This is a genomic window from Acidobacteriota bacterium (assembly GCA_026393755.1).
Lineage (GTDB): Bacteria > Acidobacteriota > Vicinamibacteria > Vicinamibacterales > JAKQTR01 > JBAXOX01.
The window spans coordinates 115,344-170,524 of the sequence record JAPKZO010000017.1 but is presented as its reverse complement, the minus strand read 5'-3'; the positions used below and the strand labels follow the sequence as shown (position 1 = coordinate 170,524).

The 55,181-nt window shown below is 65.1% G+C and carries 40 protein-coding genes (1 of these 40 only partly in view); 28 read left to right on the top strand and 12 right to left on the bottom strand.

Features of this window, described 5'->3' with window-relative positions:
- Window positions 1–245: 245 nt before the first annotated feature.
- Both NTV05_06305 and NTV05_06300 read left to right on the top strand, forming a co-directional pair.
- The gene (locus NTV05_06305) at window positions 246–2,717 is read left to right on the top strand and encodes a thiamine pyrophosphate-dependent enzyme (GenBank protein ID MCX6544012.1); all 2,472 of its coding nucleotides are present in this window, start codon (window positions 246–248) and stop codon (window positions 2,715–2,717) included.
- Between the two features lie 22 nt (window positions 2,718–2,739).
- A complete protein-coding gene (locus tag NTV05_06300; protein MCX6544011.1) occupies window positions 2,740–4,554 on the top strand; it encodes a M28 family peptidase in 1,815 nt (604 codons plus the stop codon).
- On the opposite strand, the gene NTV05_06295 is transcribed toward NTV05_06300, so the two are convergent.
- Both NTV05_06295 and NTV05_06290 read right to left on the bottom strand, forming a co-directional pair.
- Entirely contained in the window at window positions 4,511–4,996 is a 486-nt protein-coding gene (locus NTV05_06295) for a PIN domain-containing protein (protein ID MCX6544010.1), read from the bottom strand. The two genes, NTV05_06300 and NTV05_06295, sit on opposite strands and share 44 nt — an antisense overlap.
- Window positions 4,993–5,259, bottom strand: coding sequence for an AbrB/MazE/SpoVT family DNA-binding domain-containing protein (locus NTV05_06290; GenBank protein ID MCX6544009.1), 267 nt, complete (start codon window positions 5,257–5,259; stop codon window positions 4,993–4,995). The genes NTV05_06295 and NTV05_06290 overlap by 4 nt, the downstream gene beginning before the upstream one ends.
- A 543-nt stretch (window positions 5,260–5,802) precedes the next feature.
- Between NTV05_06290 and NTV05_06285 the strand changes: the two genes are divergently transcribed.
- The 9 genes from NTV05_06285 (at window position 5,803) to NTV05_06245 (ending at window position 11,759) form a co-directional block, all read left to right on the top strand.
- The gene (locus NTV05_06285) at window positions 5,803–6,009 is read left to right on the top strand and encodes a type II toxin-antitoxin system VapB family antitoxin (protein MCX6544008.1); all 207 of its coding nucleotides are present in this window, start codon (window positions 5,803–5,805) and stop codon (window positions 6,007–6,009) included.
- Window positions 6,006–6,428 (top strand): PIN domain-containing protein, encoded by a 423-nt coding sequence (locus NTV05_06280; protein MCX6544007.1) that lies wholly within the window; start codon window positions 6,006–6,008, stop codon window positions 6,426–6,428. The genes NTV05_06285 and NTV05_06280 overlap by 4 nt, the downstream gene beginning before the upstream one ends.
- Before the next feature lie 88 nt (window positions 6,429–6,516).
- Window positions 6,517–7,470, top strand: a complete 954-nt coding sequence (locus tag NTV05_06275) for a hypothetical protein (protein MCX6544006.1) — start codon at window positions 6,517–6,519, stop codon at window positions 7,468–7,470.
- 172 nt (window positions 7,471–7,642) lie between these two features.
- Window positions 7,643–8,032, top strand: a complete 390-nt coding sequence (locus NTV05_06270; GenBank protein MCX6544005.1) for a hypothetical protein — start codon at window positions 7,643–7,645, stop codon at window positions 8,030–8,032.
- A 293-nt stretch (window positions 8,033–8,325) separates the two neighbouring features.
- Window positions 8,326–8,607 carry a hypothetical protein gene (locus NTV05_06265; GenBank protein ID MCX6544004.1) on the top strand — a complete coding sequence of 94 codons (282 nt, stop codon included), beginning with the start codon at window positions 8,326–8,328 and terminating at the stop codon, window positions 8,605–8,607.
- 132 nt (window positions 8,608–8,739) lie between these two features.
- Window positions 8,740–9,420, top strand: coding sequence for a hypothetical protein (locus NTV05_06260; protein MCX6544003.1), 681 nt, complete (start codon window positions 8,740–8,742; stop codon window positions 9,418–9,420).
- Window positions 9,421–9,845: 425 nt separating this feature from the next.
- Entirely contained in the window at window positions 9,846–10,370 is a 525-nt protein-coding gene (locus NTV05_06255) for a hypothetical protein (protein ID MCX6544002.1), read from the top strand.
- Between the two features lie 100 nt (window positions 10,371–10,470).
- Window positions 10,471–11,154 carry a hypothetical protein gene (locus tag NTV05_06250; GenBank protein ID MCX6544001.1) on the top strand — a complete coding sequence of 228 codons (684 nt, stop codon included), beginning with the start codon at window positions 10,471–10,473 and terminating at the stop codon, window positions 11,152–11,154.
- 83 nt (window positions 11,155–11,237) lie between these two features.
- Complete coding sequence (locus tag NTV05_06245; GenBank protein ID MCX6544000.1) at window positions 11,238–11,759, top strand: hypothetical protein; 522 nt, start codon at window positions 11,238–11,240, stop codon at window positions 11,757–11,759.
- Window positions 11,760–11,861: 102 nt separating this feature from the next.
- Here NTV05_06245 and speA read toward each other — a convergent pair whose 3' ends face one another.
- Window positions 11,862–13,802: a biosynthetic arginine decarboxylase gene (gene speA / locus NTV05_06240; protein MCX6543999.1), complete on the bottom strand. Its 1,941-nt coding sequence runs from the start codon at window positions 13,800–13,802 to the stop codon at window positions 11,862–11,864.
- Window positions 13,803–13,887: 85 nt separating this feature from the next.
- Between speA and NTV05_06235 the strand changes: the two genes are divergently transcribed.
- From NTV05_06235 to NTV05_06170, 14 genes are all read left to right on the top strand, one after another.
- Window positions 13,888–15,435: an IMP dehydrogenase gene (locus NTV05_06235; protein ID MCX6543998.1), complete on the top strand. Its 1,548-nt coding sequence runs from the start codon at window positions 13,888–13,890 to the stop codon at window positions 15,433–15,435.
- 190 nt (window positions 15,436–15,625) lie between these two features.
- A complete protein-coding gene (locus NTV05_06230; protein MCX6543997.1) occupies window positions 15,626–17,608 on the top strand; it encodes a cyclic nucleotide-binding domain-containing protein in 1,983 nt (660 codons plus the stop codon).
- Between the two features lie 3 nt (window positions 17,609–17,611).
- Window positions 17,612–19,444, top strand: coding sequence for a cache domain-containing protein (locus tag NTV05_06225; protein ID MCX6543996.1), 1,833 nt, complete (start codon window positions 17,612–17,614; stop codon window positions 19,442–19,444).
- Window positions 19,445–19,495: 51 nt separating this feature from the next.
- Window positions 19,496–21,664, top strand: coding sequence for a cache domain-containing protein (locus tag NTV05_06220; protein ID MCX6543995.1), 2,169 nt, complete (start codon window positions 19,496–19,498; stop codon window positions 21,662–21,664).
- A 170-nt stretch (window positions 21,665–21,834) separates the two neighbouring features.
- A complete protein-coding gene (locus NTV05_06215; GenBank protein ID MCX6543994.1) occupies window positions 21,835–23,079 on the top strand; it encodes a condensation domain-containing protein in 1,245 nt (414 codons plus the stop codon).
- Window positions 23,073–23,339 (top strand): acyl carrier protein, encoded by a 267-nt coding sequence (locus tag NTV05_06210; protein MCX6543993.1) that lies wholly within the window; start codon window positions 23,073–23,075, stop codon window positions 23,337–23,339. The genes NTV05_06215 and NTV05_06210 overlap by 7 nt, the downstream gene beginning before the upstream one ends.
- Window positions 23,299–24,867 (top strand): AMP-binding protein, encoded by a 1,569-nt coding sequence (locus tag NTV05_06205; protein ID MCX6543992.1) that lies wholly within the window; start codon window positions 23,299–23,301, stop codon window positions 24,865–24,867. The genes NTV05_06210 and NTV05_06205 overlap by 41 nt, the downstream gene beginning before the upstream one ends.
- A 56-nt stretch (window positions 24,868–24,923) precedes the next feature.
- Entirely contained in the window at window positions 24,924–25,757 is an 834-nt protein-coding gene (locus NTV05_06200) for an SDR family oxidoreductase (protein MCX6543991.1), read from the top strand.
- 103 nt (window positions 25,758–25,860) lie between these two features.
- Window positions 25,861–26,277, top strand: a complete 417-nt coding sequence (locus tag NTV05_06195; protein ID MCX6543990.1) for a hypothetical protein — start codon at window positions 25,861–25,863, stop codon at window positions 26,275–26,277.
- 226 nt (window positions 26,278–26,503) lie between these two features.
- Window positions 26,504–28,873: a TonB-dependent receptor gene (locus NTV05_06190; GenBank protein ID MCX6543989.1), complete on the top strand. Its 2,370-nt coding sequence runs from the start codon at window positions 26,504–26,506 to the stop codon at window positions 28,871–28,873.
- 105 nt (window positions 28,874–28,978) lie between these two features.
- Window positions 28,979–30,064: a hypothetical protein gene (locus NTV05_06185; GenBank protein ID MCX6543988.1), complete on the top strand. Its 1,086-nt coding sequence runs from the start codon at window positions 28,979–28,981 to the stop codon at window positions 30,062–30,064.
- A 2-nt stretch (window positions 30,065–30,066) separates the two neighbouring features.
- Window positions 30,067–31,476: an aldehyde dehydrogenase family protein gene (locus NTV05_06180; GenBank protein ID MCX6543987.1), complete on the top strand. Its 1,410-nt coding sequence runs from the start codon at window positions 30,067–30,069 to the stop codon at window positions 31,474–31,476.
- Between the two features lie 131 nt (window positions 31,477–31,607).
- Window positions 31,608–32,948 carry a hypothetical protein gene (locus NTV05_06175; GenBank protein ID MCX6543986.1) on the top strand — a complete coding sequence of 447 codons (1,341 nt, stop codon included), beginning with the start codon at window positions 31,608–31,610 and terminating at the stop codon, window positions 32,946–32,948.
- Window positions 32,949–32,966: 18 nt separating this feature from the next.
- Window positions 32,967–33,920, top strand: a complete 954-nt coding sequence (locus NTV05_06170) for a hypothetical protein (GenBank protein MCX6543985.1) — start codon at window positions 32,967–32,969, stop codon at window positions 33,918–33,920.
- 41 nt (window positions 33,921–33,961) lie between these two features.
- Here NTV05_06170 and NTV05_06165 read toward each other — a convergent pair whose 3' ends face one another.
- The 8 genes from NTV05_06165 to NTV05_06130 all read right to left on the bottom strand — a co-directional run bounded on the left by NTV05_06165 (window position 33,962) and on the right by NTV05_06130 (window position 44,103).
- On the bottom strand, window positions 33,962–34,138 hold the full coding sequence (locus tag NTV05_06165) for a DUF1059 domain-containing protein (protein ID MCX6543984.1): 177 nt from the start codon (window positions 34,136–34,138) through the stop codon (window positions 33,962–33,964).
- A gap of 114 nt (window positions 34,139–34,252) precedes the next feature.
- Window positions 34,253–35,263: a hypothetical protein gene (locus tag NTV05_06160; GenBank protein MCX6543983.1), complete on the bottom strand. Its 1,011-nt coding sequence runs from the start codon at window positions 35,261–35,263 to the stop codon at window positions 34,253–34,255.
- 17 nt (window positions 35,264–35,280) lie between these two features.
- Window positions 35,281–36,603, bottom strand: a complete 1,323-nt coding sequence (locus tag NTV05_06155; protein ID MCX6543982.1) for an outer membrane protein transport protein — start codon at window positions 36,601–36,603, stop codon at window positions 35,281–35,283.
- A gap of 18 nt (window positions 36,604–36,621) precedes the next feature.
- Complete coding sequence (locus NTV05_06150; GenBank protein MCX6543981.1) at window positions 36,622–37,911, bottom strand: outer membrane protein transport protein; 1,290 nt, start codon at window positions 37,909–37,911, stop codon at window positions 36,622–36,624.
- A 154-nt stretch (window positions 37,912–38,065) separates the two neighbouring features.
- Entirely contained in the window at window positions 38,066–39,307 is a 1,242-nt protein-coding gene (locus NTV05_06145; GenBank protein ID MCX6543980.1) for a hypothetical protein, read from the bottom strand.
- A gap of 86 nt (window positions 39,308–39,393) precedes the next feature.
- Entirely contained in the window at window positions 39,394–40,992 is a 1,599-nt protein-coding gene (locus NTV05_06140; protein MCX6543979.1) for an AarF/UbiB family protein, read from the bottom strand.
- 43 nt (window positions 40,993–41,035) lie between these two features.
- Window positions 41,036–42,391 carry a hypothetical protein gene (locus NTV05_06135; protein MCX6543978.1) on the bottom strand — a complete coding sequence of 452 codons (1,356 nt, stop codon included), beginning with the start codon at window positions 42,389–42,391 and terminating at the stop codon, window positions 41,036–41,038.
- Window positions 42,392–42,429: 38 nt separating this feature from the next.
- A complete protein-coding gene (locus NTV05_06130) occupies window positions 42,430–44,103 on the bottom strand; it encodes an AarF/UbiB family protein (GenBank protein ID MCX6543977.1) in 1,674 nt (557 codons plus the stop codon).
- 362 nt (window positions 44,104–44,465) lie between these two features.
- On the opposite strand from NTV05_06130, the gene NTV05_06125 reads away from it, so the two are divergent.
- Window positions 44,466–45,284, top strand: a complete 819-nt coding sequence (locus tag NTV05_06125; GenBank protein MCX6543976.1) for an AAA family ATPase — start codon at window positions 44,466–44,468, stop codon at window positions 45,282–45,284.
- Between the two features lie 329 nt (window positions 45,285–45,613).
- Here the strand turns inward: NTV05_06125 and NTV05_06120 are convergent, their stop codons facing one another.
- Window positions 45,614–50,944, bottom strand: coding sequence for an autotransporter-associated beta strand repeat-containing protein (locus NTV05_06120; protein ID MCX6543975.1), 5,331 nt, complete (start codon window positions 50,942–50,944; stop codon window positions 45,614–45,616).
- 280 nt (window positions 50,945–51,224) lie between these two features.
- Here NTV05_06120 and NTV05_06115 point away from each other — a divergent pair, with 280 nt between their 5' ends.
- Window positions 51,225–54,293, top strand: a complete 3,069-nt coding sequence (locus NTV05_06115) for a hypothetical protein (GenBank protein ID MCX6543974.1) — start codon at window positions 51,225–51,227, stop codon at window positions 54,291–54,293.
- Window positions 54,294–54,380: 87 nt separating this feature from the next.
- Window positions 54,381–55,181 carry the 5' portion of a beta-eliminating lyase-related protein gene (locus tag NTV05_06110; GenBank protein ID MCX6543973.1) on the top strand. It continues 258 nt past the right edge of the window, so the window shows 801 of its 1,059 coding nt (coding positions 1–801); the start codon lies at window positions 54,381–54,383; its stop codon lies off the right edge, out of view.

The window sequence follows — 55,181 nt, the reverse complement described above, 5'->3', positions numbered from 1 at the left end:
CCGAGCCGTCCCTCGACGACGCTCGGGACGGTCCTGAGCCCAGCGAAGGGAGCGAGTCGAAGGACCGACAGCGTCAGTTCGCAAAATGCGCCGTAAGGGTCAAGACAGGCTGCGCGAATAGCGCAAACGTCAGGCCGGTCACGGGTCCCGGTAGGCGCTATTTGCCGGCGAGTGTGAGCGGGGACGCGGAGCGAAACGCCGAGGCACCGCAGCGGCAGGGGTGAGACTCTGGCATACTGACATCCATGTCCCCAGACAGGCTCGCCAGCCTATCAACCCGATTCGACGCGTTTGTGCTCGAACGGCATCCATTTGCGGCCCCGACCGCGCGGAAGGCGTTCGGCGCCGCGCTCACCGCCGGACCCGTTGGCGGCCCCGCGGATCTCGAACTGCTGCGGGCGCGTCTCCGCCAGGCCCTGGCCGATCACCTCGCTGGTCTCGCCAGTGATCCAGCCGCGGAATTGACTCCCGGTGTCTCGGCCGCGACTCGCGTCGCCGAGGCGCTTGCCGACCTGCAGGACGCGTGTGATGGCTTCCTGCGGCGCGAGGCGATCGCCTTGTCGCTCACGCCGGACGAGCGCCGCGACATCCTGCGCGGCATGATCCTGACGCGTGCGATCGACAACCGGCTCAAGACGTTCTTCGCGCGCGGCGAGATCAAGTACGGGACGGCGTCGTTCCAGGGCAAGGGATTCCGATCGCTTGGCCAGGAGGCCATTTACGCGTCCGCCATCAGGCTGCGGCGTGGCTCGGCATGGCGATCGGCAGAGGGCGAGTGGCAAGGCGACGTGATCTCGCCGATGATTCGCGATCTCGGCGCCGTGGTCGCCATGCGCCCAGGGCCTGAGACGGTAAGGATGGTGCTGTCGGCGCAGATGGGCAAGGCGGGCCCGCCAATGGACGGGCGCGATTTGCACATCGGCGACTTTACGTGGGGCATCTATCCGCCGGCTGCCCCGCTGCTCGTGCCGACGCTATCGATGGCCGGCATGGGCCTGGCATTCGCACAGACCCGAAGCGGGCGCGTCGCCGTGTCGTACCTCGGCGATGGCGCCACCTCGCTCGGCGAATGGCACGAAGCCATCAACCTGTGCGCGGTGCGCCGGCTCCCCGTGATCTTCTGCGTCCAGAACAATCAGACGGCGCTCTCAACGCCAGTGTCCGATCAGACGGCGGCCCGGGTGTTTGCCGACAAGGCCATCGGATACGGCATTCCCGGCATCACCATTGACGGCACCGATCCCGACGAGATCGCCGTCGCGTTCGCGTGGGCGGCCGAACGCGCTCGTGATGGTTGCGGGCCCGCGCTGATCGAACTGGTCTGCATGCGGATGTGCGGGCACGCGCATCACGACGACATGCTGTATCACGGACGCGACGTACCGCCCTCGTGGGAGTACCCCGCGTTGACCGGCGGCGGCTACGCGGATGCCGGCCAGTACGCGTTCTGGTCCGGCCGAGACCCGATCGCACGCTATGCGGGGCGGTTGCTCGACGAGGGAATCATCGACGCCGATGCCGTCGCCCACTTCAAACACGACGCTGAAGCGATCGTCGAGACGGAAGCGCAGGCTGTCATTGCCGCACCCTGGCCGGATCCCGCCGGTGCTCGCGCGGGCGTCGTGGACGGCCAGGACGCGCGGCCGCGCATGGAGGTGCTGACGGCCGAGGCGCGCCAAGCGGTCCGGTCCGGGTGCAGATTGCCGCCAACCGAACCCGGGCCTCCGTTTGATCCGAAAGGCCAGACGCTGCTCGAAGGCGTGATGCGCGGCATCGAGGACGCGTTGTGCGCGGACCCGCGCGTATTCGTCTTCGGCGAGGATGTCGGCGGCAAGTACGGCAACGCGTTCCTGATGCTCCGGCCGCTGCTCAAGACGTATGGCGACCGGATCATCAACGCCCCGATCGCCGAAAGCGCCATCATCGGCGCGGCAGTCGGCGCGGCGCTGGCCGGCCTGCGGCCGATTGCCGAGATGCAGTTCAACGACTTCGTGGCGACCGGCTTCAATCAACTGGTCAACAACGCCGCCAAGAACCGGTACCGCTTCGGCCAATCCGTGCCGATGGTGCTGCGGATGCCGTGGGGCGGCCTCCGTCACGCGGGACCGTACCATAGCCAGAACACCGAAGCGTGGTTCTACCGGACGCCGGGTCTGAAGATCGTCGTGCCGTCCACTCCGCACGATGCGCGCGCGTTGCTGGCGTCGGCGGTCGCCGATCCGGATCCGGTCCTCTACTACGAACACATCGCGCTCTATCGCGATCCGTCCATCAAGCAGGTGTTGGGAGAGACCGCGCCGGCCCCGATCCCGCTGGGCAAAGCCGCCATCAGGCGCGCCGGGAGCGACCTGGCCATCATCTCCTACGGCGCCTACGTGCACGTGGCGATGCGAGTGGCGAACACGCTGGCCGGGGAGGGCATCGAGGCGACGGTCGTCGATCTGCGCAGCCTCGCGCCGCTCGATCGTGAGACGCTCATTTCCGTGGCGTGCCACTGCGGCCGCGTGCTGATCGTCCACGAAGACACCCGGACAGGCGGCATCGGTGAAAGCCTGGCAGCCATCGTTCAGGAAGAGGCATTCGAGGCGCTGGATGCGCCGATTCGGGTGATCGGGGCTCTCGACACGCCCGTACCGTATTCGCCCACGCTCGAGGAAGCGTTCCTGCCGGGCGAGGCCGAAATCGCACGCGCGGCACGGCTGCTGGTGAAGTACTGACATTCTGACGAAGGGGCCCTCCATGACGCGAGCGACGAAACGTGTGGCGACCGGATTGTGTTGTCTGTGGGTGGCGTCGGGCCAACCGGTACGGACGCAGTCGCTTCCGGCACCAGCGGCGCAGCCGGCATCCCTGGGCGATCGTGTGCCCGCGTCGGCGGTCAAGTCGCTCGGCGTGCTTGCGCAGGGTTTTGACGAGCGGGCGGCGATGGACCTTGTCGTGTTCATGGACCAGTACTGGCGCAATGCCGGCAACGCGGGCTTCAACGCGACGGTCGACCGCCTTCAAACGCGGCTGCGGCAATCGGGGTTTTCGGACCGCAAGACGGGCGCAGGCGCGGCGGGCGGGTCGAGGACGTGGGTCGAGGAGTACGGGCGCGCGGGAGGGTGGGACTACACCGTCGGTACGCTCACGCTGCTGGGCGGAGCGTCGGGGAAAGACGAGGTCGTGTTGTCGCGTGAACAGCAGCGCGTGGCGCTCTGCATCAACTCGTTTTCAACGCCCGCCGGTGGCGTTGAAGCCGCGATCACAGATGTCGGCCAGGGGGCCGAAGCCGACTTCGCCAACGTGGACGTGAAGGGTGCGGTCGTGCTCGGAGACGGCAGCATCGGGCGCCTGTGGCAGGCGGCTGTCGTGAGGCGCGGCGCCATTGGCGTGATCTCGCCGAGCATTGCGGAGTACGTGCGGCCGGGTTCAACGGCGGCGGATGCCGCGAAGCCGCGAAGCGAATGGGACGTGCTGCAGTGGGGCAGTATCCCGTACGACGAGGCACGAAAGGCTTTCGGGTTCAAGGCCACGCCAAAGGCGGCGGTCCGGATCCGCGAGCGGCTGAAGTCCGGACCGGTTCGCGTGAAAGTGGAGGTCGCTTCCAGCTTTACGCCTGGGCCGTATCGGATCGTGGCTGCCGAGATTCCAGGGGCCGTGACTCCTGAGGAGCGCGTCATCCTGGTCGCCCACATCCAGGAACCCGGCGCCAACGACAATTCGAGCGGGTGCGCCACGCTGGTCGAATTGGCGCGCGCCATCAATGAGGCCGTCCGCTCCGGCACACTGCCGAAGCCCGATCGCACGCTGACGTTCCTGTGGGGCGAAGAGATGGGTGTGAGCCGGCAATGGACGACCGACCATCCCGCGGAGGCGAAACTGGTCCGCTACATGTTCTCGCTCGACATGACCGGAGAGGATCCGACGAAGACCGGAGGGCCGTTCCTCATTGAGAAGATGCCGGATCCCTCTGCCGTCTGGAGCCGGCCGTCCGACCCGCATACCGAGTGGGGAGGCGGCCAGTACAAGGCCAACGCGCTCAAGGGCACGCTGCTGAACGATGTGTTTCTGGCCATCTGCCAGCGGCATGCTCGGGGCACCGGGTGGGTTGTGCAGACCAATCCGTACGAAGGCGGCAGCGATCACTCGATCTTCCTGCGGCAGGGCACTCCTGCCGTGCTCGCCTGGCACTTTCCGGATTGGTTCTATCACACCAGTCTTGATCGACCCGACAAGACCAGCCCGGCCGAGATGAAACACAGCGGCGTCAGCGTCGCGGCCACGGCACTGTTCCTGGCGAGTGCGACCGACGCGGACGCTCGCGCCGTCGTCGCGCTCGTCGAGTCGGCTGCGGCAGCTCGCCTCGCGCTCGAGGCGAAGCAGGGGGTGAAGTTGGTGGCGGCGGCGAGCGACCGCCCGGCGGCCGAGGCGCGCGAAGTACAAGTCAAGGCTGCGTGGATCAAATGGTACGGCGAGGCGCTCAAGGAAACGCTGTCGTTGCCGGCCGGAGGCCCATCGCCGGCGCTGTCTAGACTGGTGGAAGCCGCCATCGGTCGACTGCAGGGGATGTAGACGACGGCTCGACGACGGTTACGCCTGCGGGTGACGGGTCAAAGTGCCTGCGGTTGAAGGTCAGTAGCGTCTGCGCCGCAGCCTCGCGCGCGCATTCGCCGATCACCGCGTCGTAGGCGCGTCCACCGGCAACGGATTGCGCGGCGAGACCGCGTAGCAGGCGCGGGTAGGTCTTCGCCGAGGGCGCCCAAATCTGCACCGAGTGCGCCGGCTTGACGAAGTTGGACTCGAGCAGCGTCCAGGCATCGCCTGGCGCGAGACGATGGGGTGCAGGCAGCCGGGTGAGGACGGCGTACGCCTCGACAAGCGCCGGGGCAGGTACGACGAGCCGTTCGCCAGCGTCGAGGCGCCGCCCGATTTCTGCGGCGGCCTGCCGGTGGCGGTCATGCCACGTGCACACGGCTGCAATCAGACAGTTGGTATCCAGCGCGAAGGCGGTCACCGCGAGCGTCCTCCTCGACGAACCGCCAGTTGCACCCGCATCCGTTCGACGATGTCGGTTGTCAACGCAGGCGTCTTCGCCTCTGGCCGGGCGACCAGCAGGCGTTTCTCGCGCACGAACGTCACGGAGAGCGGCTGCGGTTCGATCTCGATGACCCCGTCGCGCCATCGGATGTCCAACGGCGTGCCTGGTTCGAGCGCCGCCTCACGGCGGATGTCACTCGGGATGACCAGTCGTCCGGCTCGATCCATGGTTGTAACCATGGCATAGATCATACCATGGTATAACCCATGCCATGCTTTCTTATTCCGAGCGCCTGTTCTGCCTGGTACATTGCCAGTCGAATACTCCCTTCGGCAAGCGGTCCCGTCCATCGGATCACGTGCATATCGCTTGCCATCCCCACGCTGCGCAGCCAAGTGCCGGTTTCGAAAAGCGTTGCCGTGCCTCCCCGCCGCCCGCGCCCTGGCCCCCGGTTCCGCAGTCCAAGAGACCGACAACTCCAGCTGCCCCTTGACCGTGCCAATGCCGCCCTCCGGCTAACCACGGGCAGAGCCGTACGATGTCGCCGGCCGCCCTTGACGGGTCGGCCTGCATCGGTGCCTCGCAACTTGATGTCGCACAAGAGTTGGTTCTCTCCAGCCCGCCGAGGTTAATCTGCTCGACCGGCACCGAAGGAGCCGGTTGAAACTGGCGGTTTTGACGTGCGAACCGGGAAAGCCCGCCGTCTACCTATTGGATGCGACTCATTCGGGAATGCAATGGCAATCAGAGATTGACTCACACAATGGAGATGTGTAGCATTTCTGTGTACGCCAACCAATCTCGCCATTGACGATCGCCTTCTCGATCAAGCCCGCAACGTCGGCGGGTACCGGACCAAGCGCGAAACGGTGAACGAGGCGTTGCGTGAGTGCATCCAACGCCGCCAGCGGCTGGAACTGGCCAAACTCGCGGGCAGGGTCGACTACGATCCGAAGTACGACTACAAGCGAGAGCGGCGGGCCCGATGATCCTCCTTGACACGTCCGTCCTTTCGCGCGTCTTTCGGCGGAAGCACCCGGGGGTGGAGGAGCGGCGGCTGAAGGTCGTGTTCGAAGAACTGATGACGAGTGACGTTCCCCTCGGCCTGCCCGGCATCGTGCTGCAAGAGGTGCTGAGCGGCGTTCGGTCGCACCGGCAGTCCAGCGATCTCTCCGTGAAATTGCTCGCGGCGTTCGCCGTCCTTCCCGAGGGGATCACAGAACACGTCGAGGCTGCCCGAATCAAGAACGCTTGTTTGGCCAAAGGACTCAACGTGTCTGGGGGCGACTGTTTGATCGCCGCATGTGCGATCACCGGTAACCACGAACTCGTCGCCGTCGACGGAGACTTCGAGGCGATTGCGAAGCACGCGCCCCTGACATTGCTTAGAGGGCATCACGTCGCATGACATGGCCTGGACCCGACGGCAGACGGTCAGACGTTGCACGCCGCGGGTCAGGCCGGATCGTTAGCCGGGCTGATTCGTGAGGATGGCAATGCTGCGGGAATTGCTGATGCTCTCAGTGGGACTGGCAGTGGCTGCCGTCCGTACCGGCGCAGTCCCCGAGGAATCTGCGCATCGGGACCACGTCCCGACTGCGGTGTCCGTGGCGGGGCAGACCCGCGACACGGCGTCCGTCCTCCGCGAGATGCGCGTCGCGCTCGGCGGCGAGGCGGCGCTCGATGCGATCAGGAGCTTTACGGTTGATGGCAGCGTCAGACAGACCGCCAGCGGGTTCACCAAGGACCTGTCGATGGAGCTGTTCGTGCTGCTTCCCGACCACTTTCTCGACATTCGACGAGACTCGCAGTCAGTCGGCCCGAGAACGGTGGACATCACGTACTACGAGGGGTTTCGCGGTGACACGCTCATCCGGCGCACCGATTCCACTATTCCGTTCCCGCCGGATCCGTGGCCGCAGGTGCCCGCCGTCATCGCGCAGCGGGAGCGAGAGATGATGGCGGCGAACAAACAAGACTTCGCACGGCTGGCGCTGCTTCTCTTTGGCCGGTCATTCGACGGCTACGTGCTGCAGTTTCAGCATCTCGGCGCGGTGCAGCGCGAGGGACACGCGATCGACGTCCTGGAAGCCACAGCGGCGGATGGCTTTCGCATGCGACTGTCCGTGGACGCAACGACGCATCTCCCGGCCGCGCTGGATTACCTTGCCCCGCAGGGCATGATGGTGTCGATGACGTCGACCGTGATCGTGAGGGGGCGCGAGGTCGTGTCGGAGATCCCTACGGCTTCGCCGGCACCCGTGGACACCGCCGGCCGACCGATGGTCGAGCATCGCCTTGCGCCGTCGAACTTCAGGGTGCAGGACGGCGTGAACTGGCCGCATCGGATGACAGAGACGGTCGGCACGCAGGTGGTATCCCAGACGAACCTGGGCAAGTTCCGGCTGAACCCGAAGCTCGAACTCAGGCGGTTCGACATCGTCCGGTAGATGAGCAGAGCGACGTTCGCGATCGCGACGGGTCTGGGTGTCCACGTATGTCCGTACCCCGGCAACGCCCAGGCCGGCCTAACCTCGCGGTGCACCCGACCGTCGCCAGTGGTATCGTGCGCGCCGGCGGGTGACCGCGGATCGTTCGGCAACATTGAAAGGACCCGAGACAATGCCATGGCTAGCCGTCGTCCGCGACGTGGTCATTATCTACGCTCTGACGTTTCTGGGTGGGTTCGTCGTGGGCGTGGCCGGCGGACAAGGACCACGCGGGGCGGTGGCCATAGGACTCTCGAACGTGTTGTTCGGGATCGTGGGCTTCACAATTAGCGGGTGTCTTGCTCGAGTGAAGAGATGGCGCCACTTGACTGCCGTGGCGACGGTAGTGTGGTTGGCGAGTGGCGCCAACATCTTCTTCGGTGCGGGCACTGTGCTCACGTGGATTCTCGGGATCATGCCGACGGGCGTCGTGATGGCCATTGGGGGTGGACTCTCGCACCTGTTCGTTCGTCGTTTCGCACGTCCCGAGACCCTCGCGGACGCTGCTCGAAGCGAGCCATGACTGCTGCAGATGACGCCGCGGTTCATTGGGGAACGGACGAGCGGTCGGGGCTGGCGTGGGCCACAGCGATGGTGTCCTTGTGGACGTCCAGACCGACGAAAAGGGTGGCAGGCTCTGCCACGGCTGACCTCCGTGAATGTACGTTGACCGTGAACTCAACGGGCGGCTCTGGCCCGATGAAGGCTAACCCGCGAATCCGACGGAGGTCAGCCTCTTTGTTCGCACGGTACGGAAGTCATACTGTCCAGCCGGAAGGAAAAGGACTGGACGAGAAAGGACAGTGCGAAGAACCCATGCCGATGATCTACAGAGTGCTCTTTACCGCATGCGCGAGCTTTGGACCAATGCTCATGGTCATTGGACTTCAGGGACGGACCACTTTCGGATTCGTGTGTGCTGGCACTGGCGCCCTGATGACTTCGACCGCGCTGTTCATGCTCTTCGATCGGATTGTCGACGGGACGCGAACGGTCACGCCGCCGGAACGCCGCGACCAGCTCCTATACTGGTGTGTTGTGGTCGTCATCGGTGTCCTGATTTGGCTCCTGACCGAGTGGGTAGTGCCCTTGCGGTAGTAACGCGCCCCGTCGGCCGGCTAACATCGAATGGAGCCGACGCGACGGCCGTCTCGTGCCATCACGTCGCAGTGGCGCGCGGCTCAGGCGGAGCGTTAGCCTGACGAATCAGGTCCTGGATCGGAGGAGACGATGAAGAGACGTGAGTTTGTGGCGTCGACGCTCACCGGCTTGTTCGGTCTCACCCACATATCCCGACTGGCGGGACAGGGGAAAGCGCTCGCACCCGATCTCCTGGCGCTTGCAGAGGCGAAGACTCTGAAGCTCTTCAATCGTGCGGCCAATCCTCTCGTCGACGGAGCGAGAAGAGGTGTCCGGTTGAGCGAGGCAGCCGGTGAAGGCGGCGCGTTCCTTCCGGGAACCGAGTTCTCCAATGGGACCATCGAATTCGACGTCCGCGGCAAAGACGTCGCGCAGCACAGTTTCGTTGGCGTCGCGTTCCACGGTGTCGATGCTGGCGCCTACGATGCGGTCTACTTTCGTCCGTTCAACTTCAGAGCCACCGACCCCGGAAGCCGCAGCCACGCTGTCCAATATCACTCGCTCCCAACCTACACGTGGCAAAAGCTCCGCACCGACCATCCGGGCAAGTACGAGCAGGCCGTGAGTCCGGTACCGGACCCAAACGCGTGGTTCCATGCTCGTGTTCTCGTTGCGAACGCGAAAGTGAGTGTCTTCGTCGCCGACGCGAAGGAACCGTGCCTGGTCGTTGACGCATTCAACAACCGCAAGGCAGGACTCGTCGGCTTGTGGGTAGGAAACAACTCCGGCGGCGACTTTGCCAACTTCACTATCACCCATGCCGCAGGCTAACCTTCGAATGGAGCCGACGCGCGTTGGTGTACTGTCGCGCGCGGCTCATTCGAATCGTTCGGAGAATTGAAGACCCGGAAGATCCGGGAATCACGAAAGACAAGACGGAGTGGTGCGGGGGCCGAGGCCGTTTGGATTGGACGGGCCGTGGCGAACCCTGAGGCCCGCTGAAGGGCCTCGCAGCGGCGGCGACAGCGATCACGAAGAACGGAAAACCAGGAACGAGGACGCGTCTCGCGCCGCCGCCGGTCCCGCCGAACTGGCGAACTCTGGAGTCGGCGGCTGTGGCGACGCGGCGGTGTCCACGACGATCCCGGAATTGAACTCCGAACAAGGCGCTCTACCCGACCGGCGCGGGTGCGATGATGAGGGCCGGCGGGTGAGACCTGACGTTAGGCGGACAGCCAGAACCCGCGGAGGCGATCATGAGACCGATCTTCCTCGGACTCGTCGTACTGGGGCAAGCACTCTCGAATCAGTCGTCACCGCCGACGGGGGAGTGGGTGGATTCTCGGGCGACATTCAAGGTCGACTTACGGGGAGGGTTTGGGACGCAGGGGCCTACTGCTATTCTCACGATCGAGAACACAAGCAGCGGGCGGCTCGACTTTCCGACGCCGTTCATAATGCCATTGGCGGGACCGGGGCAAAAGAACAACGTACGGATCTACCGGCGCGGCGGGCAGGAGTTGGAGATGTGGGGTCCACACGTGGACTGGGTAATGACAGGGAAACCAGTGCCCGGTGTATCCGCCGCCGATGGAAGGCCACTGACGAGTATTGAGCCTGGAGCGAAGCGGTCTTGGACGTTCGCGTTGCTCGACAACTTTCCTCAGTTGCGCAGCCCGGGCGACTACGATCTTGAGTTCTTGTACTTCAACGAGACAAAGGAGCCAGGCGTCTGGCAGGGTCGCGTTGAGATGACGCGCATACCGTTTCAGATTCGCTAACGTGGCTGTCTCACAACGGCTTGCCCCCGACGTCGCTCGGTGCGATCGTGAAGCGCCGCGGCTGAAGCGCCGTCGTTGACCGATGAACAGGTCAGGATCCATGGCGAATAGAAACACGATAGCGGTGGCAGCGTCTATCCCGTGGGTCGCGGTTGTTGGCATGTGTGCGCTCCAGGGTGAAGCGTTCACTTCGCTCCACGGACAGAGGGCGAAACCACCCGTCCCGTACGAAGACATCGGCGCCTGCCCGTTCGAGGGTTGCGTCTATCGTGCGTGGACGGCTAACGCCCCGGTCTCGGTTCGCAGCGACCGCAAGGCCTCGGCTCCGGTCGTCTATGCCATCAGCAGAGGCGAGCAAGTGACGGCGTTGACCGGTGTGGTCGTCATCGTCAAGCCCGGGCGTGTCCAGTTCCCCAAGGCCGTCACTCTGCGCACGGCGTCTGGCTCGTTGAGCGTCGCGCCTGGCCAGACCCTGTTCCTGCTCACGTACCGTGGCGAAGGGTTCTTCAAGGCATGGTTCGAGGGCCGGATGTACGACGAGCTGGACGGCACCATCTTCTACAACGGGGTGTGCGACTTCGAGCCGGCGCGATGCACGGGCAAGATTGTTGAGCGCACGGAATCGATTTGGTGGGTTCAGGTGCGGAACCGCCGCGGGCAAACGGGTTGGACCCGCGATGTGGGCAAGTTCGATGGAAAAGACGCGCTGGATGGGAAGGCGCCGCGGTCTTACAGTGCGCTGCACCCGGCCGGCGCGGATCGTACTGTGAGCGCCGGCAAGTGAGGCCAGACGTGGAGTCCTGTTATGAACGACGAGTTCGAGGCGCCAGGGGTTATTGTAGTAGCCGTCAACGGAGGTACTCGTACATGCGCCGATTCCTAGCGCTTGTGGCCGCCGTCGTCGCGTTGTCGTCGCCCACCTTCGCTCAGCAGCCCGCGACCCATGCGACGCTCTTCGACCACTTGGCCGGCAGGTGGGTGCTGCGCGGCACGATCGACAACAAACAAACCACCCACGACGTGGATGCCCAGTTCGTGCTGAACGGCGGCTACATCCGCCTGCACGAGGTGTCGCGTGAGAAAGACGCGAAAGGCAAGCCGGCCTACGAGGCCATCGTGTTCATCAGCCTTGATAAGAAGTCCGGCGAGTACAAGGTGTTGTGGCTCGATACCACCGGCAACGGCGGCCTGTCGGCCGATGCCATCGGCCGCGCTACGCCCAGCGGCAACTCCCTGCCGTTCCTCTTCAAGACCGGCAGCGGTGACGTGTTTCACACAACGTTCATCTACACACCGACCACAGACTCGTGGCAGTGGGCGATGGACGGTGAATCCGGCGGCAGGCTCCAGCCGTTTGCGCGGGTTACACTGAACAAGAGTCGACAATAGTCACAAGGTTCTGCTCCGGACGTTTACGGAGTCCGGCGTTCAACAAGAAAGCGGCCACAAGAGCCGCCCTTACGGGTCTGTGCCGAATCCCGAATCGCCGCTCTAACTCTTGGGGTCTTCGAGGTACGTGTAGCCCTGCAGGCCTTCTTCGTAGAACTTCAGCAGCCGGCCCGACTCTTCGTAGGAAAGTCTGCCCTCGCGCACGGCGGTCTCGGTATCGGACCGCAGCTTGCTCACCAGGCTGTCGGGGTTGTAGTTCACGTACTGCAGCACCTCGCGGACGGTGTCGCCCTTGATGAGCGAATCGAGCACCACGCCGCCCTGTTCATCCTGCGTGACGTGGACGGTGTGCGTGTCCCCGAAGAGGTTGTGCATGTCGCCCAGGATTTCCTGGTAGGCGCCAATCAGAAAGACGGCCAGGAAGTACGGCTCGCCATTGACGACGTGCAGCGGCAGCGTGCGCTTGACGTCGCGCCGATCGATGAACTGATCGATCTTGCCATCCGAGTCACACGTGATGTCCCCAATCACCGCGTGGCTGGCCGGCGGCTTCTGCAGCATGTGAATCGGCATCACCGGGAACAACTGCTTGATGGCCCAACTGTCCGGCATCGACTGGAAGAGCGAGAAGTTGCAGAAGTAGGTGTCCGCCAGCTGCTCGTCCAGGCCCTGCAGATCCTCCGGCACCTCGTCCATCTGCTGGATGAGCCGCTGGATCTTCGAACAGATGGCCCAGTACAGCGCTTCGGCATGGCAGCGCTGTTCGAGCGGCAGGTAGCCGCCGGTAAACAGATTCAGCGCCATCTCGAGGGCCTGCTGGGCGTCGTTGTAACTCTCGAGCACGTTCCGGCCGGAGACGTTCTGCAGCGTTTCGCGCAGGTCGATGATCGGCTGTTCGAGCTCCTCGTTGGGCCCCACCTGCGGGATCTCCTGTTCGCGGAATCCCGTGACGCCTAGCACGTTGAACACCAGCACGCTGTGATATGCCGCGATCGCCCGCCCGCTCTCCGAAATGATCGTCGGGTGCTTCACGCCGGCGTCATCACACACCGTCTGGACGTGGTACACGACGTCGGCCGCGTACTCTTCAAGCGTATAGTTGACGCTCGACTCGAAGTTCGTGCGCGATCCGTCGTAGTCGACGCCCAGGCCGCCGCCGATGTCCAGGTACTCGAGCCCCGCGCCGTCCTTCGCCAGTTCAACGTAGATGCGCGCCGCCTCGTTGAGGGCCGCTTTGACGATGCGGATGTTGGGAATCTGACTGCCAAGATGGAAGTGGAGCAGCTTCAGGCAGTCCTGCATGCCCAGGCCGCGCAGCTCCTCGAGGCCCTTGAGGATCTCGCCAACAGTCAACCCGAATTTCGATCGGTAGCCGCCAGACGACTGCCACTTGCCGCTGCCGCGGGACGCGAGCTTGACCCGCATGCCGATATTGGGCCGCACGCCGACCTTCGCGGCGTATTCGAGCACCATCCCGAGTTCGCTGTACTTCTCGACGACCGGGATGATTGTGCGCCCGATCTTCTGGGCGAGCATGGCCATCTCGATGAACTCGGCGTCCTTGAAGCCGTTGCAGATGATCGGAATGTCGTTGGAGGCCAGCGCCGCGACCGCCAGCAGTTCGGGTTTCGATCCGGCCTCCAGGCCGAATCCAAACGGCCGCCCGTACTTCACCACTTCTTCCACGACGCGCCGCTGCTGGTTGACCTTCACCGGGTAGACGCACGCGTACCGGCCCTGGTAGCCATGCTGCGCAATGGCTGCCTGGAAGGCGTCGTGGATGTCCTGCAGCCGGTGCTTGAGGATGTCGCTAAACCGGATCAAGATGGGCAGGTCGATGCCGCGCAGGACCAGGTCGTCGGTGAGGCTCTTTAAATCGATCGAGTTCTGTGGATCCTTCGCGGGATGTACATGCACGTGGCCATCGTCGCCTATCGAAAAGTATCCCTGGCCCCAGCGGCCAATCTCGTACAATTCAGTGGCGTCGGCGATGCTCCAGGGGTCCCCGAAGCGCCAGGATCGGTTCAGGCGGCTGGCTGGAATGCTCACGTTTGCATGATACCGATTTTTTCGCGCGTGTCATCGACGATCTGACGACGATCCGACAGGTTCCATGTGGAGGCGGATGATGGCCAGGCAACAGCGGCGGACGACGGGCGGTCGACCGGCGGGCGGATGGCGGAAGCTCAGGACCCTGGTCGCCGGGTGCACCTTCGACGACTTTCTGCTGACGCCGCAGTACAGCGTGCTCGAGCGCCGGGACCCCGCCGGCATCGATCTGTCGTGCCGGTTCTCACGTCACATCACGCTGCGGCGGCCGATCGTGTCGGCCAACATGGACACGGTGACGCGGGCGCCGATGGCGATGGTGCTCGCGGAAGAGGGCGGATTGGGCGTCATCGATCGCGGTTTCCGGTCCGGGGACATCGAGCCGCAGGTTCGCGAGGTCCAACTGGTGAAGCGGACGCAGCATCTCGTGATTGCGGATCCGTGGACGATCGGACCCGACGAGTCGCTCACCGCGGCGCTTGCCATGATGGAGAGGCGCGGCGTGGGCACGCTGGTGGTCGTCGATGGCGTCAGGCACTTGTTGGGTCTGCTGACGCAGCGCGACGTCCGGTTCGTCGATAGCCGCGCGGACGCCCCGCAGCTGACCGTCGCGGATCGCATGACGCTCCGCGACCGCCTGGTGGTGAACGTGGGCCGCCTCTCGATGGTTGCCGCCGAACGCCTGATGATCGAGCGCAAAGTGAAGAAGCTGCCGCTGGTCGACCGCGCGGGCGTGCTCGTCGGCCTCATCACGGCCAGAGACCTGCTGCATCAGAAGCGCCTGCCGTGCGCGTCCCGGGACGTCAGCGGACGGCTGCTTGTCGGGGCCGCCATCGGGGCCAAGGGCGACTACCTGGAGCGCGCGGCGGAGCTCATCAAGGCCGGCGTGGACGTGATTGTGATCGACATCGCCCACGGTGATTCGGTCGTGATGCGGAAGGCGATGAAGGCGTTCCGAAAGCGGTTCGGCGGTGTCGAGGTCGTGGCGGGCAACGTGGCGACTGCCGACGGCGCGCGGGCGCTCGCCGATCTCGGCGTTGACGGAGTCAAGGTCGGCATCGGTCCTGGAGGCGGGTGCAGCACGCGACTGACCACCTCGTTCGGTGTGCCGCAGCTGCAGGCGCTTGTCGAATGCCGCGCCGCCGTCGGTGACAGGATTCCCATCATCGCCGATGGCGGCATTCGCCGGGATGGCGCGATTGTCGAGGCGCTGCTGTTTGGCGGCGACACCGTGATGCTGGGCAGTGCGTTTGCCGGCACGATCGAAACGCCCGGCGACGTCGTGCAGAAGTCGGTGCTGTTGCCCGAATCGCAGAAGGTCGTGAAGGTTCCATTCAAGGTGTTGCGCGGAATGGCGTCGATCCAGGCCATCAAGGACCGGCTCGACGTCGAAGACGACGACGAGGTGGACTTCGAGGCGCTGGGCGCAGAAGGGATCGAAGTGAGCGTCCCAGCGTGCGGATCGGTCCGCCCGGTCATCACCGACATGATGAAGCACCTGGCGTCGGCCATCAGCTACGGCGGCGCCGCGAGCCTGGCCGAGTTCAAGACCCGCTTCCGCCGCGATCCCCTGCGTTACGTGATCCGACTGACCGAGGCCAGCCGCCGCGAATCCTACGACCGTTGAAGCGGTCGGGACGAATTATCGACAGGGTTTCTTTCCGCTGACAAGATTGTCAGCGTCTCGGACGAACGACAGTGTTGTCGTGTGAGGGAGACCCTGTCGATTATTCGTCCCGGCCCCTTTCGGCGGATGGGAGATAATATGGCGCCGGCGTCCTTCGGGCGTTCTCTGGCGGCGGATCGGAATGGACTGTATGGTCGACCTGGACTTCCTCGCCACGATTCAGATCTTCAACTTCTTCACCCACGCCGAACTCGAGGTGGTCGGGAAGCTGGCGCAGGAAGTGTCGTTCGCCAAAGATGACGTCGTCATCCGCATTGGCGAGCCGGGCGACGTCTTCTACGTCGTGCTTGACGGCGAGTTGGAGGTCTGGGATGCGGGCCAGCCGCCGCGTCAGACCGGGACGCTCAGACGGGGCGACTACTTCGGGGAAATGGCGCTGCTGCAGGGCGGCAAGCGAACCGCTACGGTGACCGCCGCGCGCCGAGCGCGCCTGCTTGCGATCGACAAACCGGCCTTCGATCAGCTGTTCCTGAAGAACCCAAAGGCGATCGAGTTCTTCGCGCGGGTTCTGTCGAAGCGGCTGGCTGGTGTCACCCGCGCCGAGAGGCTCCGGCGTGCGACCACGACCATCACCGTGGGCAGCCGCCCGGGGTTGAAGGGCGGGACCCTGATCGCCTTTTCGCTCGCCGTCCTCCTCAAACAGATCACCACGACCGAGGTGATCTATGTCGAGGTTCTGGCGGGACGCGAGACGCAGGATCCCACCACGCTCGATCTGCTGTCCGACAGTCTCGATGCGGCGCCGCGGAAATTCGTTCCGCCGCCGGCCCGTCTCGGCGGAGGCCCCGTGGTCCTCCGGGTTGCGCTCCCCCCTGGTCTCGGCTCGGCGGCGTACGGCGATCTGCTCTCGAATCTGGTTTCGAAGTTGAGTGACGTCTTCAGCTTCATCGTCATCGACTTCGGGGCCGAGACAGCGGGGCTCATCGGATCGGCCAGCGCGTACTCTGATGTCTACGTCGCTCTGGTTGACAAACCCAACGAGGAGCCTGGCGTCGGCGATCCTCGGAAGATGAAGATGTTCCGCGTCATCAACCTGGTCAACCCGAATTCCAGGCCTTTGTCGATCAGCAGCAGCGAACCGTTCGTCGTGCCGCGCAGTGCGGCATTGGCCGGCTCCATTGCTGACGTCAGCGAGTTCATTCGCACGCATCCACGGGCGGCGGCCGCGCTGCCAATCCACCGGCTGGCGCACAAATTGCTCGGCACCTCGATTGGTCTGGCGCTCGGCGGCGGCGCGGCGTTCGGTCTCGCCCATCTTGGCGTGCTCAAGGTGCTCGAAGAGGCCGGCGTGCCCATCGATCTGGTGGCGGGCTGCAGCCAGGGCTCGATTATCGCGGTCGGCTATGCATCCGGGCTGCCGGTGTCCGAGATGATCGATATTGCCCGCGAGCTGGGCGTGAAGCGCAATTTCCTCCTGGCTTCCGATCCGACGTTCTTTACCAAGCCTGGCATCATGGCGGGCCAGCGCTTCGTGGCGCTGATGCGGCCGTTTCTGAAGGGCAAGGAGACGTTCGAGCAGTTGGTGCTGCCCTGTCGCACGGTCGCGACCGACGTCGAGACGGGCGAACGCATCGCTATCGGCTCCGGACGGCTCGAAACGGCGTACCGCGCCAGTTCGTCGGTCCCGATGGTGATGGCGCCAGTCAAGATGGGCGAGCACGTGCTGGTGGACGGCGGCGTCTCGGATCCGGTTCCGGCGGAGGTCGTCCTCGACATGGGCGCCGATCTGACGATTGCCGTCAATGTCGTGCCGCGCATGAAGCGCGGAGTCGAAACCGTGGTCGCCTCCTGGTACCGCAAGATCAACGCGTTCAACCCGCTGAACTACCTGGTGGACTCGGAGGACATGCCGAACCTGTTTGACATCGTCATGAACTCGATGCAGATCCTCGAGTACGAATTGGGGAACTTCAAGGCGATCGCTGCCGACGTGCTGATCAATCCCGATCTGTCCGACTTCACGTGGATCGAGTACTACCGCGCTGACGAATTGATTGCGCGGGGGGCGGATGCGGCGAGGCGTGCACTGCCAGCCATCGAGAAGACGATCGAGGCCAGAATTGCGCCGATCCGGCTGGTGGCCCCCGGCGCGAACAGGCCGGAAGGGACGTAGGACATGACGTCGCTCGCGATCTCCGTGACGGCGACGGCCTTCGGGTGGCTGGTGCTCGCTGGCGTGTTCATCCTCGTGCTCCGGGCGCGCTGGCTCGCGAAGCTCCGGGCCGGTTTCTTCGTCTCCATGTTGCTGGCCATGATGGGCGTGGCACTGATGTCGGCGTCGGTAGTCGGCGTGTGGGGATATGAGGCGGCCAGGCGCATCCTCGACCGCCAGATCAGCGTCGAACTGCAGGACGTGGGCGAGATCGTCGAGAGCCGGGTGGCACAGATCATCGGCGACATCTCGACGAGGCTCGGGAGCTTCGGAGCCTCGATCGCGCCACTGGTCAACGCCCGGGCCTCGGCGGGCCAGCTGCAGGACCAGTTGCGGACAATCCGGAATTTCTACCCCGGTTTTCTCCAGATGGAGATCTTCGACAGTGACGGCCGGCCCGTCGCCGTCAGTTCCGCGGCGGTTCAGCAGGAGGAGACGAACAGGGTTGCCGTCGCGTTCGGCCTGGACGGCAGGCCGTTCGTGTCCGAGGCCCGGTATTCGGCCATCTACAAGCGGCAGGTGATCGCGATCAGTGTGCCGCTCGGTGTCGGCTCCGGACCTGTGGTCGGCGTCGTTGTGGTTTGGTACGATTTGAGGATCGGGCTCGACGCGCTCGTGAAGGTCGCGAAGTTCAACCAGAGCGGGTACGCCGTGATGGCGGACGGCGACGGCCGGATCCTCGCCCATCCCGACGTCTCGCGCGTCAACGAAGACATCTCGTCGTACCCTGCGATCCAGCTCGCGCGGCAATCGGGCAAGAGCGGGACGGTGACCGCCCTGAACGCGCGACGGGAGTCCAGGCTGTTTGGCTACCGGCCGATCCCGAATCCCGGCACGCTGGCCAGGCAGCCGTGGATCCTGCTCACCGAAATTGACGAGAGCGAGCAGTTGGCGCTGCTGCTCACCCTGCGCCGCGAGCTCGTGGTTGGCGTCGTGCTGGTGCTGCTGGCCGGCCTGCTTGTCGCGCAGCAGGTCTCACGATCGATCCAGCAGCCGATGCACGAGCTCAGTGATTTTGCACATCGGATCGGCAGTGGCGACATGACCGGACGCGTGGCGCTCGGCGGTCATGACGTGGCCGGCCGGCTGGCCGCGTCGCTGAACGAGATGGCCGCCGGCCTCCAGGAGCGCGATCACGTCAAAGAGGTGTTCGGCCGCTACGTCGCGACGCAAGTCTCGGCCCAGATTCTCGACGGCCAGGTGAACCTGGGCGGCGACTCGCGGCGTGTCACGATCCTCTTCTCCGACATCCGAAGCTTCACGGCGATGGCGGAGCAGATGACGCCCTCGCAGGTCGTGTCGTTCCTCAACGACTACTTCTCGGAGATGGTGGACGCCGTCTTCGAGCAGAACGGCATGCTGGACAAGTTCCTGGGCGACGGACTGATGGCGGTCTTCGGCGCCTTCGGCGACACGCCCGACCACCCGCGCCGCGCCGTGCTGGCGGCGCTCCGCATGAAGGCGCTGCTGGCCAAGATCAACGGCGAGCGGGCGATGGCGGGGAAGCCCCCGATTGCGATCGGCATCGGCATCCACTCCGACGACGTGATCGTCGGCAATATCGGATCGCGCAAGCGCCTCGAGTTCACCGTGGTTGGCGACGGCGTCAACGTGTCGTCGCGGCTGCAGACGCTCAACAAGGAATTCGGGACCACGATTCTGGTCAGCGAAACGACGTTCGAGGCCCTCAAAGACGAGTTCGAATGCCGCCAGATGCCGGACACGCCGCTTCGAGGCAAGCACAAGGAACTCAGGTTCTACGAAGTCGTCAGCGTCAAGGCCGGAGCCAGCGTCTGACGGTGCCGGCGTCGATCCGCATGCCCGGCAAGGCCGTGTGAGCCCAAGCCCATGACGACTGCATCTCCCGCGATCGCGCCGCCACCCGGGGTACCGGGCGTGTATCGGCGCACGTCGTTCTGGATACTGCTGCTGCTGGCCGCGATCGGGCTGGCCTGGAGCGCATCCTCGATTGCCAGCTATCTGACGTACACGCGGAGCGTGACCGAGTCGGCCAGGTCGAATCTGACCTCGTTGACCGGCAAGGCCGCGCTGTCGATTGACGCGATTCTCCGGGAAGCCACGGACGGCGTGGACGCCGTCGCGGCCGGCTTGAGCACGGGTTCGCTGACCAAGGACACGGCCCTTGCGCGCCTGCGCGAGGGGCTTGAGCAGCACACGCGTTACGTCGGGACCACGGTGAGTTACAGACCGTTCGGGTTCGATCCACAGCGGCGGCTGTATTCGGCGTACTACACGAAGAAGGACGGGCTGGTGAAGTTTGTCCAGCTCGACACCGTCTACGACTACACGAAGCCCGAGTACGACTGGTTTGGTCCGGCGTTGACGGGAGGACCGCTGTGGACGGCGCCGTATTACGACGAAGCCGCCCGGACCTTCATGGTGACGTACTCGGCGCCCTTCTACGCCGTAGACCCGTCGACCAGGTCGCGCGCAGCGCTTGGCGTGGTCACCGTCGATATCTCAATGGACGAGATTCGACGGATCATCGAATCGCTGGATCTTGGTCCGACGGGATTTGGCGCACTGGTGTCGCAGAAGGGACTGTACCTCTCGCATCCCAACACAGACCTGGTGCGTGGGAAGAAGACGCTCGCTCAGGTCGCCGCCGAAGAGCACGACCCCGACAGGTTGCTGCTGGCCGGGAAGATCGAGAAGGGCGAAGCCGGGATCATCGACCACCTCAGCGCCACGACAGGGCTGAGTGCGTGGCTGAGTTATGCGCCCGTCCCCTCCACCGGATGGTCGCTGCAGAATACGTTCATCAAGGACGATCTCCCCTGGGATGTCGCGCGCATTCGGAGGCAGCTGATCGACAGTACGATCGCCCTGCTGATCTTCGGGGTGTCTGCCGCCGCACTCCTGCTGCGCGTGCATACGGGGAGCCTGCCGAGGCTCTGGGCCACGTCCATCGTCACCGCGATCCTGCTGGCCGCGGGGATCGGCCTCGTGTGGAAGATCTCGCTCTCGTATGATTCGCAAGGCCCGACCCGAGGCGTCCAGATCAGCGACAGGGCGACGCTGCAACGGGTGATGAATGCCTATGAACGCGTATCCGCCGAGCGCCGAACCGAGCCGCCCGTCTATGTCCCCACCGGCGTGTTCATCGAATCCGCGTCGCTCAGCGCCGTCGACGATCTGTCGGTGACGGGCTACCTGTGGCAGAAGTACACCATCGGCGCCCAGGACAACCTGGCCCGCGGGTTCGTGATCGGCAACGCAACCAGCCTGACCGTGTCCGACCCGTACCGCCAGCGTGAACACGATGTCGAGGTCGTGAGATGGCATTTCAACTGCACGATTCGGCAGCGGTTTGATCATTCCAGGTTTCCCCTCGAGCAGGAGAAGATCGGCTTCCGGATCCTGCATCAGGATCTCAACCACAATGTCGTGCTCGTGCCGGATCTCGCCGCCTATCCGATCACGAATCCAACGTCGCTGCCCGGGCTGGAAAAAGGGATGTTCCTGCCCGGCTGGGAGTTGACCAGGAGCTTCTTCGAGCTGCGCGACAGGCGCTACGAGACCAACTTCGGACTCGAACGATCCCTGGCCAAGGAGGATTTTCCGGCCCTGCATTTCAACGTTGTCATCCGCCGCGTCCTTGTCGACGCTTTCATCTCCAACCTGACGTCGGTCATCATCGTGACCATCCTGCTGTTCACGCTGCTGATGATCGCGAGCAGGGACGAGCGGCTCGTGGGTTTCATGCAGGCGGGCAGCGGCCGGGTGCTGAACATCTGCGTGGCAATGTTCTTCGTGATCGCGTTCAGCCACATCGACATTCGGCGGAAGATGGCCGCCGAGGAGATCTTCTACCTGGAGTACTTCTATTTCGTCATCTACGCGGCGATGCTGTGGATCTCGATCAACTCGGTGCTCTTCGCGATGGGCACGCGCATCCGGTTGATCCACTACCGGAACAACCTGATCTCGAAGCTGACGTTCTGGCCGTGCCTCCTGGGCCTGCTGTTGGTTGTGACGGTGTTCGCGTTTCGCTGAGCGCGTCGCGGATGACCTGCGCCGTTGCGCTTGACAATGCCGCTGGTGTGACCGCACTATGAGCCGGACTGAATAGAGAGTCAGATCGCAACGCTATGTCCTTGCCACCCGACACTACTGACGCCCCAGCGCCGGCCGCCAGCCGCACGCTTCGTGGATTCGAGCATGCCATGCGCATCACCGACGAAGTGGCGCCCTTCAGCGTCGTCTCGGTGCTGCGGCTGGAGGGCAGCCTGGCTGTCCCCGCGCTGCGTGCCGCGCTCGACGCGCTGCAGCGACGCCATCCGCTGTTGCGAGCCCGCATTCTGCCTGAAGGGAAGGGCTACGCGTACCACTTCGACGTCGCGGGGCCGATTCCCCTCGAGGTCGGCGAGCGGTCCGGTCACGACCACTGGATCGCGGCCGTCGAGGACGAACTCGCTCGGCGCATCGACCTGGAGGCCGGGCCGCTGATCCGCTGCCGGTACCTGTTTGACCAGAGCGGCGGCGACCTGATCGTCGCCATCCCGCACAACATCCTCGATGCGGCCTGCGCGGCGCCTCTCTTCTCCGAACTGATCTCCCTGTGCGCGGGCCTGGCGCCAGCGAGCGCCGGCGACACTGCCCAGGAGGGCCGTTTCTCCGCGTCGGCGCTCTACCCGAAGGAGTACACCGGGTTGGGTCTCGCCCGCGCAACAGCCGCGCATATGGGGCGCCAGATGGCCGACGAGATGCGGTTCCGCTGGCACTCGCGCGGCGTGCGGAAGGCCCCCATTTTCGAGACGGGCCGGTGCCGCATCCTGCCGATCCGGCTTTCTCCCGCACTGACGGCCGGGCTTGTCCAGGTCAGCCGCCGGCGCCGCATCACGCTCAATGCGATTCTCAGCGCCGCCATGGTGTCGGCGGTGCAACGCCACCTGTACCCGTCTCCGCGCGTCCCCCTGCGACACATTATCTTCACCGACCTTCGACCGCGACTGCGCACGGCGGTGCCGGGGACTGTGCTCGGGTGCTTCCTCACGTTGTTCCGCCTCACGGTAATGGTGGAGCGCGCGCGCGGCTTCTGGCCCCTTGCGCAGCAGATCCAGGACCTGACGCTGCGGGCCGCGCGATCCGGCGAACGGTTTCTGGCCAACTCCACGAGCCCGGGCACGATGAAGATGATCTTCGGCTTGAAGGCCTTCCGAATGAGCGCCACCGCCTTCAGCTATGCCGGGCCGATCGACCTGCGGACGACGGGCGGATCCTTCGAGGTGACCGGCGTGCATTCGTTCGCCGCCAACATGACGCTCGGGCCGGAATACAGTGCCCTGGTCCGGCTCTTTCGCGGCGAACTGTGGTGGGACATCCTGTACCTCGATTCCGACATGGACGCGGCCCTGGCTCAGCGGATCGCGGACGATATGCGGGCGATTCTTGAAGAGGCGACATGCTGATCGAACTTGATGACGTCTGCCGCGCGGTCGGTCTGGTGCTGGGACGCCGCGACCCGAAGGCGGATGACCGCATTCAGGCGGACCTGGGGGGCGAGTCGATCGACGTGCTCAACATCGTCGTGACGCTTGAACAGAAGTACGGCATCGTGATCGACGAAGCCGCCATGGCGAATGTGTCGACGGTGCGGGATCTGTACGACCTGGCCTTGAAGAGCTCCCATGCCGCCATTCCAGCCGCAAACCCTGCTCGACCTGCTTGACGAGCGCGCCGCGCGCGCTCCAGCGCAGGCCGCGTTCTACTGGGACGATCAACCTGTCTCGTACGCCGAACTCCGGGACCGCGTCAACCGCTTCGCCGTTCTGCTGGTCGAGCGCGGTGTGGTGCGGGGCGACAGGGTCTTGATTCGGCTGGGCAACGGGCCGGATTTCTTCCAGGCGTTCTATGGCGCGATCCGCGCCGGCGCGATAGCCGTTCCGGTGTTTCCCGCCTCCGGTTCGACTCGCATCGCGGCCCTGGCCAGTCTCTGCGGCGCGCGCATCCTGGTGGTTCCGAGCGGCGACCCCGACGACGTCCCGGGAGTGCAGAGCGTCACGGTGGCCGAGAGCGACCGATGTTCGCCTCGCGGCACGTTTCCGGCCGTCGTTCCCCACGACGTCGCCTTCCTGCAGTACACGTCTGGCAGCACGGGGCTGCCCAAGGGAGTGATGCTTTCGCACGAGGGTCTGCTGACCAACATGGCGCAGATGATCGCCGGGATGGCCATCACGGCCGACGACTGCTTTGTGAGCTGGCTGCCGGTGTACCACGACATGGGCTTGATTCTGATGACGATGGTGCCGCTCTTCCTCGGCGCCAAACTCGTGCTGCTGCCCACGTCGCTGGCAAACGCGCGGCCGTGGCTGTTGGCCATCGAACGCCATCAGGGCACGCTGACGGCGGCGCCGGATTTCGCCTACCGGCTCGCGGTGCGCTATGTGCGCGATCCGTCCGCCTACGACCTCTCAAGCCTGCGTCTGGCGCTCAACGCCGCAGAGCCTGTCCGCCCCCGCACGATCGAGGAGTTCGAGCGCGCGTTCCGTCTGCATGACGTCGTGATTGCCGGCTACGGACTGGCCGAAGCCACCGTCGGCGTCAGCACGTGGACGCCTGGCAAACCGCCGCTGGTGGACGCGCGCGGCGTGGTGAGCGTGGGCCGCCCGTTCCGCGACATCGATATCCAGATCATTGAAGACGATCAGCCCGTCGCGGAAGGGCAGCCCGGCGAGATCGCCGTGCGCAGTCCGGCCAACACCCGCGGGTATTACAGCGATGAGGCAGAAACCGCACGCCTGTTCTGGCGAGACGCGTACACCAAGACCGGCGACCTCGGTTATCTGGACGCTGCCGGACATCTCTTTGTGACCGGACGCCTGAAGAACATCATCAAGCATGGTGGCGAGACGATCTTCCCGCAAGAAGCCGAACAGATCGCCGATCACCTGCCGTTCGTCCGCCGCAGCGCGGCCGTTGGGATTGACTCTGGCGGACCCGAGGGCGAGCAGCTCTACGTGTTTGCGGAAGTGTCGAAGGTCGCCGGCCTCGACGAGCCCGCGCTCCACAACTCCGTCGTGGACGTGGTCGACGCGATTCACGCGCAACTCGGACTCCGTCCCGGGCGCGTGTACCTGCTTCGGCCACACGGCATTCCTCTCACGCACAACGGCAAGATTCAGCACGCTGCTCTCCGCCAGCGGTATCTGTCCGGTGAGCTGCGGACGGACAATGCCATCCTGTTTCCGGGCTACTGACACGCCCGCAGACGTGCGGTGCAAGGCAGGACTGGACCGTGTATCATGCACAGACAATGAACGACAGAGTGTGTGTCGTGACGGGAGCCACCGGGGGGATCGGGTACGAAACTGCCCGCGGCATCGCCCGGCAGGGCGCGACCGTTGTGATCGTCGGACGGAGCGCGGAGAAGAGCCGGGCCGCGGTCGAGCAGATTGCGCGGGAGACCGGCAATCCGAGAGTCGAGTGCCTGATCGCCGACCTGTCGATTCAGGCAGACATCCGGCGACTTGCCGGGGAAATCGGGGAGCGGTACCCGCGCCTCAACGTGCTCGTGAATAATGCCGGCGGGGTGTACATGAACGGCCAGATGAGCGCGGACGGGATCGAGATGACGCTGGCGCTCAATCACCTCGGGTACTATCTGCTCGCGCGCCTGCTGAGCCCGTTCCTCAAGATCAACGCCCCGGCTCGCATCGTCAACGTGTCATCGTTTGCGCACATCGGCGCCAGGATCGACTTTCCGGCTCTCGAGTTCAGCGGCTGGAGTGGGTACAAGCGCTCCAAGCTCGCCAATCTGCTGTTCACCTACGAACTGGCACGTCGAATGGACGGCACCGGCGTCACCGTCAACGCCCTGTCCCCGGGTTTCGTGGCCAGCAACTTCGGCTTGAACAACCGGGGGCTGCTCGCCACCATGAAACCGATGATGAACTGGTTTGCGGTCAGCAACGAGACGGGCGCCAGGACCAGTGTCTACCTGGCCACGTCGCCTGACGTGGACGGTGTGACGGGGAAGTATTTTTCCAGATCGAAGCCACGGCGGTCGTCCCGAATCTCCACCGATCGGGGCGCGGCAGCCACATTGTGGGAGATCAGCGCCAGGATGACCGGCTTGACGGCCGATTGACTAACACAGGGCGACGGCCGGCCACAGGGGTGCCGGCGTCGGCCGACCTGCTCGAGGAGAAGCGCCCATGTTGTTGGCCCCAGTCTTCGTATGCATTGGCTTCATGATTGCGATTCTGTACGTCGATCTGCAGTTCGACATGCTCGGACTGCCGCATCGGCGCACCGGCGGACCGATTCCGGCCGGCGTGCTGGGGCAGATCGCCACCTACTACGGGGTCATCACGAAGAATCCTTACCTGCTGATGTTCGTCATGCTGACGACACTCACGTGCATCATCGCGGAGATCGTGTACGCCATCGTGCCGCCGTGGGCCGGGTACTCGTCGCTCGTTTTGATTCTGCTGGCCATGGGGGGCGGCATCGTCAAGGTCATTCCCACGGCGCAGCGCCTGGCGACAGACAAGGACACGATCGACGAGCGGACCCGCATGGTCCACGGCATGTTCCCGTCTCACATCTTCCTCCTGGTGGCCATTCTGCTGCTGGCGCTGGTTCAGTTCATCGGCACCCGTACGTAGGTATTGACGCCCACATCTCTGCCGGCTGAGACCCTGGCCAAGCCCGATTCCCTGTCCGCCGGCTGCGACAGCACCATCAGATCCGACCCGGGTTGCCTTGTCTGTGCGGAACCGTTCACGCTACACTCGATTCAGGAGACGAGACTACCCGCCCCCGATGAACCCCCCACTTGCCCCCAATGAAACCATGGCCAGTTCGAAACGAAATCAGGGCACGGAGGGAGCGATGCAGACGCTCGGCAGAACTTTCGCACTAATCTTCTTGACGGCACTTCTGTTTGTACCGGTACCAGCTTCGGCTCAGGAGGCAAAGACCGGACGTCTGACTGGCGTCGTCAAGGACGCCCTGGGAGCGGTCATCCCGGGTGCCGGAGTTGTGGCGACCGACGACCAGACGAAGGCGAGCTTCAGAACGATGGCCGATGGCGTCGGCGCGTGGGCCATTGCCCGCATTCCGGCGAGCAGTTACACCGTGACGATCACGGCTCCCTCCACGGTGTCGGCTGTGCTGAAGAACATCAAGGTCGAACCGGGTGGCGCGGTCACCGCGGATGCGACGCTGCAGGTCGGCATCAGCGAGACCGTCATCGTGACGGCGTCGAGAACCGAGGAACTGCTGGTCAACGCGCCGGCGGCGGTGACCATCGTCAATGACCGGACGATCGAGGCGTCACCGACGCAGAACTACGCCGATCTGATGCGCACGGTTCCCGGGGTGAACGTCGTGCAGATGTCAGCGCGCGACTTCAGCGTCACACCTCGCCAGGCGACCGTCATTCCGGCCGGAAGCCAGCTTGTGATGATCGACGGCCGGTCGACCAACCAGGACTACTTCGGCTACGTGGCGTGGGACTTCCTCCCGACCAATCTCGGTGAGATCAAGCAGATCGAAGTGCTGCGCGGCCCTGCGTCTGCCGTGTGGGGTCCGAGCGCGATGAACGGCGTGGTCAACATCATCACGAAGTCGCCGCGCGAAATGGCCGGAACGACGCTCACGATGGGCGTCGGAACCTTTGACCGCAAGGGCGGATTGGTCGATCCCGCCGTCGGGGCGACTGACGACGCCGGCAGCCTCTATTACGTCAGCCTTTCTCACGCCATGATCATCAACGACCGATGGGCAATGAAGGCGTCGGCGGGGTACTACCAGTCTGACCCCATGGCACGCCCTGCCGGGACGCTTCCCGACCAGCCCACGGTCCCGTACCCTCCGTTCAGGAACTACGGGACGAAGCAGCCCAAAGTCGATCTCCGGCTCGACTACGATTCTCCAAATGGCCTGGACCACCTGTCGTTCTCGGGCGGGTACGCCCGGACCGGCGGCACATTCCACACGGGACTCGGGCCATTCCATCTGGAGGACGGCGCCTACGGCGGCTACGGCAAGGCCGAGTACCGCCGCGCCGGCCTGACCGTCAGGTCCTTCGTGAATCTCTGGGGCGGCACGGCCCCAAGCATCCTGGCCGTCGGTCCGCTGGGGGCGCCGATTCTCAACTACTTCAGCGACAGGACGTGGGACATCTCCGGGGAGAACGTCCAGATGGTGGGAGGGCGGCACCTGCTCACCTACGGCGCCAACTTCCGCCACAACTGGACCAACATGACGATGGCGCCGCTGGCCGACAAACGTGACACGATTGGCGGCTATCTTCAGGATGAGGTGATCCTCTCCGAGCAGTTCCGCTGGAACGTCGGCGTCAGAGCCGACAAGTTCGACAGCCTGGATCATGCCGTGGTCTCGCCGCGCACGGCGTTGCTCTTCAGCCCGATGCCAGGATCGACCTTCCGCGTGTCATATAGCCGGGCCTATCGCGCCCCGTCCCTGTTCCAGAACTACATGGACACGGTGGTCGCGAACAGAATCCCCTTGGACGGGTTCGGGCTGGCAGGCCAGTTCGCTTACTTCCCGGTGAAAGGTCTCGGGAGCCTCGACCTCAAGGAGCAGACCCTCGACGGGTACGAAGCCGGCTACTCGGCGTCACTCGCCAAGGGCCGGGTGCATTTCGGCGTGACCTATTACCTGAACGACAGCCGGCACGACATGATCCTGAGCCCGACAGCGCCATATACCTCACAGAATCCGCCTCCTCCTCCAGGATTTCCCTCATGGCTCGCTGCTTACCTTGTCCCGACGGGGCCCATTGCCTTGCCGTCAGCTCTTCAGTACCAGAACATCGGTCAGGTTCGGAACCAGGGCGTTGAGACAAGCGTCGACGCTCAGGCGACTCGCTACGTCAGCGTGTTCGCCAACTACTCATGGCAGGCGAAGCCGGTGCCGAAGGACTTCGACATATCGCTGATCAACCTCCCGCCGAAGCATCGGTTCAACGCGGGGCTGATGTTCGACTACAAGAGGATCCAGGGAGATGTTTCGGTCGGGTATACGAGTGAGGCGTACTTCCGGGACATCCTGACGTACGCCGGATGGATCAAGGGATTCACCGTGATCAACGCCGGGCTGGGTGTGCGCCTCGCTGGCGACAATGCTGTGCTGGTCGTCAAGATCAGAAACCTGGGCAATGAGCCCGTGCAGAATCACCTGTTCAGCGACTTGCTGAAACGCCAGATCGTCGCCGAATTGAGACTGCGCAGATAGGTGTCCGACAGATGGTGCCTGGTGAACTGGCGGTCGGTCCACGGAACGAACCCATCAGAGCACCAGGCATCGCATCGACGCGCGATCGTCATTAGAGGAGTGTTCATGGATCGGACGCCGTTCCCCCGCCCTCAGGTGTTTCAGCCCGGCAATCTCGACGCGTGGGTCCGGCACGTCGTCGACATCCACTTTCACCCTGAGCACGGCACGCCGTTCTGGATCGAGCGGGCGAGAGAACTGGGCATCGACGCGCGTCGCGATATTCGGTGTTATGACGACCTCGCGCTGCTCGGGTTCCTCCCGATCGACGCGCTCCGCACCAGAAACGTGCTCGACTTCGTGCCCGCCGCGATTGCCAGGGACCCGGGCAAGATTCACGTTCACGAGACCGGAGGCACCACCGGGTCGCCCTCGCGGATTCCGGTGCGTGACTACTTCAAGATGATCAACGGCTTCATGAACTGGTACCTGGATGAAGTCGTCGGGTTTCCCCGCAGCGGAAACTGGCTGTTCGTCGGTCCGACCGGGCCGCACGGCATCGCGGAATCCACCATCAATATGGCGGAGGCGCGAGGCGGGATCTGCTTCCTGATCGATCTCGATCCGCGCTTCATCAAACTGCTCTACCAGCAGGGAGACATGCGGACCGTCGGGCTGTACATGGAGCACGTCCGCCGCCAGGTGTACTCGATTCTCGACACGCAGCAGATCGATATCCTCGGAAGCACGCCTGCCTTGTTGCAGTCGCTGGCGCCCGAACTGAAGGAGCGCGGGTACCGCTTCTCCGGCATGATGTACGGCGGGACCCAACTCACCAAGGATCTCTACCATCTGCTGCGGACTGAGTTCTTCCCAGACGCCGTCCACACGGCCGTGTACGGAAACACGCTGATGGGCGGGGCGGTTCTGGGACCGCCGCAGCCGGGCGAAGACGAGATCGCGTACTACCCGATGGAACCGGTGGTCAAGCTCGACGTCGTAGACCCGGAACACCCCGAACGGATGGTCGGCATGGGGCAGACGGGGCGGGTCTGCCTCACGGTCTTGTCCGAGGAGAGACTCCTGCCTCGGATGCTGGAGCGCGACCAGGCCGAGCGCTGGCACGCACTCCCGGTGCTCGGATGCGAGGGAGTGGCCAACGTTCGGTCGATGGCGTTGCAGCAGAACGCGATGGCCGAAGGAGTCTACTGACCATGTTCATCCCGGCCATGATCGGCAGGGGGCGGGAGGGCTACAGGAGCCTGGAACGCCGGACCGTGTTCGGGTTCGACGGATCGGTGGTGACCGAGGCGACCATCACGCCGGCCGTGCTGGTCAACCAGCTCGCCCGCAAGCCGTCTCCGGGGCTGCGATCGCTTCCCATCCACCGCCTGCTCGACATGCTGGCCCGCGCAGCGGATTTGTTCGAGACGGGTCAGCCCGACGGTCTGGCTCCCGAAGCGTACGTGCGGAACGCGTCGCTGGCCTCCGGCCTGCCACTCTCGATCACGCGCACCCAGACGCTCGGCATCTTCCCGCCCGCTCTGCGAATGATGGGCCGGTTTCTCGATGTACAGAGCCCTGGCGGGCTCGACGTGTTCGACACCGGCGTCTATGAGGCGGGAGGCATCCGGATTGGACTGGTGCCGCGTGGTCGCAACGTCGGCTTCGTGATGCCGGGCAACCATCCGTCCACGCACTTCCTGTGGTTGCTGGCGCTCGCGATGAAAGTGCCGGTTGTCGTGCGCCCCTCTGTCGACGACCTGTTTACGCCGTACAGGCTGGTCATGTCGTTCCTGGAGGCGGGGATGCCAGAGGACGCCGTCGCGTTCGTGCCCGGCGGCCACGATCTGGTCGACGCCATCGTTCAGTCCTGTTCGCTCTCGGTCCTGTTTGGCACTCAGCAACTGGCGGATCGGTACGCGTCGAACCGGAACGTCAGGATTCACGGACCTGGCCGGTCGAAAGTCGTCGTCACGGCCGACGCCGACTTCGGGCAGACCGTCAGGTTGATTTCGCGTCTCGTGCTGGATGACGCGGGCCGCGGGTGCATCAATGGCAGTGCGGTCGTGGTGGAGGGCGACGCCGGGAAGCTCGCCGCCGCGGTTGCGGTCGAGCTGGAAGCGGTGCCTGTCCGGTCGCCGCTGATGGAGGGCGCCCAGCTCGGATCGGTCCGCCCGGCGGAGGCAGCGGCCTACAACGCGATGATCGACAGTCGTCTCGGGAGCGGGGCACGCGAGTTGACGCCCGGACGCGATGCCCGGGTGGCGACCGTTGATGGCGTCGCGATGATGCGGCCGATCGTGATCGAAGTGGATTCCTTCGAGCACCCGCTCTTCGGGATGGAGTTGCCGTTCCCGTTCGTCGTGTTCGCTCCTGCGCTGCGCAAGGATCTGGCCCGCGCAGCGAGCCACTCCCTGGCGGTCGTCGTGGCGGGCACGGGCGACGCCCTGACGGAGGAGCTGCTGCGGGAACCAACGGTGGACAAGGTGTTCGACAGCGGCGCCCTGAGCACGGAGTTCGATCCCCGGGAGCCCCATGAAGGCTACCTGCTGGACTTTCTGTTCCAGAAGAAGGCCATCCGATCCGGGGCCCCCATGTTGAGTCTGTCGCCCCGCGCCTGACGACTCCCGTCGCCAAGGCGTCCCCACGTGTCGGAGCCCGGCGCCCGACCGCGCGTCATGCCAGGACACGTCCCGCTCGACGGGGGTATCATGGTGAGCACGATCTCCCCGATCCTGTTGGAGGTTCTGTCATGTCCGACTCAAACGCAGCGGTCTTGAAGTTCCCTTTGGCCGTCTCTTGCTTCGCCGCTCAACGCATGCTTGGCGCCATTCCCATGGTCGGTGACTGGGAGCCGGCTCGCGCCGCCCAGAAGACGCTGTACAAGGCCGGCGAGGCAGCCAAGAAGGATTTCAGCACGAACACGATGTTGTTCGGGGCGTTTCAATTCAGCGACAAGGCGCAAAGCGCGCTCGCCACGCTGGCCTCGGACGCGATGACGCTCAAGGTGTTGAAACCCAGCTACATGATGGACGTCGTGTCGGACCTGTTCCAGGGATCGACGGATGCGTACGATGCACTCGCCACCGAGGACGCAAGGGATCTGCTGAAAGAGCAGTTCCAGAACACGGGAGATGTCCTCGGATTCGTGAACCACTCCGACGCGCCCTCGAAGCTCTCGGCGGACGGATCGTATCCGCTCGAAGAGCAGGTTGAGCAGTGCTACTCCCGTGGACACTATCCCGCGCTCTGGCTCGTCGAGGGGCTGGGAGAGCGCTACGCGCATGCCCACCTGGATGCCGATCGGGACACTCGTGATCTGCTCACGAGTGGGCCGGCCGCGGCGCTGCCCGAGAAGACCCAACTGATGATGCATGCCGGCATGGGCATTGCCTTCGCCAAGCACGAGATCGACACGCTGACTCCCTGGAGTGCCGAGACGAATGTGGAGGACGCACTGAAGCGCTTCCTCGAACGGGTTCGGGAGAGCTCGATGGCTGGCTACGAGGGGGCAGCGATGGAATCTCTCGGCCTCGTCACGCGGACGTGGTACCAGCAGTTGGTGGGATTGATCTCCGACCAGTTGCTGGCGCTCGACGCCGACGCCGTCGAGTACTTCTGGCACGGCGCCGGGCGGGCGATGTATTTCGCGCCGATGACGATGATCCCCGGCCTGTCGCCATGGGACGCGGCCGATCAGGAGCCGCCAGACGAGACCGCCCGCCGCAACGCGCGTGCCGGCGTGGCGTGGGCCTTTACCATTGTCAACATCAGGCAGCCTGGGATCGCCGCCCATTTCCTCCGGCACAAGACCAGCCGTATCCGCGGCAACCACGCCTACACCAACGGCGTGCATTCCACGCTGATCATGGCCGGCGACATGGTGCCCGGCCACAAGTACGTGTCCGAGTTCTGCCGGTTCGAGCCGGATGCGACTGAATCAGCACTCGGAGAATCCTGGGCCGAGCACATCGGACATGACGCAGAGGAGAAGATCGACCGGTACCGCGAGGCGCTCAGGGCGCATCACAGGCTCGGCGACGTGTTCCGGTTCCACGACCTGCCGCAGTTTGTGGCGGATCTGGACGTATAACCCCCGGGGTTCTTCAGGGTGACCGAGCACGATCGCTTTCTCATCAGAAAATGCGACGAGGCCGTCCGGGACGGTGTCGCCCTCGAGCAGTGGTGCCGGCGGGGTGGCGGCACGCGCACCGCGTTCGGACTCGACCTCAAGCAGACGTTCTTCCTGCCTAATCGGGCGGATGGCTACTTCGGCTCCATCAGGCTGAATGGAATCGACACGTCGGTGATGGGGTGCCGCCAGCACATCGAATTCGCCCGTGTCAGCAGGCGGCGCGATGCGGCCAGATTGCTCAAGGAGTTCGTGCTGGGTGAATTCCTCACGCGGGCCCACTGGGTCAATCCCGACGGTGCTCCCGGCGGCTTCGGTGTCGAACGGAGTCTCTATCGGACGGCTGGCGGCCAATACGGCCGGTTCGCCGACGACGACCGTGCCGGGGCCGTAGACTGGCGGGACATCGGTCCCAGGTTCCGGTGGGTGCTGCTCACGATCAAGCTCCATGACTTCGCCCTGAATCTGGGCCCCATTACTCGGAGCATGGAGGAAGCGGTCTGCGTGACGCCCCTTCCCGAATTCGTACGGGTGGTCGAGTACCCCACGCCAGAGTACGCGCTGGAAGTGTCGATCGGTTATCCCTTCATCGACTACGCGCCGATTCCGAACTTCTTTGGATTCGGTCCGGGCAAGTTCGGCGTCGCCGTCAAGCTGTTCTCGTTCTATCTCACGCACGACAACCGAATCCGCGTGATGATGGAGTTCGCCGCCGCGCCGCGAGCCCGGAAAGTGCTCGACCTCTGGGGAGTTGATCCCGTCTACGGTGGAGCGGCCCTGGTGGACACGCTGACCATGGGCCTGGTCGATCCAGAGCCGGTCCACGAACTAATGGACACAGGCATGCTCGTCCAGCATTGCCATGTCCACCAGAAGCTGATGGACGGCGCCTCCAAGCAGTGGGAAGAGTGGCTGGCGGAAGCCGGGTACTGACAGAGTCGCGAACGACAGCCCCGCGCTCCCGCCTGTATTTCCTACACCTGGTGAATCATCTTGTTTATCATCTCTGCCGGCGGCGGCGCGGAGGCCATCTCCGGGTGCGACATCTTCGCGTGAACCGCCACATGCTGCATCAGTTCTTCCCGAGTCGGCGCGACGACCTCGAAGGGGCACTTCGCGCCGCTTTCCGCGCAAACGAGCTTGAACGCCATACTCAACCTCCTGTGCGTAGTCTACGCCAGAATCTGACATCCGGGCCAGCCAGCCCCATCGTGAACTGGTTCGACTGCTGGTTGGTCATTCGCCCGTACGAACATCGAGCCCGCCTACCTGATAATTCGCTTGACCGTAAACTTCAGCACCAGCACAGGACACCCGGGGGTTCGGCACGTCGCGGGATCCTTGACGAAGCCGTTCGGCGACGTGGCAAACACCAGGCCTTCGGCTGGAATGGTCGGGTACTCGTCCTCCAGAAGCGGTCTCCACGTGATCGGCACCTTGGGCATGAGGTACCCGTTGACCCAGCCGACGATCGTGTTGGCGTCGATGACCTTCGCGACCCACCGTGCCCTCAACCCCGCCAGCGCGTTGGCGACGTACGGGTACGGAATCGTCATGAACAGGTAGTCGGCGGTGAATTCAGTGGGGCTGGTCGGGACCCAGGACCCGAACGCCGTCGTGTGAGGACCGTCCGGCGGGCCGCCGAGCGCGGCCGTGTCGTCTGCCACGAACAGACCGTCGGAAAAGAGCGTCGGCGTCATGAACAGCGTGTACGCCGGCGTTCCCTGGTTGCAGGCCGACGGCGCCACGCCAGCCGGGCAGATCTGAATGGCCTGGCCGAACCATGCTCCCACTGCGGGATGGTCCTTTGTGCTGATCGACGGGTTCGGCGGGGGAAACGCATCCGCCGTGTCGAACGACGTGACCTGGAGCGTGGCCTCTTCTGGCGGAACGGTGCGTTCTACCAGCCTCGTCCGCTCTGAACGCGGAGTCTGTTCTGCGGTCTGGGACTTCGGGGCCGGTCGAGCCTGCTGTGGAGGAGGAACCGGATCTGCCACCGGGACCGGCAGGGGAGGCTGCCCCATCTCTGCCGGCGCCGCCTGCTCTGGGCGCGGCGACTGGCTGGCGGAAACAGGAACCCGCAGGGGAAACGGAACCGGATCTGGAAGCAGCACCAGCTCCAGGAACGGAGAAGGCTGTGTCACGCTCTCCTGCTCTTGCTGGCGCGGCCGAACCTGTCTGACGTCCTGCGCAGCCGCTTCAGCGCCAAGTAGCGCCGTGAGGACCCCGACCGCGGCGACCAAGCCCATTCTTCTTCCGTAGACTATCGTTGCCATGATCGATCTCCTGAATGTCAGAACCTGAAGTTCATGCCGACCAGTCCGCTGGTGTGCGTGTTCGACTCGTCCATCGTGCCCCGAATATCACCCTGCTGATACGGTCCGACGACGTGAGCCCGTGGGACAAAGTAGACGCTGGCGACCATCTCGAGGAACGGGAACATCTTGATGCCGACGCCCCCGCACAGGTACTGCTGGAACGTGATGGGTGCGCCCGTGGTCGAGATGACGGTCTCCGGGCGGACCGGCATCTGGCTGTAGTTGTAGCCGGCCCGGACGGTCATCTTCTCGGTGACCTGGCGCTCGATGCCGGCTTTGAGCGTCCAGATATTCCGCCATCCGAACGGATCGATGACGCCGTTGACGACGCCGCCAGGACCGCCGAGGCCATGCACGCCCTCGTACTTGGTGAACATGCCGTCGAGCGCGATCTTCGTCTTCGCATCCGGCTTGAGGCCAACGCCAAAACTCACGACCATCGGTCCATCCAGATCGAACTCGACGGTCCGCGCCTGGCCGAAATGCCACGATGTCGGATCGGGATTGGTCGAGTTCCACTTGTACGGGGCGAAGTTCTGCGGTGTGGTAATCGAGGCTCCGATGCTGACCTTCGGGCTCGCCTGGTAGTGGAAGCCGAACTGCCCGCCGAAGGCCCAGCTATCGGTCAGCCTGCCGGCCTCGGGATAGTACGTCTGGCCGCTGGCGTACTGGTCGGTCTCTGCCATGGGCAGCGGGGTCGCACCGAAGGAGCCGAGGTAGACATTCAGCGAGGCGCCGATGGCCAGCTTCGGCGTCACCTGATACGCGAACGCCACCGGGATCTTGATCTCCCGGTAGTCGGTGTAGCTGCGGCCGAATCCGTTCGGCACCGACGCGAACAGGATGCTGGCGTTATCAGTCGGGTAGTCGGCGCCCATGCTGGAGATCCCAATCAGCCCGAAGCCCAGCGCCAGCTTTCCCTTCGGATCGCGCAGCATCCAGCCAAACGCCGGCAGCACCCCGATCTGCGAATCCGCCGTGATCGTACCCTTCCGCGAGCCGAGGGTGGAGTCGATGAGGATGCTCTCTTTGAGGAACTCTGTCGCGAACGAGAGCTGATTGCCCTCGGCGCCGGCGAGCAACGCCGGGTTGAACGTCAGCGCCCCAAGCGATTCAATCGGCAGTGCGACACCCGCCCCGCCCATCGCGCTGTTGATCGGGCCAGCCCCCGGCAACATGTGACCCTGGGCCCAGCCTGACGCCGGCAGGCCCATCAGGCACCCGACCATCATCAACCGTGTGACGTAGCAACTCATCATGAACCTCATTATCTTGTTTGCGGGATCCATCGTGGCCATCGGTGACCTCCAGCAGGGCTAGAACCTGAAGTTCATGCCAATCAGCCCGCCCGTCAGCTTATTCGACTCGTCCAGGGTGCCGCGGACTTTGCCCGTCAGGTCCGGAAACGGCCCGACGACGTGTTCCCGGGGAACAACGTAGAAGCTCGCGACCATCTCCAGAAACGGAAACATCTTGTAGCCGAAGCCGCCGGTGAAATGGTTCTGGAAGGTCGCCGGCGCACCCGTGGCCGACAGGACGACCTCCGACCGGAGCGGCATCTGGCTGAAGTTGTAGCCCGCGCGCACGGTCAAGGTCTTGCTAATCTCGTGCTGAACGCCCGCCTTGATGGTCCAGACGCTGCGCCATCCAAACGGATCGACCACGCCGTTGTTGACGCCGCCAGGGCCGCCGAACCCATGCACGCCCTTGTACTTGGAAAACATGCCGTCGACCGCGATCTTGGTCTTCGCGCCAGGCTTGAGACCGACGCCGACACTGACGATCAGCGGCCCGTCGAGATCGAACTCAACCGTCCGGTCCTGTCCGTAGTTCGCGTTGCCCGGGTTCGCGTAGGTGGAGTGCCACTTGTACGGCGCGAAATTCTGCGGCGTGGTGATCGATCCGCCGACACTCATCATCGGGTTCGCCTGGTAGTGGAAGCCGAACTGGCCGGCGATCGCCCAGCTGTTGTCCAGCTTGCCCGCTTCTTCATAGTAGCGATTGCCGAAGGCGTCTACGTCGTAGAACTTGTACGGCAGAGGGGCGACGGCAAACGAGCCCATGTACACGTTCAGCGATCCGCCGATCGCAAGTTTCGGCGTCACCTGATACGCGAAGGCGACCGGGATCTTGGTCTCCCGGTAGTCGGTGTAGATGCGGCCGAATCCAAACGGGGCCGCCGTAAACAGCAGGCTGGCGTTGTCGGTGGGGTAGTCGGCGCCGAATCCGGCCAGACCGATCAGCCCGAAGCCAAGCGCGAGCTTCCCCTTCGGATCGCGCATCATCCAGCCGAACGCCGGAATGACCGTCAGATGCGGGGTCGCCCGGGTCCGGCCCTTCGTGGTGCCGTCGAGCGTCGTGTCGATGATGATGCCGTCCTTGAAGAACTCGGTCGTGAACGAGATCTGATTTCCCTCCACGCCGGCGATTAGAGCCGGGTTGAACGTCAGCGCCCCGAGCGACTCAATCGGCATCGCGATGCCGGCTCCCCCCATCGAGCTGTTAATCGGGCCAATCCCGTGCAGCATGGCGCCCTGGGCCCAGGCTGACACTGGCAGGAGCATCAGGCATCCGACCAGCACGAATCGTTTGACGTAGCAGTTCATCGTGAACCTCGCGTGTTATGGCCAGCCGCCTGGCGATCGGTGAACGTCGTCTTCAGCGGGTCCCGGCACTCCTCGATCCAACCCCGGAGATACGCGTCCGGCTGCCCTGGTGACATCGGCGACCGAACGATCCCGCCTCATTGCCTCCGGCGTGTCATGTGCGCGGGTCGGCCAGTCTCGCGACCAGCGGAAACCCGCGTTTCAAATCCAGAGCACTTTCCCGTCGCGCGTGCTCGATCATCTCAGTTTCCAGCACGCTTTCGGGCTTCCAGTTTGCCAGCATGCCAGGCATGTACCATTCCATGAATACGAGGCCGTAGATCAACCCGTTCTGGAACGCCGCGCGCACAGCCGGATCAAAGGGGACTGCGCTGTGCCGGAGGATGTGGGGCAGATCCGGGCTGTTCATCATCGCAAAGGCGAACCCGGCGCCGTGCACCACCGGCTCAACGCGCTCCTGCGGCAATCTGATCGCATCCCTGATTGCGTCGTAGACGTCCATGTGACTGAACGCGAAGATCCGCCCGTAGCCGTGCGCGATGATCCGCTGGATGGGGGGGGGGAACTGCTTCAGGTAGGCGGCAAAGAAATCCGAGGGGTTCGGGCCGTCGGGCGCATCAAGTCGCATGAGGCCCAGCGCCCCGGCCATGAACTTGAAGAACCCGCTCTCGTGCGCGCGGAGGATCGCACCGATGCCTTCGTACGCAAACCCCCGGTAGTCGTTCGCGCACGTGTCGGCAAAGACCGTATTAAGCGCCGCCGCGTCGAACACATGGTGGCTCGTTGATCCCGAACCGAAGCCAACGTGCACGACCGGCAGCATGCTCCTCGGCAGCGCCGGATCGTTCCAGGAGTTCTCCGGCAGTCGATGCTTGGCAATCGTCGTCGCCAGCCCCTCCGACTTCCACAAGCCGGCCACAGTCTGCTCCCGGGCACGACCGCCGGCCACGATCTCGGCCTGGTAGCTGGCGAGCCGCCTGATCAGTTCCGCCTGCGGCACCTGTCGGCGCAGCGCCCCAGACGCCACGGTCCGCACGCCGGTCAGGCGTCGCGAGGCGCTCTTCCTCAGCGACATCTTCAGGCCAGTCGCCGAGCCGCTGGTCGACTGATTGCGGGAACTCACGCGGGAGACCCCGATGGCCGCATCGACGAGTCCGTGTTGGAGATTGGTGCCGACGGCGAATGCGGATCGTGTGACGCCGGTCAGCTGACGGCTCGCGACGTCGCTCACTTCGTCGAACGCGGCGGCCGTTTGCGCGCGCTGCCCCGACAAGAGTCTGGTCGCCTGGCGTACCCCGAGGAGTCCCATCGCCAGCGAAAAGCGCCCTGCCGATATCACGAAGTCGCCTGCCGTCCTGGCGCCGCCGCTGTCGGGACGCTGACTGTCGCTGACCACTGGACGCCTCCGGATGGAATCCTACCATCAAGCCTCAGCGAGGCGCCACACCGCGCGTGACGCGTCCGAGCCTTCTTCCGTCCCGGCTACAGACGCGCAGCCGCCGCGAGCAACCACCCGCCGACGATCAGCACCAGCACGGCCCCCATCCACTCGAAGTCGGCGCCGTAGGCGGGCGACAGGTGCCTGACCAGGAACGTCAGCGCGACCAGTGTGACCAGGCTCGCGATGAGCGACACCGTGCGGTTTCTGGTCTCGCGACGCTCGCCGCCATCTGGTACCTCCGCCTTGACGCGCAGCCGCCCGGTGGCCACCAGTGTGAGGAGTTCATCCAGCTTCTGCGGCACATGCACGAGGGCGCGCGCCATCTCCGCGATCGCGGCTGGAAACGTGCCGCCGTCGAACAGGTGCTGCGCTTCCGACAATCCGAGACGCAGCCGTTCGCGATGGAGCGCCGCGAGCAGCGCATCGTCGTGCCGCGCGAGCCGCGTCGTTGCCGCGGACACGGCATGGACGCCGCGGTACAGGTGAAGCTCATGCGGGAGCATCTTCCACCCCGCCTCTCGCGTCACACGCCACTGGGCCAACATCTGTTCTGCGAGCCGATCCTCGCCGCTCCACTCGCCGTCGCGAAACGGGACGATCTGACGGAGCCGGCGCCGCAGGGTGAGTTCTGGCTGGCCCCGGTCCCCGCGAACGGCAGCCATGCCGATCCAGTCCCACGCCGGGTCCGGTTCGTCGGCAGCCGCAGCAACCAGATAGCTCAGGAACCGCGTGCGGCCGGCGGCCGACAGCGGCTCGAGTACGCCGCCAACCAGCACCAGCCGGTCGCCACGAAGTCGGATGTCGTTCAGATCAAAATCAAATGGAATCATCCGCCCGGTCGTCGCCTGCCGCACCCAGGCTGACGCCAACTGCCTCGCGATGGTCTCACGATCAAAATCGATCTCGGACCTCGGCGTGCCGTTGCTGCCGAGCGCGTCGGCGAGCGTGCTGCCGTCGATCCGCTCGACGGTCAGCATGCCCGGCGCGCAGTCGTCGACATAACACCGTGGAGCGTCGAGCGGCCCGCCTGCTTGTGCGTCGTCGAAGAGCTTGGCAAAGGCCTCCGCCTGCTCCGTCTGGTCGAGCCGATTCCGGAGCGTCACGGAGAAATCGTCTACGGCCCCGGCGAGGGCTTCGGCCGGCACGTCGAGCCATGGCGCGAGCAAGGGCAGCAGCGGCAGATCGGTCTGCAACACCTGATCGGCGTCAGGCCGGACGAACGTGACGACGACTGGCGCGCCCGACACAAGCCAGGCGCGGTGCTGCTGGGTCCAGGGCGTGAGGGCACAGGGGGATTCATCGATCGCGGTGAATCGCCGATCTGGTTCGTCCCCGAGGTGCCGGCGCACCAGCGCCTGCACGTCTGACACCGGGGTGCCAAGGGCTCGACAATCGGTCGCCGCCAAGTCGATGCACGAGCGCCGGGACAACAGATCGAGTCGCGACGACAGGTAGCGGCCGAAGCCGGCGAACACCGGCCCGAGTTCCGCGAGCGCCGCGGGCAGGTGCCCCGTCGGCTGTTCGTCGATACTGAGCCGGCCCTCCGGAGGCGGGGCCCGGCGGGCTGGGAGCGGAGTCCCGAGCGCGCGGAGTTGTTCCTCCACCACCCTGCGGCGGTCCCTCACATCTGACGACGACATCCTGGACATCGTGGAGATCGGTATCGCCTTGGACCCACCCGGGTCAGGCCGGGCTTGGCCGATAGTGGAACAGGTGCCCGAGGGCCCACGTCTGCTGCAGCGCTCTGTACGTGTTCGTAATCGCGGCGTGACAGGGAGCTGTCACGACGGATCGCCATACCTCCGCGGCGGCCTTCGTCGGAGGCGTATGAGTCACAAACGGCATGATGTGCGGGTCGTCGGGCGTGGTGTCGTACCGGATCACGATGGCAGAGGAGATACCGTTGGCGAACGCGTCGTTGCGGGCGGCAAGCAGTCCGTGGTGCCGCAGAAAGAGCTCCAACACCTCCGGACTCCGCATGTTGGTGAGGGTCATCGCCCACGCGATGCCGGAGAGCGCATTGCGGTACGCCAGATCGTGCGGAGCTTCGTGTCGAAGATTCGCGATGATGCTGCTCGGCGCGTTCGACGAGGGCAGCATGTTCATCGGGTCGAAGTACATCGCGCGTCCAGCCCCGTGCCAGAAGTAGTCCTGCAGTTCCGGATCGATCAGCGGAATCTCGCGGTCCAGCAGCGGGACGAGATTCCGGTGGAGCAGGCGGGCCGCCATTCCAAGCGACTCGAACGCGGCGCCCGCGTAGCCGCGGCGCGACGATCGCCGACACTGCCCCGCGAACCGCATGATGCTAAGTCGCACCATGTCGCGCGAGGACGTGGGCTCGAGCCGCTCGAGGATGGCCCTCGCAAACGACAGGCCCAAGCCTGCGTGGAGCATCGTGAGGCTCCACGGCGGGAGATCGGCCTGCGATTCCGGGGTCAAGACGTCCTGCGGGTCGGCCCCGCCGCTGTCGGCGATCGCACGCTCACCAGCATGCACGCCCAGCGCCTCGACCGCCCACAACCGGGGATCCACCCGTAGAGCGGCCGCGCGCTCGATCAATCGCGGAAGCGGCTCCTCGTCTGCCTCGTCGAGACGGAGCTGCAGATGCACCTGCGTGACCAGGTGCATGACTCTCGTCTTGTTGGCGAACTCCTGCACAGCCGCCGAGCGGTCCGCGGGGTCCATCCGGAGCGAATCGAGCCGAGCCGCGGGCAGCAGCGCGCCATCTGACAGCGTTCGGCACAACGGTGCCAACCGTCGGTCCGTCGCCATCCGCATCAGTCCGCTTGAATCGAGCGAGGGCGGGCGCATCATCTTCATGCCGGCGAGGCGACGCTGCAGCATGTCGCCGATCTCGAGCGCCTGGTCCAGCCAGCCGTCGAGCTGTCGCTCAGCCGCATGTGTGACGGCATCGATCGCGGCGGTCGCTCCGGTGACGCGCCCCTCGTCAGGCGGCGCCACCAGGTTGACGATCTGCTGCACGCCGATCATCGAAAGCGCCCACGGGAACGTGAACGCGGATTTCGCCAACTCACGCATCGCCAACTCCTGGGGTCTCCGGTTCCGCCGTGCGGCGGTCAATCGCGAGCAACGAGCCGGCGAACCGCGGCCACCAGCATCAACAGTGCCGCCCCGATGAGCACGACTTCGATAGTGAACATGTTAACCCCGATCCGCGCCGGGCCGCCGGTCAACTCGACCAGCGCCGTGAGCGCGACGACGACGCCGGCCAGCCGCAGCGTCCGCCGGCGATGCCGGGCGTCGCTGTCGACCGCGTTGGTGACGTCCACATGCGCAGTCATGTCGCCGCTTGCCAGGCGCTGGAGGATCGTGGCCGTACGGGCGGCGCCGCTCTCGACCAACCGTGCGGTTGACGACAGCAGCGCGCCGAGCGTGTCTCCCGACAGCGTCGCCCGCTGCAATTCCGACGAGACCAGCCGCTGACACGCCTCTTCGAGGTACTTCCCGACATTGAAGCCCGGCGCCAGACGCGTGATGAGCCCATCGGCCGCGACGGCCGAGCGGATGTACTTGACCACGTCTCGCTCGGGCGAGAGACGGGCCTTCCGGCACAGGATCAGCATGTCGAGCATGACTTGGGTGAAGTTCGTCTTGAGCACCGTCTCCGCGTCTTCGCCCGCGTACCAGTTCTTCGAGATCTCGATCATGCTCCGGCGAAACAGCCCGGTGTCCGATTCGGCGTCCGTCACGGTGAGATCGAAGAACAGGTCCGTCAAGGCCTCCACGTCGCCGCGGGTTAAGACCAGTGTCATGGCCACGAGGTGGCGCCGGGAGTACCCGCTGAGCACGCCGGTAATCCCGAAATCGACGTACGCGACGACTTCCCCGGGCAGCATCAGCAGATTCGCCGGGTGCAGATCCGCATGAAACGCCCCGTAGCGGAACGCGTCGCCGAGGAAGTTGTCGATGATATGGCGCGCGAAATTGTCGGGATCGAACCCGACTGGACAGATGGCCCGCGCCGCCGATTCGCCCTGTGACGTCACCGCGCGCAGATATTCGAGCGCAGTGACGCCGGTCATGTACTCCATGACCAGCGTCCGCCGCGTCGTCACGTTCCAGAAGATGACGGGCACGCGCTCGAGGGGGTTCTGCGTGGCGTTGCGGCGAAGCCGGTCCGCGTACCGGGCCTCCCGCCGGTAGTCGAGTTCCTCGAGCGTCCATGCCGCGAACTCGCTCATCGGCGCGAGCGTCCAGAACAGCGACTTCAGGTCCAGCCGGCGAATCAGGCGGATCGCGAGGTGGATGAGCCGGATGTCTCCGGCAAACTCGATGTCGACCATCGGGCGCTGAACCTTGACAGCCACCTTCTGGCCTTCGAGATACGCGGCGTGCACCTGCCCGATTGACGCCGTCGCAACCGGTTCGGGATCAATCCAGTCGAAGATCTGCTGCGGCGTCCGCCCCAGTTCCTCGCGGAAGACCTGTTCGACGTGCGCGAAGGGAAACGGCTTGATGCGATCGAGGAGGTCGAAGAGTTCGTCGCAGTACTCGCGGGAGAGGATATCGGGCTGCAGCGCGAGCATCTGGCCGAATTTGATGAAGCTCCCGCCGAGATCCTCGAACAGCCGGCGGAACCGCTGCGGGCTGGTCATTCTCGCCAGAGGCACGCGCCGCACGAGCCAGGGCCACCGGCCCAGGAAGCGCACGACGAGGTAGGCGGCGCCGTGCGCCACGAGCACACGCGCCAGGTGCACCAGCCGCCGGACGTTCATCCGGAGGATCCTCACGTCGGCCTCGGTCGCTGCCAGGGACGCCGCTGGCCGACCTTCGTGTGGACGCGCGAAGCGTCCGCTCCGGCACCGCCGAACCGGCAGGGCGCGACAGAACGGCTTCGTGCTCCGATTCCGGCCGACTTCACCATATCGATTCGGGTGACGACACTGTGCTGAAGGGTGTTCACGAGTGACAATGAGCGGTATATCAGCACACGAATTATATCGTGTCGAGACGCACGTGGCGACCGACCAGGCCGGCTCCCCGGCGGGTGCGCAATAGGCCGTCCGGCGCGGAGGAAACGGGCGTACAATGACCTCGTTTTCATCCGACGCCGGCAGGACTCGATCTGGCCGGCGACTCCCGGAACCGCCGAATGCTGCAGATTGCGATCGTCAACATGAAAGGCGGGGTGGGCAAGACCACCACCGCCATCCATCTGGCGGCGGGCCTGGCTCGACACGGCTCGCGCGTGCTGCTGGTCGACGCCGATCCGCAGGGCAATATCGGCCACGCGCTCGGCGTGCGGCGGGAACGCACCATCGTCGACCTGATGCTCGGCGACGCGTCGATAGACGACGTGGTCGCGCGCGGCGTGCGGGAGCGGCTTGATGTCATTCCCTCGACGCCGGCCGCGTTCGCGCTCGAATCCCAGCTGGCCGGTGCACCGCAGCGCGAGACGATCCTGTCGCGCCGCTTGAAGGCGATCCGCGGCTACGATGCGGTGATCATCGACAGTTCTCCGGCGATGAACCTGCTCACCTACAACGCGCTCCTGTTCGCGTCGGATCTCATCATGCCGGTCAGCATGGACGGCATGGCCATTCTCGGCGCGCGACAGACGCTCGCCGGCGTCCACCAGATTCGGGACCTGTGGCCGGATCGGAGGCTCGATCTTTTTGCCGTTCTGCCAACCTCCGTCAACAGCTCCACCAATGCGACGCGGGCTGCGTTTGAAGCCCTGACTGAGGACGCGGAGATGGGAGATCGGCTGTACCGTCGAGGCATCCGGCAATGCATTGATGTGACCTATGCTATCACCCAACGACAAACGATCTGGGAATACGCCCCGCGGAGCAGGGCGGCGGAAGATTACGACGCGTTTGTCCAGTTCGTCAGCGAAGGCGCCGCCGACGCCCCGGACAGACGGACTGGCCGCGACGCGGCGAGCGAAAAAGGCCAGACCCTCGTTTGACGTCGCGCGCGCCGAGATCGGCGGGCAGGGCGCCCGCTGGGTCTACCGGTCCGACGCGGCGTCAGAGGCGGCCGCGCCACCGGTCAAGCGTCCGGTCCCGGCTGTCGAGTCTCAGGTCGAGTTCCAGCCTGCGCCCCCCGCGCGTCCGATCGCGCCCCGAGCGACGAAGGCCCCTCAAGCCAAGTCATCCAAGTCGTCATCGACGCACGACTGGATAGGCATCGGAGTCAGCGTCATGACGCTGCCGCTGACGCTGCCTATCTTGGCGATGATCGCGCCCGTTGTCTGGTTCGCGGGATCGCGCCCGCGCCGCTGAACCGTCGCTCCTCTCAGAAACGCACCTTGAAGCGGACGCTGTGGCGCGATTCGTCGCTCGAGTGAAGGAACTGATATTCGAGCGTGTACAGAAGCCCCGACCCGCTGCGCATCGTCAGACCGAGCACCCCCTGGAATGTGTCCAGCGGCACCGGCATGCCCTGCACCGAAAACTGAGTGATTGGATTGGCGGCGAAGTTGGCCTTCGCCCTCGTCCAGTCGTCGCCGAACTCACGGCGGTACGTCAGCAGAATGTTTGGCAGCCACGTGCCCGTCCGACGGAAGTGGTGGAGGTCGATGTTGAATTCGCGGGTCGACAGCGTCTGCGTGTGGACGTCGAGCGAGATCGAGTCCGCTCCGTCTTCGTTGAATTCCTTCCGGGAATAGTTCGCGGCGCGAAGCCCGAGCTTCCCGTCGAACGTCCACGTGCCGACCTTCCGGGTGAACTGCCAATCGCTCCACGCGTCGCGCGTCGTGCTGACCTGATCGCTGGTGGCGTCGCGGTCGATCCCCCCCGACAACGGCACGAGCTGGCCGCTGGCGTCCGGCACGAACGCCTCAAACTGAATGTGGCGCTTCGTTGTGGTGGTTGATCGTGCCAGGCTGCCGCCCCAATGCACGTTGAAGGGACCGAAGCTGAAGCCGAAATACGTGAACGCGCGCGGCGCGATCATGGTGCTGGTCTCACTGAGATCGGTGAGGGACAGTCCACCGGTGGTGAGGGACAGGCCGGCCCCGACCGTCCAGTCGGACCCGGGCTTGAAGTCGACCCCGCCTCCGCCGCCGCCCACATTGCCCGTGCCGCCACTGAAGATGCCCGACGAGAAACTCGCGTGGTCGCCGCTCAACTGGATCCAGAATCGTGGCTTCGCCCCTGCTCCCGACGGGCGCGCCCCGTCCTTCCAGTCGTGCTCGACGTTTGATAGCTCGTTGCGCACCATGTCAGTGATCGAGAGACTATCGAGAGCCACCAGTCGGGCCGTGGACGCGTGGATTTCGCCAGCCATCGCCCTCAGCGCGAGATCCAGATGCGCGTCGTCCAATGCCGTCAGCTCATTGACCACATTGGCAAAGTCGCCGGTTGCCCCCGATTTGCCGGCATCGACTCCAGTGGCCACCTGGATGGCGTTGGGCGTTCTCGCCGCGTTGCGGAGGGGCAACGCGTAATTGAGCAGTGTCACCATCAAGGCGAACGGGCCGGGCCTGAGGACGGGCACCAGTGTCGTCGACGGGCTGCTGATGTCGGCGCCGGTCATGCGCAGACCGCCGGTGGTCGTGAGCGCCGCGAACGTGGTCGCGCGCGCCGACGTCGGAGAGTTGATATTCACGTTGAAGTGCGTGCCAGTCAGGTTCGCCGTGCCGTTGACCAGGAGGGGCGCCGCCCCACCCGGCGAGACGGTCAGGCCAATCGTGGATCCCGCCGTCGTCGTGAGGTTGCCGTTGATGAGCAGGGACGGAAATTGAGTGCCGGCAAGCAAACTCGCGTCGGCTGAGGTGGGAGTGAACGTCGCGAACTGGCTTCCCGGCGCGGGAACCACCAATCCACCCGCAAGATCGATCGAGCCGCCGATCGTGCCCGCGGCCAGGAGCGTCCCGGCGGAGTCCACCTTGACGCTGCCGGGGAGCAACGCGTCGATAGCTAGCGCGCCCTCTCGAATCCATGTCAGGCCGGTGTACCCCTGGGCGCCGCTCAGGCTCACCGTGCCCAGCCCAAGCTTGGTGACGTTGCCCAGGCCGGTGATCACACCTCGGAAGGCGCCGTTGAATGCCTGATTGAAGACCAGTTCGCCGTTGTCGACCACCGAGCCCTGCAGGCTGTTCGTGCTGCCGATGATCGAGCCGCCGTTCAGGAAGGTGCCGCCGGTGTACGTATTGGCGCCGGAGAGCGTGAGGGCGCCGATGCCGGTCTTGAACAGCGCGCCTCCGCCACTGAGCACGCCGCCGTACGTGCCGCTGGTCGTCTGATCAAAATCGACCTGAGTGTTGCTGAAGATGTTGCCGCGGAGACTGCTGGTGGTGCCCCACAGGGCGCCGCCGTTGACCGTGATTCCGCCGGTGAAGGTGTTGGCGCCGGAGAGCGTGAGACGGCCCGTTCCGGTCTTGATAAGCGTTCCGGTGCCGCTGATCACGCCGCCTAGCGTTGCGGTAACCGCGCCGCCCGTGTCGATCGTGCCGCCGCCGGCCTGCAGGGTAAACGCTCGCGAAGTCGAGAAGCCTGTGGTCGTGATCCCCAGTGTTCCACCCGTCGTGGCGTCGCCCAATGCGAGGCTGCCGCCCGCCGCGCCGAGCGCGCTGTCGGCCCCGACCTGCAGCGTGGTGCCGCCGGTCACGATCGTGCCGCCGGTGTAGGTGTTGGCGTTGGTGAGCGCGAACAGTCCGCCGCCTGTCAACCGCAGCGTCCCGGCACTGGCGTTGTCGGTCACCAACCCGCTCCAGGTCACCGACTGACCCGCGCCTGCGTTGAGCGTCGAGGTGCCCGCGATCCGCAAACCGTGCGCGAAGGTGCCGTTGGCCGTGAGGCCGAGCGTGGTCGCATTGCTCATCGCGACCGCACCCGCGCCGCCCAGGTTCGCATCCGCGGCGGCGTTCAACGTGCCCGCGTTGAGCGCGAGGCCGCCAGTGAACGTGTTGATGCCCGAGAGCGTCAACGCGCCGGCGCCGGTCTTGGCCAGGGCGCCTGTGCCGCCAATCGCGCCGCCGAGGGTTGCCGCAATCGCGCCGCCCGTATTGATCGCGCCGCCGCCGGCCTGCAGCGTCACCGCTCGCGAGGTCGAGAAGCCCGTAGTCGTAATCTCAAGCGCTCCGCCAGTGGTGGCATCGCCAAGCGTCACGCCGGTGCCCGCCGCGCCCAGCGCGCCGTCGGCGCCGATCTGAAGCGTGCTGCCGCCGGTCACGATCGAGCCACCCGTATACGAATTCGCGGCGTTGGTGAGCGCGAACAGGCCGCCGCCCGTCACACGCAGCGTGCCAGCACCCGCAAAGTCGCCCACCAGACCGCTCCACGTCGCGGACAAGCCCGTTCCCAGGTTCATCGACGAGGTGCCCTCGATCTGCAGGCCGTGCGCGAAGGTGCCGCTGCCGGTGAGGCCGATCGTCGTCGCATTGTTCATCGCGATCGCACCCGCGCCCCCCAGATTCGCATCGGTCGCGACACTCAGCGTGCCGGCGTTGAGCACAATGCCGCCAGTGAAGTCGTTCGTGCCCGACAAGGTCCACGCGCCGCTGCCGGTCTTGAAGAGGCCGCCGGTCCCGGTGAACGTGCCGCCAAAGCTGCTGCTCGAATTGTCGCCGCCCACTGTGAGCGCGGCCGCGCCATTGAGCTCGACGGTGCCCGTGCCGCCGACGGTAAAGAACGTCTGATCGAAACCGTTGAAGTCAGCGGTGCCGCTTGCACCCACCGACAGCGAGGTGCTGTTGCCAAACGCGGTGACGCTGCCTGCCCGCAGGATGCCTGCGTTGACCGACGTGGCTCCCGTATACGTGTTGTCGCCGCTGAGCGTCAGCAGGCCCGTCCCGTCTTTCGTCAGACTGCCGCCGCCGCCTATCGCGCCACTGAGCGTCGCGTCCGATGCCCCGACCGTGTCGATGGTGCCACCGCCACTCTGCAGCGTGATCACGCGGCCGGACGAAAAGACGTTCCCGACGCTCGTCGCGTCGATGCCCAGCGTGCCGCCCGTGGTGGCATCGCCCAGCGTCACCGTGCCGATGGTCGGGTCGAGGATGTCGAACGAGCCGAGTGCCCCGTCGAGTCCCACGACCAGTCTGCTGTTACCGTTGACCGATGTGCCAGCCGCCCACCAATTGGTGGCATCGGTGAGCACCAGGGTGCCTCCGCCCGTCACGTTCAATGCCGCGCCGCCTTCCGAGCCGATCTGGCCGCTCCACGTCGCGGTCTGGCCCGACGCGACGCTGATGTTCTGGGTGCCTCCGTTCATGTAGAAGGTGCGCGAGAAGATCCCGCTTGCCGTGATCCGGAGCGTGGTGTCGGCGCTGCCGTAAAGCCCACTGCCGGCCGCACCGAGATTGGCGTCCGACGAGACGCTCAGCGTGCCGAAGTTGATGGACGTTCCGCCAGAGTACGCGTTGTTCCCCGAGAGCACCAGCGTGCCCGTGCCGTCCATCGAGACGCCTAGAGAGCCACCGCTGCCGAGCACGCCGAACTCGTCAGCGATGTCGCCGGCGACCGTGGCGGTTTGCGAGCCAGAAGGCGCGAACGACAAAGAGTAGAAGTCGCTCCCTTGAAAGAAGATGCCCGAGCCTGCGGCCGAGCCGCTGACGCCGCCGGTCGATCCGGCGCCACCGGTCACTGCGGCACCGTTGATGGTGAAACCGCCGCCGACTGTCAGGTTGCCGCCAGCCTGCACGAAGATTGCGCCGCCGAGGCCCGCGCCGCCGCCGCCGCCCCGCGTCGTGAGCGTGCCCCCGTCCCCGCCGAACGTGCCGCCCAAATTGGCGCTGGCTCCCGTGGTCCCGCCTCCGCCCCCGCCGTAACCGCCGGCGCCGAAGTTCGGGGAGTCGCCGAGCGGCGTGCCGCCTCCGCCTCCGCCAAACCCGCCGAAGTTGTTCGCCGCCCATCCGCCGCCGCCACCGCCTCCGAAGTTTCCGCCGTTGGTCGTTATGCCGCCGGTGGCCGCACCCGCGACGTCGATGATGCTACCCGCGCCTCCTCCTCCCCCGACCGGAGGCCCGAGGACTCCGGTGATGATTCCTGGGAGACCTGGCAGTTCCGGGCCACCGCCGCTCGCGCCGACGCCGATGCCGCCCCCGCCGCCCGAGCCAGTCGCGGCATTGCCCGCGCCGCCGTTTCCGCCGAGGCCTCCACCACCGCCGCCTTCGACGTCTCCGAGGCCCCCCGTTCCCCCAGCGCCACCCACCGCGGCGTTGGAGATCAGGTTCACATTACTGACGCTGACGGTGGCCAGTTCCCCGACAAACAACGCGCCGCCCATGCCGGCGCCGCCCCCACCACCGGGGCCCCCGGCGCCTCCGCTTCCCCCGGTCGCGACCGTGTCCCTGATCGTGAGATTCTGGATCGTCACCGCAACCGGTGTCGGCGCCGGTGGACCACCCACCATGGGAATCACGAACGACTCAATGAACAAGCCTCGGTATTGACTGTTGCCGGAGAGCGAGTATCCGCCGCCGTCGATCGTGACACTGGCTCCGACGTTGGGGAGATCGGCCGTCAGTGTGATGTTGCTGCCGAACACGATCGTGTCGCCGGCAATCGCCGATGTCAGCGCTGTACGAAGGGCGGCTTCATCCGAGACCGCATACGTCGTTTGTGCCGCGGCCAGCGCCGGCAAGAACAGCGCGAGTACCAACCCGGCTACGATCTGCGGCATTCGTGGGGCGCGTGAACGAGCGATTGTTTCTGACATCGTGCCTCTCCAGACATCGCAGCAATCGTTACTTGGCAGCGCCTCACGTCCGGGTGGGGGAGAATCGGCCGCTTGTCGTCGTGGGGCCTGGGAGCAGCGATCCATTATCGGCGCCCCCGTGCGCGTGTCAAGCGGCAAGCGCGGGCAAGCGCGGGCGGCTGGCTTGACCTCGATGGCAGACACCCGATAGGCTTCGCGACGGGTCGTCGTACACTCACTTTCCAGGGAAGGCTAGGCAACGATCATGGGAAAACTGGACACGTCGCGGTTCATGGTGATTGGCGAAGGCCTGGCTGCCGGAATGACCAACTTCAGCCTGATCGAAGACGATCAGCGTGACAGTTTTTCCGCGCACGTGGCGAAGCGAATCGGCGAGCGATTCCCTCTGCCGCTGTTTCAGGCCCCGGGCATCGGCGATGCCCCCGGCTTTCAGCGCCTGCCAGTGCGGGTACCGTGGGACATGCAGACGACGGTCATCAAGAAGGTTCCGCCCACGGGGGCGTACGCCAATCTCTCATTGCCTGGGCTGACGGCTGCAGACGTCGTCAATCGGCGGCCGGAGATCCCGATCGTCCGGACGGACGACGCGCTGCAAACGGCGATCAACCTGGTGCTTGGGCTGGAGGAGTGCCGCGAGGGCCAGTCATCGCCCGGGCCGACCGTGCTCGAGTTCGCCGCGCGCCAGAAGCCCGGCCTCGCCCTGATCGAGTTGGGACTGGCCGAGGTGCTCGCGGCGGCGGTCGCCAGTGATCCGGCCGCGTTGCCTGGTGCGGCCTTCATGGCCGACTACGCCACGATCCTCAGCACCCTGGCGTCGGCGGGGGCCACGCTGATCGTGCTGACAATCCCCGATCCGATGGACACGGCGCATTTCTCCACGCTCGATGCCGCAGCCCGCGTGGTGCGGTTGCCCGCGTCCCGGATCCAGTCGAGGTATGGCCTGCAGAGTCACGACCGCGTCACCCCCAATGCGCTGATGGAAATGGGCTATCAGACGATGACGAAGCGGTTCGGACCGCTGCCAGACGGTTCCGTCATGAAGGGGGAGTGCGCGACCGAGATCAGCCGGAAAGTGGAAGCGCTCAACAAGGACCTGGTTTCGCTGGCCCAGAAGCACGACGCGCTGGTGTTCGATTTGCACGCGTTCTTCCGGCAAGTCAGGGAGCAGGGTGTGCGCGTGGGCACGCGCCGGATCACGGCCGACTACCTGGGTGGTTTCTACTCACTCAACGGGTACTATCCGGGCAAGTCCGGGCAGGCGATGATCGCGAACGGGTTGATCGACCTGTGGAATCGGACGGCCGGCACGCGCCACCAGAAGGTCGACATCGGGCCGATGCTCATCATGAACGACGCAGTGCTGGCGTACCAGGGCGCCGAGGGCCCGATGCACGGGACCCCGGCCGGCGTGCTGGCGGCCAGTGGGGCGACGGCGAAGCGCCTGATCAAGATGGCGAAGTTCGTCTCGGGAATGGTGCGCGGGAAACGGCAACGCCAGGAGATGCCCACACCACCCACCAGCGGATGCCATCCCGAACGATGGAAGATCAAGCTGCCGCCCGGCCTCGAGCAGACGCTGCCGCTCGACAGCGAATCGAGCTACTACGGTGACGCGCTGCGCGCCGTGCACACCACCGAGGCGCAACCGAAGGTCTATGGCCTGACCGGCAATCTGTTGTTCAGCGGCATCGCGCTGCTCGACACGCACCTGCATGGGTCGATACAAATCAAGTTCGCACCGCCCCAGGATGATTCGACGCACTTCGAGATTTCGCTCCTCTCGGGACTCAAGGGAGACGATGGCCGGCTGTCGGCGCCACATCTCTTCTGTCTGCCTGCGCTGGACAACAGAGTGATGGACGCTGCCGAGGTGCTGTCGTCGGGCGACCTCAACCTCATCACGGGCTGGGTCACCAATCTCAAGTGCAAGTTCTTCCTGCTGAATTCGGCGATCTTTGCGCTGGCGGCGGTGAACCCCACATTGCCCGCGGCGCCCATCGACTTCCCGGGCTTCTACGGGACGACGTGGGCCGGCTTCGAGTCACGCCCGGACGGCCTGCTGGACTTCACGCTCCACGCCACGACGTTCATTCCGCTGAGCGTGCTCCACGTGCCCGTGCGGTTCCCGATGCCCTTTGCCAGTGCGTCCGGCAAATTCGCCAGCGTGCCGTCGGACGGGACCGCGTTGCATCCCCACATCCACTTGAGCACCAAGCCGCCCGCCCCGGCCGATCCAGGCGTTCGCGTGCCGCTGCTCCCGACCAACACGGTGTGGCAGATGATGGGCTCCATGCACAACAACACGTTCGGCGACGATTTCGCGCTGAACGCACCGGAGTTGGGCGGGCACGGGATGGGACGTTCGCATCTGAACTGCCGGTACTCCATCCAGTTCGGCGAACGCTTCGGTGACGCGGTCTCGGTCTACGTCGCCACCCTGCCGCCCGGAGGACTGCTGGCCGAGGTGCCCGAATCGCCGCTGACTGCCAACTTCGGCAGCCGCATCCCGCGAGGCGCGCCGGGCCATGATGAGGCGTTGAGGTTCGGCACGGTGAACTACCGCATGGGCAAGGTCTCGATGATCGATGACCCGCTCGATTTTGCGCTCTGCATCGTCAACCTCAAGACGGGCAAGATCGTTGGTGAGATGCTGCACCGCGGACTGATCTCACAGCGGATCATCATGAAGCTGCTCGAGGTCGAGCCGAGGACGCCGACCGAAACCTTCACGTGGCGTGGCCCGGGATCGTTTGAGGTGGGCAACGACGGCCAGACGATCTTCCGGTATAACGGCGTCCAGTACCTCCCGTACCCAGAGGGCTTCAAGTTCCCGACCGACGATCTCGAGAGCCACATCGTCATCGGGCCCGATTCCGTGCTGTATCCCTTCCTGCGCCACCAGGCCATGCCAGTGGTCGGGCACGAATGGAGGCCGCGATCGGGAGAGGCTCACATCACGTCGTCGAATGGGCAGGAGTTCAGCTATAAGTACGAGATCCCGGAGGGGCGGGCCAAGCCATTTTTCGAGTTCACCAACCATGCGCTCGGCGGGACGTTCAAGCTCAACTGCCTGACGTGGCTCCACTATCTCAGGTCGCGCACCTCGAAGGCCGCTCCGGGTGAGTGCGACACCGTGACGTTCTCCGGGCTCGGCAGCTGGAGCCTCGATCCGACCAACGGCGTACACATCGCCGTCGTGCAGATTTGCACGTCGCCGGAGTTCCCGTATGTCAGCGTGATCATCGACCCGGGTTGGTACTCGATCTCGAATGTGAATACGAAGCCCAAGGATATGGCGATCTCGCTGCCGTAGGACGGCCGTCAACGCCGCCCGCGGTCCTCGCGGCGCGCGCCCGGGGCGACGGCGTTCGGATTACTATTTGGCGCGGAGATATTCGACATGGCACTGATCGATCTGCGCAGCGACACGCTCACTCTGCCGACGCCAGAAATGCTCCAGAGCATGGTGACGGCGAAACTGGGGGATGATTCGCGCGACGGCGACCCGACCGTTCGTGAACTCGAGGCCGAATCGGCCAGGTTGATGGGCAAGGATGCGGCCGTCTTCACGATCAGCGGCACCATGTCGAACACGCTCGCGTTGCGCACCCATGCCGAACCCGGGGCGGCTGCGATTGTCGAGGAGAGCGCCCACGTGTACGGCATGGAGTGGAGCGGAGCGGCGGCGGTGTGCGGGCTGCTGGTGATGCCGGTCGGCGGGCAATACGGAGCGCCCGACCCGGATCGCGTGCGGTGGGCAGGAAGGAAGGCCGCGACGATGTATCCGGGGCGCGGCGTGCTGTGCCTGGAGAACACGCACAATGCCGCCGGCGGCACCGTGATGACTGCGGCGCAGATCAGCGAACTGGCTTCCATCGGTCACGAGTGCGGACTGTCGGTGCATCTTGACGGCGCGCGCATCTTCAACGCGGCGGTCGCGCTTGGCGTCGAGGCGCGGGAGATCGGGCGGGCGGTCGACTCGGTCAGCTTCTGCCTGTCGAAGGGCCTCTCGGCGCCGGTGGGGTCGGTGCTGGCCGGGTCCAGCGCCTTTATCGAACGTGCCGGCAAGGTGCGGCGATCGTTCGGCGCCGCGATGCGCCAGGCCGGCGTGATTGCCGCGCCGGGACTCGTCGCGTTACGGACCATGATCGGCCGGCTCGTCGAGGACCACGACAACGCCCGCGTGTTCGCCGAGGCCGTG

What these genes read in the sequence shown, in the direction of transcription:
- NTV05_06305 (MCX6544012.1), top strand. Translation starts at nt 246, where the DNA reads ATGTCCCCAGACAGGCTCGCCAGCCTATCAACCCGATTCGACGCGTTT.
- NTV05_06300 (MCX6544011.1), top strand. Translation starts at nt 2,740, where the DNA reads ATGACGCGAGCGACGAAACGTGTGGCGACCGGATTGTGTTGTCTGTGG.
- NTV05_06290 (MCX6544009.1), bottom strand. Translation starts at nt 5,259, where the DNA reads ATGGTTACAACCATGGATCGAGCCGGACGACTGGTCATCCCGAGTGAC.
- NTV05_06280 (MCX6544007.1), top strand. Translation starts at nt 6,006, where the DNA reads ATGATCCTCCTTGACACGTCCGTCCTTTCGCGCGTCTTTCGGCGGAAG.
- NTV05_06275 (MCX6544006.1), top strand. Translation starts at nt 6,517, where the DNA reads ATGCTGCGGGAATTGCTGATGCTCTCAGTGGGACTGGCAGTGGCTGCC.
- NTV05_06270 (MCX6544005.1), top strand. Translation starts at nt 7,643, where the DNA reads ATGCCATGGCTAGCCGTCGTCCGCGACGTGGTCATTATCTACGCTCTG.
- NTV05_06265 (MCX6544004.1), top strand. Translation starts at nt 8,326, where the DNA reads ATGCCGATGATCTACAGAGTGCTCTTTACCGCATGCGCGAGCTTTGGA.
- NTV05_06260 (MCX6544003.1), top strand. Translation starts at nt 8,740, where the DNA reads ATGAAGAGACGTGAGTTTGTGGCGTCGACGCTCACCGGCTTGTTCGGT.
- NTV05_06255 (MCX6544002.1), top strand. Translation starts at nt 9,846, where the DNA reads ATGAGACCGATCTTCCTCGGACTCGTCGTACTGGGGCAAGCACTCTCG.
- NTV05_06250 (MCX6544001.1), top strand. Translation starts at nt 10,471, where the DNA reads ATGGCGAATAGAAACACGATAGCGGTGGCAGCGTCTATCCCGTGGGTC.
- NTV05_06245 (MCX6544000.1), top strand. Translation starts at nt 11,238, where the DNA reads ATGCGCCGATTCCTAGCGCTTGTGGCCGCCGTCGTCGCGTTGTCGTCG.
- NTV05_06235 (MCX6543998.1), top strand. Translation starts at nt 13,888, where the DNA reads ATGGCCAGGCAACAGCGGCGGACGACGGGCGGTCGACCGGCGGGCGGA.
- NTV05_06230 (MCX6543997.1), top strand. Translation starts at nt 15,626, where the DNA reads ATGGTCGACCTGGACTTCCTCGCCACGATTCAGATCTTCAACTTCTTC.
- NTV05_06225 (MCX6543996.1), top strand. Translation starts at nt 17,612, where the DNA reads ATGACGTCGCTCGCGATCTCCGTGACGGCGACGGCCTTCGGGTGGCTG.
- NTV05_06220 (MCX6543995.1), top strand. Translation starts at nt 19,496, where the DNA reads ATGACGACTGCATCTCCCGCGATCGCGCCGCCACCCGGGGTACCGGGC.
- NTV05_06215 (MCX6543994.1), top strand. Translation starts at nt 21,835, where the DNA reads ATGCGCATCACCGACGAAGTGGCGCCCTTCAGCGTCGTCTCGGTGCTG.
- NTV05_06210 (MCX6543993.1), top strand. Translation starts at nt 23,073, where the DNA reads ATGCTGATCGAACTTGATGACGTCTGCCGCGCGGTCGGTCTGGTGCTG.
- NTV05_06205 (MCX6543992.1), top strand. Translation starts at nt 23,299, where the DNA reads ATGCCGCCATTCCAGCCGCAAACCCTGCTCGACCTGCTTGACGAGCGC.
- NTV05_06200 (MCX6543991.1), top strand. Translation starts at nt 24,924, where the DNA reads ATGAACGACAGAGTGTGTGTCGTGACGGGAGCCACCGGGGGGATCGGG.
- NTV05_06195 (MCX6543990.1), top strand. Translation starts at nt 25,861, where the DNA reads ATGATTGCGATTCTGTACGTCGATCTGCAGTTCGACATGCTCGGACTG.
- NTV05_06190 (MCX6543989.1), top strand. Translation starts at nt 26,504, where the DNA reads ATGCAGACGCTCGGCAGAACTTTCGCACTAATCTTCTTGACGGCACTT.
- NTV05_06185 (MCX6543988.1), top strand. Translation starts at nt 28,979, where the DNA reads ATGGATCGGACGCCGTTCCCCCGCCCTCAGGTGTTTCAGCCCGGCAAT.
- NTV05_06180 (MCX6543987.1), top strand. Translation starts at nt 30,067, where the DNA reads ATGTTCATCCCGGCCATGATCGGCAGGGGGCGGGAGGGCTACAGGAGC.
- NTV05_06175 (MCX6543986.1), top strand. Translation starts at nt 31,608, where the DNA reads ATGTCCGACTCAAACGCAGCGGTCTTGAAGTTCCCTTTGGCCGTCTCT.
- NTV05_06165 (MCX6543984.1), bottom strand. Translation starts at nt 34,138, where the DNA reads ATGGCGTTCAAGCTCGTTTGCGCGGAAAGCGGCGCGAAGTGCCCCTTC.
- NTV05_06160 (MCX6543983.1), bottom strand. Translation starts at nt 35,263, where the DNA reads ATGGCAACGATAGTCTACGGAAGAAGAATGGGCTTGGTCGCCGCGGTC.
- NTV05_06155 (MCX6543982.1), bottom strand. Translation starts at nt 36,603, where the DNA reads ATGGCCACGATGGATCCCGCAAACAAGATAATGAGGTTCATGATGAGT.
- NTV05_06150 (MCX6543981.1), bottom strand. Translation starts at nt 37,911, where the DNA reads ATGAACTGCTACGTCAAACGATTCGTGCTGGTCGGATGCCTGATGCTC.
- NTV05_06140 (MCX6543979.1), bottom strand. Translation starts at nt 40,992, where the DNA reads ATGTCGTCGTCAGATGTGAGGGACCGCCGCAGGGTGGTGGAGGAACAA.
- NTV05_06135 (MCX6543978.1), bottom strand. Translation starts at nt 42,391, where the DNA reads ATGCGTGAGTTGGCGAAATCCGCGTTCACGTTCCCGTGGGCGCTTTCG.
- NTV05_06125 (MCX6543976.1), top strand. Translation starts at nt 44,466, where the DNA reads ATGCTGCAGATTGCGATCGTCAACATGAAAGGCGGGGTGGGCAAGACC.
- NTV05_06120 (MCX6543975.1), bottom strand. Translation starts at nt 50,944, where the DNA reads ATGCCGCAGATCGTAGCCGGGTTGGTACTCGCGCTGTTCTTGCCGGCG.
- NTV05_06115 (MCX6543974.1), top strand. Translation starts at nt 51,225, where the DNA reads ATGGGAAAACTGGACACGTCGCGGTTCATGGTGATTGGCGAAGGCCTG.